The organism is Micromonospora sp. NPDC023869 (genome assembly GCF_055559695.1).
The window spans coordinates 761,728-818,611 of record NZ_JBVHKD010000001.1 but is presented as its reverse complement, the minus strand read 5'-3'; the positions used below and the strand labels follow the sequence as shown (position 1 = coordinate 818,611).

Genomic DNA, 56,884 nt, shown 5'->3' with positions numbered 1-56,884 from the left:
GGTCAGGAGCGCCATCGCGGCACTGAGGTAAGTGGCGTGCACGGGATGTAGGTGTTCCCGAGCCCTCTCACTCTGGCCGTCCTCCTCGTCGCGGCTCATGGGTGCCATTCGTCGTTCCTCCCCGCGCGGTCAACTGTGGACACACTGACGTCTGTCACTAATTAGACAGAGGGTGGTGGGAGATGGCCAACGGGATGAAGCGAATGAGAATCCCATGAACATTTAGGCTTATCGAACTTAAGGGGCGAAAGTCAGCGGATCTGCATTCCGGAGATCGCCCGGGAGATGACCAGCCGCTGGATCTCGGAGGTGCCCTCGAAGATGGTGTAGATCTTGGCGTCCCGGTACCACCGCTCGACCGGATGGTCACGGAGGAAGCCGGCCCCGCCGAGCAACTGGACCGCCTTCTCGGTGACCGACACGGCCACCTCACCCGCCTTGAGCTTGGACATCGACCCCTCGCCCGCAGTGAACGGCCGGTTGTTGCGGCCCATCCAGGAGGCCCGCCAGACCAGCAGCCGGGCGGCGTCGATCTCCGTCTTCATGTCGGCGAGCGCGAAGGCGACCGCCTGGTTGGTGATGATCGGACGGCCGAACTGGACCCGGTCCCGGGCGTAGTCCAGGGCGTACTCGTAGGCGGCCCGGGCCACGCCGAGCGCCTGGGCGCCGACGGTGGGTCGGGACAGCTCGAACGTCCGCATCGCGGCCTGGCCGGAGGCGCGCTGCCCGGACCGGGCCCGGGCCAGCCGCTCCTCCAGCGCCTCCCGGCCGCCGAGCAGGCACCGGCCGGGCACCCGGACGTCGTCGAGGAAGACGTCCGCCGTGTGCGACGCCCGCAGGCCGAGTTTGCGCAGCTTGCGGGTGGCGGAGAGGCCGGCGGTGCCAGGGGGTACGACGAATGCGGCCTGACCTCGCGAGCCCAGCTCCGGGTCGACCGAGGCGGTGACCACGTGCACGGCGGCGATCCCACCGTTGGTGGCGTACGCCTTCTGGCCACGCAGCACCCACTCGTCGGTCGCCTCGTCGTACTCGGCCCGGGTACGCATCGCGGAGACGTCCGAACCGGCCTCCGGCTCGGACGAGCAGAACGCGGCGACCGCCGGCGAGTCGACGTCACCGAAGCACTGCGGCACCCACTCGACGAGCTGGTCGGGCGTGCCGCTGCCGTAGATGGCGGCGACCGCGAGCGAGGTGCCGAAGATGCTCAGCCCGATCCCGGCGTCGCCCCAGAACAACTCCTCGCTGGCGATCGGCAGGGAGAGCCCGGTGGGGTCGGCCCAACAGGTGGCGAGAAACTCGAAGCCGTACAGGCCGACCTTGGCCGCCTCGCCGATGATCGGCCAGGGAGTCTCCTCCCGGGCGTCCCACTCGGCGGCGGCCGGGCGCACGACCTCGCTGGCGAAGCCGTGCACCCAGTCGCGCAGATCCCGCTGTTCCTCGTTCAGGTCGAGCGAGAATTCGACCATCTCAGGCCTTGGGGATGTCGAAGAGGTTGGCGATGTTGGCGGCCAGCCCCAGGTCACCCTTTGCCTTGAGCTTGCCGGTCATGAACATCATGACGGGGTTGGCGCCACCGGAAACGATCTTCAGGAACTCGACCGGTCCCAGCGTCAGGGCCAGCCGCGGCTCGTGCTGCGGGGTCTCGTTGACCGTGCAGGTGCCGTCGGCGATGACCACCTCGTACGTGTCGGTGCCGCCGTCGGGGGCGCCGGTGATGTTCCAGTGGATCACCGCGTTGGTGGAACCGGCGCGGTCCGCACGGAAGATCTGGGGCATCCGCCCGAAGACCTCGCCGAGGATCTTGCCGCGCAGTTCACCCGACATGATCTCGGCGAGCTTGCTATCCGGGGTGCTCTTGACGAGCTGGGCGAACTCCTTCGGGCCCATGTTGGCGAAGGCGGCCGGGTCGAAGTCAGTCATGGAACGCACCTCTCGAACAGTGGTTACTCAGGCGTAACCCTACGCACCGGTAGGTATGCTCGCAAGGTGTCCGCGACACCCGCCTTCAAGCGCCTCCCCCGGGCCGTACGCGAGCAGCAGATGCTCGACGCCGCCGTGCGCGTCTTCTCCCGGCGCGGCTACCACGGCGCCAGCATGGACGAGATCGCCGAGGTCGCGGGCATCTCCAAACCCATGGTGTACGCGTACCTGGGCACCAAGGAGGAACTCTTCGTCGCCTGCCTGCACCGCGAGGGCACCCGGATGATGGAGGCCATCGCCGGGGCGGCCGTCCCCGACCTGCCCGCCGACGAGCGACTCTGGCGTGGTCTGCGGGCGTTCTTCCGTTTCGTCGGCGCACACCGCGACGGCTGGTCGGTGCTCTATCGGCAGGCCCGCGCCGAGCAGCCGTTCGCCCGGGAACTGGCCCAGATGCGGGCCAGGATGGTCGAGGTGGTCGCCGGGATGTTGGACCACGCCCTGCGTGCCGAGGGACGTACGGCTGCCGAGACCGAGTGGGAAGTGGTCGCGTACGCGCTGGTCGGGGCAACCGAGTCGCTGGGCGACTGGCTCGCCGACCACCCCGAGGCCGACCCGGAGAAGACCGCGACCCGGATGATGAACGCCGCGTGGCTGGGGGCCGGGCAACTCCTGCACGGCGCGAGCTGGCACCCGCCCGAGGTGTAAGGAAGGGCCCCTGCTAACGCCTGCGGTAGAGCAGGGGTCCCCTGCTAACAACCGGGCTCGGCACCGCTCGCAGCCCGCCGGTGCGCCCGGTGCCGGAGCCAGCGGATCAACTCGACCAGCAGCGTCACCGAGATCGAGAGCCCGATGCCGGCCAGGATGCCGTGCAGCGGATGCTGCTCGAAGGCGAGCCCGCCGAAGATGCCGAGCAGGACGCAGTACAGCGCCCACGAGCCGCAGCCGATCAGGTCGAAGAGGAGGAACCTGCGCAGCGGATAGCGGATGGCACCCATGGCCAGGGTGACCGCTGTCCGCCCGCCGGGGACGTAACGGGCGGCCATGAGGATGACGCCGCCACGCAGGTCGACCGCCCGCCGGGCCCACTCCGATCCGGCCCGGCGCCGGCTGTCCACCGGTGAGTGGTCCAGCCGGCGCGATCCGCCGCCGCGTCCGATCCCGTACGAGATGTGGTCGCCGGCTGTCGCGCCGAGCGTGGCCGCCACGATGATCAGCGCCAGGTTCGGCTGGCCACCGGTGGCGAGCACGGTGACACTGATGACCGCCGCCTCCGAGGGCACCAGCGGGAAGAACGCGTCGACCGCGGTGAGCCCGAAGATCAGCAGATACACCCAGGGTGAGGTGAGTGTCTGCCGGAGCAGGTCGAGCGCGGCCTCCATGCCTCCATGCTCAGGGCACGGGCTGTTAAGAAGGGGCCCTTCCTCTACACCAGGCGTTAATAAGGTGCCCTTCCTTACGAACCTCCTTGTCGGCGGAGGTGGGGCCGTGGGAGGTGAGGAGCACCGGAGCACCGAGCGCCTCGCCGACCGCCTCGGGCCAGTTTGCCGGACCGGCGTCGTAGTGCGGGCGCGCCCGCAGCAGGCGGGCGGTGAGGGCGGCCTGCCGGTCGAGGTCGCCGGCCGGGCCCGGCAGCAGCCGGTCCAGGCCGTCGTAGCGGCGACAGATACGCAGGTCGAGCCCGCGTTCGGCGAGGTCCAGGTGGGTCAGCGCCAGGCCGTCCACCCCGCCCGAGACCGCCAGGGCGTACGCGTGCGCGACGGCGTCGAAGTGGCCGAACCGGAAGCTGCCCTGCCAGGGGTTCGTCGCGTTGTGCGGGTCGGCCAGCGGCAGCGACGGGTCCTCGGTGACCAGCGGACCGGGACCGTGTCGGGTGGTGACGGTACGCAGCACCCCGATCCGCAGCGCCGACCCGCCCAGTCCCGCCTCGGCCAGCAGGGACTCGGCGTTGGCGAAGGTGGTGGTGCTCCAGGTGGTGTACGGGTGGAAGCCGTGCCACTCGTCCAGTAGCACCCCCTGGGCGCCCTCGAACACGCACGGGCCGGCCCGCAGCGCCCCGGCCAGCCAGGAGCCGTCGACGATCGCCACCCGCTCGGCGAAGGCCCGGTACGCCGGCAGGCAGTCCGCGACCGGTGGGGCGTCCAGCGGGCCGAGTTCGGCGGTGAGCCGGTCCCGGAGTGCGGTCAAGCGGCGGCGCAGCACCTCCGGGCTGCGGCAGTCCGCGACCCGAGGCGCCTCGTCGGGGTGGGCGAGCCCGTACGAGACGGTCTCGCCCACCCCCTGCCCGCAGGAACCGTGCCGGTCGGCTCCCCGGGCCGTCTCCCGGGCCCGGTTGGCGGCCCGGTGGTACGGGGTGGCCAGCAGCGCCGCCCCGTCCACGGTCAACCGGTCGAACGCGTCGGGCACCCCGACGACGGCGAGGTGGTCGGCCTCGGCGGCGAGCGCCAACGGGTCCACCACGACGTGCCGCGACAGGTGGGTGCGTACGCCGGGGTGGAAGGTGCCGGCACCGAACTGCGCGAACGTGTGGTGTCGGCCGTCGGGCCGGACGACGTTGTGCGCCGCCTGCGCACCCCCGTTGAACCGGACCACGGTGTGCACCGGCCGGGTGGCGCAGAGCCAGTCCACCACCGTGCCCTTGCCGGCGTCGCCGTACCCGAGGTCGACCACGATCGCGTGCTCCGGACCCGACCCGCCGACCGGGCCGCCCGTGAACCGGCCCGCCGCACCGTGCGCCGATCCGCCCGAGAGCCCGGCCGCCGGGCCGTCCGTCGCATCGCCCGTGAAGCCGCCCGCCGGGCCACCCGCCGCATTGCCCGCCGGGCCGCGCCCGGGTGCCGGGACACCCGGGCGCGCAGCGGTCACCTGCTCGTTCACAGCCGGACGACCCCGCCGCCGGTGGTCCGGGTGGCCGGCAGATCGGCCACCTCGGCGCGCCGTGCCCCGTTCAGCCGGGCCAGCGCCTTCGACACCGTGCGCGTGGCCGTCGAGCCGCTCCGGTCCAGGTCCCGCAGGCCGGTGTCGAGGTCGATGGCCTGCTCACCGAGACCGACGGTGAGCGCGATCGTCTCGCAGACCGCGTCGAGGTCGTCCAGCTCCAGGGCGTTCTGGCCGAGCAGGCCGCGCCAGAAGTCGAGCACCTTGCGGTTGCCCGAGTAGTGGCTGCCGGCCGGGAGCAGGTAGTACGTGTCCCAGCGGCGGGTCACCTCGTCGACGATCTGCCTTAGCGGCACGTCCTCGCGTGGGTCGTCGCCGATCAGGCGGGCCACCTCGGCGGCCTTGACCGCCGGGTACGCCAGCTCGTCGCCGATGATGAAGAGGTAGCCGCGTCGGCCCCGCTTCTCCCAACTGTCGGTGACCGTCCGTCGGGCCATGTAGTAGAGCGCCAGCTCGTAGGACTCCTTCATCTGGCCGCCACCGCCGCCCTCCAGCACGATCCGCCCGAGGTCCTCGTCCATCCGGTTGTCGGATTCGAACTGGCCGACCTGCAACGGCACCCGGTCGCAGGTGGCGTCGCCGATCGCGCCGAACATGATCTGCGGGTCACGGGCGTACCCCTGACGCAGCAGCAGCCCCAGCAGTTGCGGCAGCTTGGCCTGGAGGGTGCGGGGCACGTGCCCCATCGAGCCGGTGACGTCGAACAGCACCGTGACCGGGGTCGACCGCGGGTGCTCGGCCGAGTCGCGGCTCTCCCGCGTCGCGTCGCGCGGGTCCAACTGCGGGTGCACCACCTTGGCACCGCTGTCGCTGTACGAGAACGCGCTCTTGCCGGTGGCCCGGCGGTACCGGTCGGCGGCGGTGTACACGTCGGTGGACCACATTCCGCTGCCCATGGCAGCCTCCTTAGGGGTTGAGCGTGAAGGGTCGGAAGGTGCGCGGCCCGTAGAGCCGGTGCAGCACCTCGTCGAATTCGCCGAGCAGTCGCCAGGCGTCGTCGGGGCGGCCCGACAGCGACCGCTGCCGACAGCCCGCCGCGAAGGCGAGCAGTTCGTGCGGGGCCCGGTGCCCCATCAGCCAGGTCATGCACCGGGTGGCCATGTCGATGTCGGTGCCCGGCCCGCAGGGGCGACGCCCGGTGACCTCGGCCGGGTACCACTCCTGGTGGTCCGGGACCAGCGCGGGCACGACGCCGCCGGGCTCGGTGGCGAAGCACCAGTCGACCAGCACCACGCCGTGCGCGTCCGGCTCGATCAGCACGTGCGGCGGCAGCACCGCGCCGTGCACCACGCCGGCCCGGTGGGCCAGGCCGAGCGCGACCAGCAGCCGACGCCACATCCAGGCCACGTCGCGGGCGTCCAGCCCGTCCGGGTACGCCCGCCGCACGTCGACCAGGCTGTGCAGGCCGGGTGCGGTCGCGAGCACGGTGACCTGGCGTTCCGCCCCGGTGGCCGGGTCCTGGTGCGCGAACGTGTCGACCAGGCGGGGCACGTACGGCAGCCAGCGTGGGTCGCCGTGGTCGGCGAGTCGGCGCAACGCGCGCTGCTCACGGATCATCAGGTCGTTGTCGCCGGCCTCGCGGGGCAGCTTGAGCAGCCGGTCCCCGCCGACGTCGTAGAGGTCGGCGAGGTCACCCGAGTACGCCGGTGCGCCGCAGTGGTAGCCGCGTAGGACGGTGACCCGGCGGGCGCGCCAGCGGGTGGTGACCCGGACGAACGCCTCGGTGGCCTCGGCGCGTACGCCCGGGGCGGTCCGGTCCAGCCGGTCGGGGTGCAGGGCGGTGACCAGTTCCCGGTAGCGGCGTTCCGGCGCGTCGGCGCCGAACAGGTCGTGGTCGTCGCGGGCGGCGGTGACCAGGCGGATCGCCTCGTCGGTCCTCATCGCACCGTCTCCTCCCGGGCGGGCCGCAGCAGCGCCGGGTGCAGCAGCCGGGCGTCACCGGCCCGGTAGAGCCGGGCGCGCGGGCCGCCCCGGCTGCCGCCGCGCTCGGTGTTGACGCCGGTGCTCTCCACAAAGCCGGGCACCGAGAGCACCTTGCGGTGGAAGTTGCCGGCGTGCAGCGGGTGACCCCAGACCGTCTCGTAGACGGCGCGCAGCTCGCCGATGGTGAACTCGGGGGCGAGGAAGCGGGTGGCCAGCGGTGTGTACTCCAGCTTGGAGCGGGCCCGCTCCAGCCCGTCGTCGACGATCCGGCGGTGGTCGAAGGCGAGCTCGCGGCCGGGCAGCTCGGTGACCGGCACCCAGTCGGCCTCGTCGGCGTCGCTGCCGGCGGCGGCGTCCGGCAGGTCGGGGGCGAAGGCGAGGTGGGCGATGGAGACGATCCGCATTCGGGGGTCGCGCTCGGGCGCGCCGTAGCTCGCGAGCTGCTCCATGTGGACGCGACGCAGCCGCTCCCCACCGAGCCCGGTCTCCTCGGCCAGCTCCCGCCGGGCGGCGGTGGCCGGGTCCTCGTCCGGGCGGACGAAGCCGCCGGGCAGCGCCCAGTGCCCGGCGAACGGCGGCTCGGCGCGGCGGATCAGCAGCAGGTGCAGCGCGTCGTCCCGGATGGTCAGCGCGACCACGTCGGCGGTGACCGCGACGGCCGGGTAGGCGCGTGGGTCATAGGTGGCGAGGAAGTCCTGCTCGTTCACGCTCGATCACTCTCACTCTGAGTCCGACTCACTCCGAGAACATCTCTATGTGAGAACAACTTAACGCGAAAAGGAGGGCCGGGCAAGTGCCCGACCCTCACCTCAGCGGATCGTGCCTGTCAGATGCGGCCGTCCCCGCTGATCGTGCAGGGCGATATCCCACCCCGCCTGGGCCGCCTTGGCGCTGAACGCCACCGTGCTCGGCAGCGGCACCGGCAGCTTGAACGCGACGTCCACGGTGTACGCCTCGGGCAGCCGGTTCTCCAGCGCCGCCAGGCAGCGGGCCTTGCTCCACATGCCGTGCGCGATCGGCCGAGGGAAGCCGAACAGTCGCGCGCCCAGCCGCGAGGTGTGGATCGGGTTGTGGTCGCCGGAGACGCGCGCGTAGTCCGTACCCACTCGGGGCTCGACCCGCCAGCGCGCGGACGCGGCCGGCGGCGCGGGCCGCTCACCCCGGTCGCGCCGCTCGCCACCGCCCGGGGTGCGCTGCCGTCCCAGGTACGTCGAGACGCCGCGCCAGACCTCCTCCCCGTCCACCGAGCCGACGAGGACCACGTCGACCTGCCGCCCCCGGTCGTGCGGGCGCAGGTTCTCCGCCCACGTGGTGAAGTCCAGCCGGTCGGCCACCGTGACCGGCCGGTGCACGGTGATCCGGTTGGCCACGTGCACCACCCCGGTCAGCGGGATCGGGAAGTCCGGCGCCGTGATCAGGCGCAGCGCCAGCGGGAAGCCCACCACGTGCGGGAAGGTCGCCGGCAGCCGGTCGGCGAGCCGGAAACCGCAGACCCGGTCGTAGTCGGCCAGCCGGGCCGGGTCCACTGCCACCCGGTCGACGGCCAGCTCCATCGCCGGCACCTCGTCCGTCCGCCGCCCGCCGCGCCCCGGCACCGCGCCCAGCAGGGCCCGCCGGTACAACGGCCCGGCCGTCGGCAGCGCGGACAGCGTCACCCGCTCCCGTTGGGTGGCCATCACGCCCCCAGCAGGCTCTGGCCGCAGACCCGGACCACGTTGCCGCTGACCGCGCCGGAAGCGGGCCAGGCCAGCCAGCCGATGGTCTCCGCCACGTCCACCGGCAACCCGCCCTGGGAGAGGCTGTTCATCCGGCGACCCGCCTCCCGCAGCACCAGCGGGATCCGGGCGGTCAGCCGGGTCTCGATGAAGCCGGGCGCGACCGCGTTCACGCTGATCCCCCGGTCGCGCAGCGCCGGAGCCAGCGCGTCGACCAGCCCGATCACGCCGGCCTTGCTGGTGGCGTAGTTGGTCTGGCCCCGGTTGCCGGCGATCCCGGCGATCGAGGAGACGCCGACGATCCGCCCGCCGTCCGGGATCAGGCCCCGGTCCAGCAGTACGTCGTTGATGCGTTCCTGGCTGGACAGGTTGACGTCGATGACCTGGTCCCAGCGGTCGGCGTCCATCCGGCCCAGGGTCTTGTCCCGGGTGATGCCGGCGTTGTGCACCACCACGTCCACCCGGCCGTGCCGCTCGGCCAGGTGATCGGCGAGCCGGGCCGGCGCGTCGGCGGCGGTCAGGTCGAGTTGTACGGCGCTGCCGCCGATCTCGTTGGCGACGCCGGCCAGCGCGTCCCCGGCGGCCGGCACGTCCAGCGCCACCACCGTCGCCCCGTCCCGGGCCAGCACCCGGGCCAGTGCCGCACCGATGCCCCGGGCCGCGCCGGTGACCAGCACCACCTGCCCGTCCAACGGGCGGTCCCAGTCCACCGGTGCGCTCGCCTGCCCTGCACCGACCCGGATCACCTGCCCCGACACGTACGCCGAGCGGCCAGAGAGCAGGAAGCGCAGGGTCGCCTCCAGGCTGGTCCAGGCGCTCTCGTCGGCCTCCCGCGTCACGTGGACCAGTTGCGCGGTGATGCCCCGGCCGAACTCCTTGCCGATGCTGCGGGTCAACCCCTCCAGGGCCCGCTGGGCGGTCGCCTCGCGCGGCGTGTCGCACTCGGCGGGCGGGGTGCCCAGCACGATCACCCGGCCGCTGGGCTGCACCGCCCGCGCCTGCGGGTGGAAGAAGTCGTGCAGTTGCCGCAGCCCGGTCGAGTCGGTGATGCCGGTGGCGTCGTAGACCAGGGCGGAGCTGGTCGGCGTACGGCCGGAGGTGGGATCGGGGGTGGCGGTGGCCGGGTCGCGCAGGGCGAGCCCGGCGGTGGCCAGGATCGTGCGGACCGGCTCGGCGAGCCGGCCCCCGGTGGAGGTGCCGAGCAGGACCGGCCCGGGGAGGATCGGCTCACCCGGCGCGTGTCGGCGAAGTCGTGGCGGATCGGGCAGCCCGAGACGCTTGACCAGCGCCCGGCCGGCGCCCGACTGGACAAAACTCGCGTACCTGTCGGTCATAGGCGTAGCCTACTGGCGGGTAAGGTACGGCAACACTCCTGAGGAGGCGGATCGTGCAGAAGGTTCGACGGGTCGCGGTCATCGGCGGCAACCGGATCCCCTTCGCCCGCTCCAACTCGCGGTACGCCGACGCCTCGAACGCGGACATGCTCGGTGCCGCCCTGGACGGACTGGTGGCCCGGTTCGGCCTCGCCGGGCAGCGCGTCGGCGAGGTGGTCGCCGGAGCGGTGCTCAAGCACGCCAAGGACTTCAACCTGACCCGCGAGGTGGTGCTCGGCTCGAAGCTCGACCCGCGCACCCCCGCGTACGACATCCAGCAGGCCTGCGGCACCGGGCTGGAGGCCGCGATCCTGGTCGCCAACAAGATCGCCCTCGGCCAGCTCGACGTCGGCATCGCCGGCGGGGTCGACACCACCTCCGACGCCCCGCTCGCGGTCAACGAGGACATGCGCCGCACCCTGCTCCGGCTCAACTCGGCCCGGACGCTGGGCGAGCGGCTGCGGATCGCCGCCAAGCTGCGCCCGGCCCAGCCGTTCCAGCCGGAGGTCCCCCGCAACGCGGAACCGCGTACCGGGCTCTCCATGGGCGAGCACGCCGCGCAGACCGCGCTGCGCTGGAACATCGACCGGCAGGCCCAGGACGAGCTGGCGCTGCGCTCGCACCAGCGCCTCGCCGCCGCGTACGACAAGGGGTTCTTCGACGACCTGATGACCCCCTACCTGGGGCTCACCCGCGACGGGAACCTCCGCGCCGACACCACGCTGGAGAAGCTCGGCACGCTGCGGCCGGTATTCGGCGCCAAGGGCCCGGACGCCGAGCGGGCCACCATGACCGCCGGCAACTCCTCGCCGCTCACCGACGGCGCCTCCACCCTGCTGCTGGCCAGCGAGGAGTGGGCAGCCGCCCACCACCTGCCGGTGCTGGCCTGGTTCACCTGGTCGGAGACGGCGGCGGTGGACTTCGTGCACGGCGACGAGGGCCTGCTGATGGCTCCCGCGTACGCGGTGCCCCGGATGCTGGCCCGGGCCGGGCTCACCCTCGCCGACTTCGACTACTACGAGATCCACGAGGCGTTCGCCTCGCAGGTGCTGGCCACCCTGGCCGCGTGGGAGTCGCCGGAGTTCTGCAAGGACCGGCTCGGTCTGGACGCCCCGCTCGGCACCATCGACACCGACAAGCTCAACGTGCACGGCTCCTCGCTGGCCGCCGGGCACCCGTTCGCGGCCACCGGCGGCCGGATCGTGGCCACCCTGGCCAAGCTCCTCGCCTCCAAGGGCAGCGGCCGGGGGCTCATCTCGATCTGCGCGGCCGGCGGCCAGGGCGTGACCGCGATCCTGGAACGCTGACCTCCGGGTCGTCGGCCGTACCCGGTCGGGGCGGGCGGCGGCGGCATCGGGAGAATGGCGGGGTGACGACGATCCCGAACGTGCTCGCCAACCGGTACGCCTCGCCTGAGCTGGTCGCCCTCTGGTCGCCGGAGGAGAAGATCCGGCTGGAGCGTCGCCTCTGGCTGGCCGTTCTCCAGGCCCAGCGGGATCTCGGTGTGTCGGTGCCCGACGGGGTGGTCGAGGCGTACGAGCGGGTGCTCGACGACGTCGACCTGGACTCGATCGCGGCCCGGGAGCGGGTCACCCGGCACGACGTGAAGGCCCGCATCGAGGAGTTCAGCGCGCTCGCCGGGCACGAGCACGTGCACAAGGGGATGACCTCGCGGGACCTCACCGAGAACGTCGAGCAGCTCCAGGTGCGCCGGTCGTTGGAGCTGATCCGGGACCGGGTGGTGGCGACGCTGGCCCGGCTGGCCTGGCACGCCCACGAGTACGCGGACGTGGTGATGGCCGGGCGTTCGCACAACGTCGCGGCGCAGGCCACCACGCTGGGTAAGCGCTTCGCGTCGGCCGCCGAGGAGCTGATCATCGCGTACGAGCGGCTGGAGGACCTGATCTCCTGGTACCCGCTGCGCGGGATCAAGGGGCCGGTGGGCACCGCCGCCGACCAGTTGGACCTCTTCGACGGCGACGCCGAGAAGGTGGCCGAGCTGGAGCGGCGGGTCGCCGAGCACCTCGGCTTCCAGCGGGTGCTGGACAGCGTCGGGCAGGTCTACCCCCGCTCGATCGACATGGCCGTGATCGCCGCGCTGGCGCAGGTAGCCGCGGCACCCTCCTCGCTGGCCACCACGATTCGGCTGATGGTCGGGCAGGAGTTGGCCACCGAGGGCTTCAAGCCGGGCCAGGTCGGTTCCAGCGCGATGCCGCACAAGATGAACACCCGCTCGTCGGAGCGGGTCAACGGCTTCGCCGTGATCATCCGGGGGTACCTGTCGATGGTCGGCGAGCTGGCCGGCGACCAGTGGAACGAGGGGGACGTCTCCTGCTCGGTGGTCCGCCGGGTGGCCCTGCCGGACGCCTTCTTCGCCGCCGACGGGCTGTTCCAGACGTTCCTCACCGTGCTCGACGAGTTCGGCGCGTACCCGGCGGTGATCAACCGGGAGTTGGAGCGGTTCCTCCCGTTCCTGGCCACCACCAAGATCCTGGTGGCGGCGGTGCGCCGGGGCGTGGGCCGGGAGACCGCCCACGAGGCGATCAAGGAGCACGCGGTGGCCGTGGCGCTCGCCATGCGTGAGCAGGGTGCGCCCGACAACGACCTCTTCGACCGCCTGGCCGCCGACCCCCGGCTGGGCCTCACCCGCGCCGAGATCGACGCCCTGGTCGCCGACCGGGCCGCCTTCGTCGGCGCCGCCCCCGCCCAGATCCAGGCGGTGACCACCCGGATCTCCAAGATCGTCCAGTCCCACCCGCACGCCGCCACCTACGCCCCCCCACCGATCCTCTAACCCCCCCCGCACTGCCTCCCCACCCCCCGACGTCGGGTTGATCAAGAAGTTTTGGTCACCGAGGAGTACTCCAGAGGGCCAAAACTCCTTGATCAACGCCAGCGGGCCGGGGTGGGTGGGGTGGGGTTGGTGGGTTAGTCGCGGGTGGGGGTTTCGGCGGCGGAGCTGAGGTTGGGAGCGCTTGCGGGTTCGGCGATGCCACCCGGGGACTGGGCGAAGGACGGGTCCTGGGCGGTCTCGGCTGCGACGAGGGGCTGGTCCGGCGGCATGACGTCGGGCACCGTCGGTGCCACGATCACGGCGGTGCCGTAGGCGCAGATCTCCATCCACATCTCGCCGCAGTCCCGGCTGTCGAACCGCATCCCGACGACCGCGTTCGCGCCGAGCCGCCGGGCCTCCTCGCCGAGCCGCGCCACCGAGTCGGTACGCCAGCGGGTGAGGTTGTCTGGGGCCGACGGGTCGTACGCGCCACCACGGAGGTTCTTCACCCCCTCGCGATAGGGGTTGCGGGTCCTGGCCATGGAGGAGACCACCTCGCCGAGGATCTGGCGGATCTCGTATCCGGGAAGTTGGTCCGTCGTCACGACCAGCACGTTTCTGATGCTGGCAGTCGATGCGGGTCGACAACGTGAGGGTTGTTCACCTGATCGGATGCTGAAAAACGACGCGGCGCGGACGGCGGGCGCGTAGCCCACCATCCGCGCCGACCGGGGGCTAACCGTCAGACACCGGCCACCGAGGTGATCCAGGCCCGGTTGAACGCGACACTGCCGTAGTTCTGGATGTTCACGCCGTCGGCCGTCGAGGCGACGCCGACCTGCGCGCCGTTGTAGAACTGCGGGCCGCCCGAGTCGCCCCGCCAGGCGTTGCCGTTGACCCGGGTGCTCCGGATCGCCTGCCCGCCGTACGCGTCGGAGACGTTGGTGCTGGTCACCCGCACCGACGCGGTCTTGAGCTGTGGGGAGGCCGCGCAGCCGCTGTAGCAGGTCCGGCCCCAGCCGTAGATCGAGTTGGTGGAGTTGACCGGCGGGTTGCTGCTGGCCAGCGTGACGTAGCTGGTGCTCACTGCGCTGGAGAGCCGCATCAGGGCCAGGTCGTAGCGACCGTAGGTGGCGCTGACCGTGCGGGTGACGCCGCCGGAGGTGAGGTACACGCTGCCCACCCGGACGGACATGTTGCTGCCGATGCAGTGCTGGGCGGTGAGCACCCACTGCGGCGCGATGATCGTGCCGGAGCAGGTGAACGAGCCGTTGCTGAACACCGCTGCCGCCCACGGCGCCGAGGAGACGGTGCTGCCGCCGATGATGTACGGGCTGACGGGGGAGGCGACGGCGCCGGAGCTGGCGCCGACGACGCCAACCATGGCTGTGGCGAAGGCCACGATCAGGGATCGGATGCGCATCGGTAGGGCTCCTTCGGGGTTCGGCGACCCGGGTTGGCCGAGTCGGTCTGCGCTGGCGGGAGGGGGTGAACCGCCACCGCGACGTCCATGAATCGACGTCTGACGATGTACCGTAGGGCCCGGTGAGGTGTTTCACAAGAGGTTCATCGAAACAATCGGATGTAACAGTCGGATTCCCCGACGTCGAGGAGAGGAGGTGCCGGAACGGGCCGATCGGTGCCCGGTCTTCGCCCGAGGAGGGGTGAAACCTGCCCGGACCGGGCCACCGGGCAACGAACCAGTATCGAGACTGCAACGAACCCGTATCGGTCCCGAAGGCCCCACGCGGGTGCGGTCGGACACCGCCCGGACCGCGTCCGGCCGGTGCGTCTGGCGCTGTATCTGCCAGGTAGGCTGGCTGCGCTCGCCCGTTGTGGGTCGGCACCCAACTGCGTACACAGTCAGGAGTGCCCAGTGCCTCGCGTCGTCGTCGACGTCATGCTCAAGCCCGAGATCCTCGATCCTCAGGGCCAGGCCGTCGCAAACGCGCTGCCCCGGCTCGGCGTCAACGACGTCGCCTCGGTACGGATCGGCAGGCGGATCGAGATCGACTTCACCGGTGAACCGGACCTGGACCGGGCCCGGGAGATCGCCGACAAGTTGCTCGCCAACCCGGTCATCGAGGACTTCACCGTCCACCTGGTCGAGGCCGACGAAGCCGCGGACGCCCGCTCGTGACCGCCCGGGTCGGTGTGGTGACGTTCCCCGGCTCGCTCGACGACGGGGACGCGGCCCGGGCCGTCCGGATCGCCGGCGCGGAGCCGGTCCGCCTCTGGCACGGGGACGCGGAGCTGCACGGGGTGGACGCGGTCGTCCTGCCCGGCGGCTTCTCCTACGGTGACTACCTGCGGTGCGGTGCCATCGCCCGGTTCGCCCCGGTGATGGAGAAGATCATCGACGCCGCAGCCGGTGGCCTGCCGGTGCTCGGCATCTGCAATGGCTTCCAGATCCTCTGCGAGGCGCACCTGTTGCCCGGCGCGCTCACCCGCAACCAGCACCTGCACTTCCGCAACCGGGACCAGGTCCTGCGGATCGAGACGACCGGCACGGCCTGGACGAACGCGTTCCAGCCCGGCCAGGAGGTGCTGATCCCGGTCAAGAACGGCGAGGGTTGCTACGTCGCCGACCCGGCGACGCTGGACGAGCTGGAGGCCGAAGGCCGGGTCGTGGCCCGGTACCTCGGCGGCAACCCGAACGGATCGCAGCGCGACATCGCCGCGATCACCAACCCCGCCGGCAACGTGGTCGGCATCATGCCGCATCCCGAGCACGCGGTGGAGGCGCTCACCGGCCCCTCCCTCGACGGCCTCGGCTTCTTCACCTCGGTGCTCAAGCACCTGGTGGGGACGCCGGCGTGACCGTCGGCTGCGGGATCAACGGTCAGCTCACCCGCCTCCCCGGCGGCGAGCGCAACGAGGAGATGTCATGACCACGCATCCGGACCCGGTACGGGAGACCCCGGAGGCATTCCCGGCCGCGCCGGTCCAGCCGACCCCGGCTGCCGCCGCGCCCTCGGCCGCCGTGCCCCGGCACGCCGCCGCGCAGGAGGCCACCGACTGGACCGGCGGGGTGGACACCGTCCCGGCCGCCGACGGCAGCCCGGACGAGCTTCAGCCGTACGCCGAGCTCGGGCTCCGCGACGACGAGTACGACCGCATCCGGCACATCCTTGGCCGCCGCCCGACCCAGTCCGAGCTGGCGATGTACTCGATCATGTGGAGCGAGCACTGCTCCTACAAGTCGAGCAAGGTCCACCTGCGGCAGTTCGGCGAGAAGGCTCCGCCCAGCGACCGGCTGCTGGCCGGCATCGGTGAGAACGCCGGTGTGGTGCAGATCTCCGACGAGCTGGCGGTGACCTTCAAGGTCGAGTCGCACAACCACCCGAGCTTTGTCGAGCCGTACCAGGGTGCCGCCACCGGCGTCGGCGGCATCGTCCGCGACATCCTGGCCATGGGCGCCCGCCCGGTGGCGGTGATGGACCCGCTGCGCTTCGGTGCCGCCGACCACCCCGACACCGCCCGGGTGCTGCCCGGCGTGGTGGCCGGCGTCGGCGGGTACGGCAACTGCCTCGGTCTGCCCAACATCGGCGGTGAGGTGGTCTTCGACCCCTGTTACCAGGGCAACCCGCTGGTCAACGCGCTCTGCCTCGGCGTCCTGCCGGTCAGCCGCCTGCAGAACAAGGCCGCCGTCGGCCCCGGCAACGTCGTGGTGCTGATGGGCGCCAAGACCGGCCGGGACGGCATCGGCGGTGTCTCCGTCCTGGCCAGCGCCACCTTCAGCGAGGGCAGTGAGAAGCGTCGCCCGTCGGTGCAGGTCGGTGACCCGTTCATCGAGAAGCTGCTGATCGAGGCCTGCCTAGAGCTGTACGACGCCCAGCTCGTCGCCGGCATCCAGGACCTCGGCGGTGCCGGGCTGACCTGCGCGCTCACCGAGACCGCCGCGGCGGCCGGCACCGGCATGCGGGTCTGGCTGGAGCGGGTGCCGCTGCGTGAGCCGTCGATGGAGCCGCACGAGATCCTGGCCAGCGAGTCGCAGGAGCGGATGCTCCTGGTCGTCGAGCCGGACAAGCTCGACGCGGTGCTCAAGACCTGCGAGAAGTGGGGCGTGCTGGCCACCGCCATCGGTGAGGTCACCGCACCGCAGCCGGACGGCCAGCCCGGCCGCCTGCTGATCACCTGGCGGGACCACCTGGTGGTCGACGTGCCGCCGGGTTCGCTGGTGGACGACGGCCCGGTCTACGCCCGCCCGATGCGGGAGCCGGCGGACCTGATCCTGCTCCAGGCCGACCGGGCCGAGACGCTGCCCCGGCCGAGCGACCCGGACGCGCTGCGCGAGACCCTGCTGCGCATGATCGCCTCGCCGAACCTGGCCGACAAGACCTGGGTCACCGAGCAGTACGACCGGTACGTGCTGGGTAACACCGTGCTCGCCCAGCCGGAGGACTCGGGCGTGATCCGGATCGACGAGCGGACCGGCCTGGGCGTGGCGCTCTCGGTGGACGGCAACGGCCGGTACGCCCGGCTCGACCCGTACCACGGTGCCAAGTTGGCGCTGGCCGAGGCGTTCCGCAACGTCGCGGTCACCGGTGCGACGCCGATCGCGGTCACCGACTGCCTGAACTTCGGCTCGCCGGAGGACCCGGGCGTGATGTGGCAGTTCGCCGAGGCCGTACGCGGCCTGGCGGACGGTTGCGCCGAGCTGGGCATCCCGGTGACCGGCGGCAACGTCAGCTTCTACAACCAGACCGGTGCGGCGGCCATCCACCCCACTCCGGTCGTCGGCGTGCTCGGCGTGCTGGAGAACGTGGCCGAACGGGTGGCGTCCGGCTTCGTCGCGCGCACCAACAACGACCATGACCAGCTCTTCCTGCTCGGCGAGACGCACGTGGAGCTCTCCGGCTCGGAATGGGCCTGGGTCACCCACGAGCACCTCGGCGGCGTACCCCCGCAGGTCGACCTGGCGCGGGAGAAGCAGCTCGCCGGGCTGCTGGCCGCCGCCGCCCGGGTCGGTCACCTCAGCTCCGCGCACGACCTCTCGGACGGCGGTCTCGCGCAGAGCCTGGTGGAGTCCTGCCTTCGGCACAACGTCGGCGCGCGGATCGCGGTGCCGGAGCGGTTCGAGGGCGGCTCGATGCCGTTCGTCTTCCTGTTCAGCGAGTCCGCCGGCCGGGTGCTGGTCTCGGTGCCGCGCGGGCACGAGAAGGCGTTCACCGCGCTCTGCGCCGAGCACGGCGTGCCGTGGGAGCTGATCGGGGTCACCGACTCCACCGCCGCTGCGCTCGAGGTACACGGCCAGTTCCGGGTCGAGCTGGACGAGCTGCGCGAGGCGCACACCGGCACCCTGCCGAAGATCTTCGGGGGCGTGCAGCAGTTCGAGGTGACCGCACCGGAGGCCGTCGCGACGCCGGCCCAGGCCGACGTCGCCCCGACCGCCGAGACCGCCGAGGCGGCTCCGGTCGCCGAGGTGGCACCGCCCGCCGACGCGACGTCGGAGACCGCCGATGTGGTGGACGAGGTGGCGGTGGCGGACGAGGTGCCGGCGACCGACAGTCCGGTCGCCGCATCCGAGGAGCTGGCGACGACGGGCGCCGAGACCGAGGACGAGACCGCGACGGTGGCCGAGCGTCCGGCCGACCGGGCGACGCCGCCGGTCCGGGCGACCGCTGCCGGTGAGACGCCGACGGCCGGGGACGCTCCGGCCGACGGGCCCGGGGCCGAGGCTCCGCAGTCCGGTGCCACCGAGCAGCCTGCCGCGTCCGACGAGCGCTGAGGCGGTGGCCTCGGCCGTCTTCGCCCAACCCGGATCGGGAGCCCGGTTCGACTGGGGCCTCGCGGGAGCTGCCGAACTCGGCCGGGTCTGCGCGGCACTGGTGGTGGTGGACGTGTTGTCGTTCACCACCACCGTCGAGGTGGCCGTCGGGCGGGGGATGCGCGTGCACCCGTTCCCCTGGGGCGCCCAGGCCGCCGACTACGCACAGCGGATCGGCGCGGTGGTCGCCACCGGTCGCCGACAGACCGCGCAACATCCGTGGTCGCTGTCGCCGGCCGCGCTGAGCCGGGCACCGTTCGTCTCCGAGTTGGTGCTGCCCTCCCCGAACGGGTCGGCCATCAGCGCCGCCGCCAGCGCCACCGGTCTGCCGGTGGTGGCGGCCAACCTGCGTAACGCCCGCGCCGTCGGGAGCTGGCTGCTGCGCCAGGGGTACGGCTCGACCACCGACCCGATCGGGGTGGTCGCCGCCGGAGAGCAGTGGCCGGACGGTTCGCTGAGGCCGGCGGTGGAGGACCAACTCGGCGCGGCCTGCGTACTGGACGCCATCTCCGCAGTGCCGGGTGGTTTGTCGGTGGAGGCGGCCATGGCGCTCGCCGCGCTGGCGAGCACGCCGGACGTACCTGCGGCGGTCCGGGGCTGCGTGTCCGGCCGCGAACTGATCGAGGCCGGTTTCACCGACGACGTCGAGATCGCGGTCCGGGTCGGCGACTCCGATGTGGTCCCCCTGCTGCGACAGGGCGTCTTCTCCGCCGCCTGACCGCGTCCCGTCCGGTCACACGTCCCGTCACGTCACAGCGGACTCCGCGATCGGTGTCCACCGACGACAGAGCCGCGAACCTTCCGGTCCGCGGCTCTTGTCGTCGGTGCTTTTGCGTCAGGACGACGCGTACGGGGTGTGGATCAGTCGTCCATCCAGTCCAGCCGACGTCCGCCCCGCTCCTGCCCCGGGGTGTCCGGCCGACCGCGACCGGTCTGCGCCGGGTCGCCGTAGTAGCCGCCACCCTGCTGTTGTTGCTGCTCGTAGCTGTCCTCGTAGCCACCGCGCTGGCGTGGCGGTTCCTGGCCGTAGCCTCCGCCCTGGCCGTAGCCACCCTGCTCGTAGGCGTTGTCGTAGCCACCGCGCTGCTGCGGGGGCTCCTGGCCGTAGCCTCCGCCCTGGCCGTAGCCGCCCGGGGCGTAACCGGTGGGCTCGCTGTAGTTGTCGTAGCCACCGCGCTGCTGCGGCGGCTCCTGGCCATAACCGCCGGACTCGTGGTACCCGCCGGTCGGCTCCGCGCCGTGGCCGTGACCGCCGGTCGGCTCGCCCCGACCGTAGCCCCGGGTGGCGTCGCCGCCGCCCTGGCCGTAGCCGCCGGGCTCGCCCTGGCCGTAGCCGCCGGTCGGGTCACCCTGGCCGTAGCCCCGGCTTGCGTCGCCGCCGCCCTGGCCGTAGCCGCCGGGTCCACCTTGGCCGTAGCCGCCGGTCGGGTCACCCTGGCCGTAGCCCCGGCTTGCGTCGCCGCCGCCCTGGCCGTAGCCACCGGGCTCGCCCTGGCCGTAGCCACCGCCACCGCCGGACTCGCCCCGGCCGTAGCCGCCGGTCGGGTCACCCTGGCCGTAGCCCTGCCCGCCCTCCGGCTGGTAGACACCGGTCGCGTACGGGTCGGCGGGCGCCGGATAGCGGGTGTCCTCACCCTGGTAACGCCCGGTCGGCTCGTCGAACCGCTCGCCGTAGCCGGCCCCACCGCCGCCCGCACCGTAGTCACGACTGCCGTAACCGCCACCCGAGGACGGGCTGTTGCCGTAGCCACCGCCCGACGAGGGGGCGTTGCCGTAGCCGCTGCCGGAGGACGGGGCGTTGCCGTAGCCCGGGCCGCCGCCGTAGCCGCCGCCCTGCTCGTCGCCGTAACCGCCCGACCAGGCCTGTCCCGACCCGCCCGCCGCGCCGTACGGCTGCGGAGGTGCACCGTACGGGTCCGGCGGGACGTCGTCGACCACCGGCTGGTGCATCATCGTCGGCGCGTTGGCCAGCCCGGGACCGCCCACCATGGTCGGGTCCGGGGTGGAGCCCACCCGGTTCACCACCCGGGTCTGGTCGTCCGCCCCGGCGAACGAACCCCGGGCTGCGGGAACCGCACCGGCCGGCGCCCCACCGACGGGCTCACCGTCGGGATCGGCGTCCTCGTTCTCCTTGCGCTTCATCCAGAGGAGCACGATCGTGCCGACACCGATGGCCACGAAGAGACCACCGAGCAGGATCAGCAGCCAGTTGCCGAAGCCGCCGGAGCTCTCGTTGGCCGCCGGGGCCTGGGCGGCGGGAGTGTCGCCGGGCGGCGCGTCCGTCTCGTCGGTGGCGTCGTCCGCGAACGGGTCCTCGGTCGGCTCCGCCGACACACTCTCCGACGGGGTGGCGCTCGGGCTGGCCGAGGACTCGATGGCGAGGGTGATCCGCCGTCCGTTGATCTGCTGGCCCGCGTTGGCGGTGAAGCTCACCGTGGCCCGGATGTCGCCCTTGCTCGCGCCGATGTCGATCCGACCGGGCGCGATCGGGTTGCCGCTGTTGCCGGTGAAGCGGAAGTTGCCGTTGCCGTCGCTGGTGGCGTCCCGCTGACGGCCGGCGCTGTCCACCAGCAGCACGTACGCGTTCGGCACCGCGTCACCCGACCGCTCCACGACCTTGCCCGCGATGGACCGCACGGTCTGCGGTGCCTGGGAGGTGGGCGGGGGGTTGGGCCCGCGTACCGTCATGTCGCGCTCGTCGCCGCCCTGGTCGCCGCCGGCCCGGGCGGAGACCCGCACCCGACCGGAGCGCTCCTGGCCGGCCGCCACGTCGCCCGCGACAAGGTTGACCGTGATCGACACCTCTTCGTTGGGGCCGATCACGCGCGCGGGGATGTTGCAGTCACCCTGGCAGCTCAGCCCGTTGAAGGTGCCGACGGAGATGCTGAACGGGGTCGGCAGCTCGTTGTTGTTCTTGACGCGGAACGTCATCGACGTCTGCTGACCGGCCTGGAGATTGCCGTTCGGCAGGTTGGTGATCTGGACGTCCGGGTTCGCGGCGAGTGCGGGTGTGGCGGGGGCGGCGAGTAAGGCACCGACAATCAGCGCTACGACCACACCGGCCCGCTTTTGCCAGGCTCGTCGGTGTGTTGACACGTCCACCGCCTTCCGGACTGACCTCCTCGTACCGGCGAGCGCCGGCCGAAGGAACATCACGGTACGAATACGCCGTCGGCAACTATGCCTTGTCGGGGCGGATCGGCGCGACCCAGGGCCATCGTGACGCGCCGGGCAGCCGCGCCGTATCGTCCCGTCGTGTCCTCTCCGTACATTAAGTCCACCGCAGTGGCCGCGGCGCTGTCGGCGCTCGATGAGGGACGCGCGCCCGAACGGCCGGTGCTCCGAGCGGCGGTCAGGGCCCTGTTGGCCACCCTCGCGGAGCGCGCCCCCGGCCGATCGGTGGAGGTGCGTGTCCCACCTTACGGTGCAGTTCAGTGTGTTCCGGGTCCGCGACACACCCGCGGTACTCCTCCGAACACGGTGGAGATGGATCCACAGACCTGGGTCGCGCTCGCCGCCGGGAGGCTCGACTGGGAGCGTGCCGTCACGGAGGGTCGCGTACGGGCGAGTGGCGCGCGAGCGGATCTGTCCGCGTACCTGCCGCTCGAACTGGAGTGACGCCTGTGGCGCGATGACACTGCGGCGTATCAGTGTGACTGTATGTGGCGACATGGATTCGCGTACACTGTCAGGCGACGACAGTGTGGTTCCGGCCGATGCAGCGCGGAGCGGCCCCGGTGGCTCCGCCAGGCCAGTCCAGACCAGCAAGAGGGAGCGGCAGGTGCCCCGAGGCGACGGCCGGCTGAGCCACGACCTTGATCCCCAACGACCAGGCCCCCAGGACGCGTGCGGCGTCTTCGGCGTCTGGGCGCCCGGGGAGGAGGTCGCCAACCTGACCTACTTCGGGCTGTACGCGTTACAGCACCGGGGCCAGGAGGCAGCCGGGATAGCGGTCAGCGACGGCTCCGGAGTGGTGGTCTACAAGGATCTCGGCCTGGTCGCTCAGGTCTTCGACGAGCCGACGTTGGCAAGCCTGCGCGGGCACGTCGCCATCGGCCACACCCGATACTCGACCACCGGTGCCTCGACCTGGGAGAACGCCCAGCCGACCATCCGGGCCACCAGCTCGGGCACCACGATCGCGCTGGCCCACAACGGCAACCTGGTCAACACCGCCGATCTCCAGCGTGAGGTCGCCGAGCGTGGTCTGGGCACCGACGGCTCGACCAACGACACCTCGCTGGTCACCATGCTGCTGGCCAGCCGCCCGGATCTCTCCGTCGAGGCCGCCGCGCTGGAGGTGCTGCCGCAGTTGCGGGGCGCGTTCAGCTTCGCCTTCATGGACGAGTCGACGCTGTACGCCGCCCGTGACCCGCACGGGGTGCGTCCGCTGGTGCTCGGCCGCCTGGAGCGGGGCTGGGTGGTGGCCAGCGAGACCGCGGCGCTGGACATCGTCGGTGCGAGCGTGGTCCGTGAGGTCGAGCCCGGTGAGCTGATCGCGATCGACGCCGAGGGGCTGCGGTCCAACCGGTTCGCCGCGCCCGAGCCCAAGGGCTGCCTCTTCGAGTACGTCTACATCGCCCGCCCGGACGCCACCATCGCCGGGCGCAACGTGCACTCGGCACGGGTGCAGATCGGCCGCCAGTTGGCCAAGGAGCACCCGGTCGAGGCGGACATGGTCATCCCGGTGCCCGAGTCGGGCACGCCGGCTGCCATCGGCTACGCCGAGGAGTCCGGCATCACCTACGGCGCCGGCCTGATGAAGAACCCGTACGTCGGGCGTACCTTCATCCAGCCGTCGCAGACCCTGCGTCAACTCGGTATCCGGCTCAAGCTCAACCCGCTGCGGGAGAACGTACGCGGCAAGCGCCTGGTCGTGGTCGACGACTCGATCGTCCGGGGTAACACCCAGCGCGCGATCGTCCGGATGCTCCGCGAGGCCGGCGCGGTGGAGGTGCACGTCCGCATCTCCTCACCGCCGGTCTCCTGGCCCTGTTTCTACGGCATCGACTTCGCCACCCGCGCCGAGCTGCTCGCCAACGGTCTCGACAACGAGGGCATCCGGCGGTCGATCGGCGCCGACACGTTGGGCTACGTCTCGCTGCCCGGTCTGATCGCCGCGACCGAGCAGCCGAAGACCCGGCTGTGTCGGGCCTGCTTCGACGGGGAGTACCCGATCGAGCTGCCCGTCGGCAACCTGATCGGCAAGCACGTGCTCGAAGGGATCAGCCGCCGGGTCGCGAACCGCGTCGACGACGATGTCGACGCCGGTGAGCAGCCCGGCACGACGACGCCCCGCACCGACGTGACGATGTCGGCGACCACACACCGCCCATAGCACCATCCGGCTGCGGCGTCGGTCACCGCCGACACGGCCGCCGAGAACCACTAAGGGGAGAACCGTGACGCACGTGTCCGAGCGCAGCGGCGCAGGTAGCAGCCCGACCGGCGCTGGAGGCGACCGCCAGCCCTGGACGGCCGGCACCGGCCGCCCGGCTCGCAAACGTTCGGTCTCGTACGCGGACGCCGGCGTGTCGATCGAGGCGGGCGACCGCGCGGTCGAGCTGCTCAAGTCCAAGGTGAAGCAGACCCGCCGGCCGGAGGTGATGGGCGACCTGGGCGGCTTCGCCGGCCTGTTCCGGCTGGACACCACGAAGTACAAGAACCCGATCCTGGCCTCCTCCACCGACGGCGTCGGCACCAAGCTGGTGATCGCGCAGCAGATGGACATCCACGACACGGTCGGCATCGACCTGGTCGCGATGGTCGTCGACGACCTGGTGGCCTGCGGCGCCGAGCCGCTGTTCCTGCTGGACTACATCGCCACCGGCGAGGTCGTGCCGGACCGGGTCGCCGAGATCGGTGCCGGTATCGCCGACGGCTGCCGGTACGCGGGCTGCGCGCTGCTCGGCGGCGAGACCGCCGAGCACCCGGGTGTGCTGCGCCCCGACGAGTACGACATCTCGGCCACCGGCGTCGGCGTGGTGGAGGAGAGCCAGATCCTCAGCCCGGAGCGGGTCGAGGTGGGCGACGTGGTGATCGCCATGCGTTCGTCCGGCCTGCACTCCAACGGCTACTCCCTGGTCCGGCACGTGCTGCTGGGCGCCGGCCGGATGCGGCTGGACGTGGTGATCGACGACTTCGGCCGGCAGCGCACCCTCGGCGAGGAGCTGCTGACCCCCACCAAGATCTACGCGCAGGATTGCCTCAAGCTGATCGCCGAGGCGGAGGTGCGGTCGCTGGCCCACGTCACCGGCGGTGGCATTCCCGGCAACCTGGTGCGCATCCTGCCCGAGCACGTGGACGCGGTGGTCAACCGCTCCACCTGGAAGCCGCAGCCAATCTTCGACCTGGTCCAGTCCAAGGGGCGGATCGAAGACCCGGAGATGGAGGCGACCTTCAACATGGGCGTCGGCATGTTCGCGATCGTCTCGGCCGAGGACGCCGACCGCGCGCTGGCCACGCTGACCGGCCGCGGGGTGGACGCGTGGCAGGCCGGTGAAATCATCGAGGGCACCGGTGAGGTGCAGATGATCGGGCAGCACACCCGCGGCTGATCATCTGACACTGATCGTCCAACCACCTGGTCAGGGGTTCACCCAAGTGGCCGTCGCGGCCTAGCCTTGAGGCTGCTTCGCCTTGAAGGGCTGCTTCGAAGCTGTGGGTGCGCCCGTGCCGTGGCGTGCCCGGCAGCCGTCAACCGGTGAGGAGGGCGATGGCTGCACGGGGACGGTCGTTGCGTGGGATGCGGGGTCTGGCCGTCGTCCCGTCGTACGTCGTGATGCAGCCCACCACCCTCTGCAATCTGGACTGCGCGTACTGCTACCTACCGTTACGGGCCGCCGACCGGCGGATGTCGGTGGCGGTGGCGGAGACGGTGGCCGCCTCGGTGAACTCGTGGGCCGCCTCGGGGCGGTTCTCGGTGGTGTGGCACGGCGGCGAACCGCTCGCGGCGGGCCGGGAGCGGCTGGCGGCGTTGATGGCGCCCTTCGCCGCCGAGGTGGAGCACCACGTGCAGACCAACGCCACGCTGATCGACGACGCGTGGTGCGAGTTCTTCGCGACGCACCGGATCCGGGTCAGCGTCAGCGTGGACGGGCCCCGGGCGCGCAACGGGGACCGGGTGACCCGGGCGGGACAGCCGGCGTACGACCGGATCGTGCGCGGGGTGGCGGCGCTGCGCCGGCACGGACTGCCGTTCTCGGCGCTGGCCGTGGTGAACGACCCGTCGCCGGCCCGGGCGGCGGAGCTGTACGCCTACTTCCTCGACCTCGGGTGCGAGGTGCTCGGGGTGAACATCGAGGAGACCGAGGGCGTCAACACCCGTGACAACGCTCACGACGCCGCCGCGGTGACCGGGTTCTGGGCCGAGCTGGTCGCGGCCTGGCGGCGTGATCCGCGGATCCATCTGCGGGAGGTCGAGTGGTCGCTGCGGTACGCCGCAGCGGTCCTCGACGGCACGGCGGACGGCCTGCTACCGGCCAGCCTCGATCCGATTCCCACCGTGGCGTACGACGGCTCGGTGGTGGTGCTCTCACCCGAGCTGGCCGGCTTCACCGATCCGCGCCACGGCGACTTCAGCAGCGGGAACGTCCTGACCACGCCGTTGCACACGATCCTCGCCGGTGCGGCCGGCACCGGGTGGGTCGGTGAGTTCCTGAGCGGGGTGGAAGCCTGCCGCTCGTCCTGCCCGTACTTCGGTTTCTGTGGCGGAGGCCACGCGGCCAACCGCTACTTCGAGCTGGGCCGTTTCGACGGTACGGAGACCGAGCACTGCCGCAACAGCAAGATCCGCCTACTGGAAGGAGTGTTGGATCATGCCCGAGACCACAAGTCACCGGGAGCCCGAGCGGGTGACGGGTAACGAGGCCGACCGCATCACCGACCGGGTGCGGGAGGCCGCCGCCGGGCTCACCGCCCTGCTCCAGGAGGCAGAGGACGCACGACGCCTACGGGCGGAGGTGACGGGCGGCGACGGGGCGAGCGCGGTCTGCGCCTGGAACCACTTCGAGAACATCCCGACGTTCTACAACTGGAACAACCGGCCTCGCTGACCGGCCGGAGTCGAGGGCCCGCCACGTTCCCGGATTACCTCCGGGCGTGGCAGGCCCTTGAGCGTCGGGTGGTACGCCGCCGCGTGCCGGGCACATACGTGAGCACGCGGGGAGTTACCGCGTGCTCGGATGTGACCGGGGGTCAGCGGGTGGGACGGACCCAGGTGTCCGGGTCGTCCTCGGCGTGGTCCTCATCATCGTCGACGTACTCTTTGTCGTCGTCGAAATGGTGGTCCGACTTGCCGCTGCCGCCGAGTTCTCGCTGCAAGGCGGCGAGGTCGGTGTTCGGGGAGTGATACTTCAGCTCCCGGGCCACCTTTGTCTGCTTGGCCTTAGCACGGCCGCGCCCCATGGCTCGACCCCCTCGCACAGAATGCGGGGCAGCCCGAAGGCGGGCCCCGATGACGTCAGGCATCTCTCGTGGCTCTTACGGTACATGGGGATGCCACCGTTCGGCACCTCGGGTTACCGCTGACCGCCGCCGCGCGTGGCGGTCAACCGGTCGTCACCCACTGTACCCGGTAAGGAGCGATGCCGGGAACGGTCCTGACACGGGGTAAATCTCCATGAACGCGTCGTATCTTCAGTTTAGCCGGATACGTACGTTGAGGGCGGAAGCAATGCGGCCCACCCTCAACGTACGGCGAGGTCACCGCAGGTGAATCGCGCGCAGCCGGCCGATGTCGGCCATCCGCCGCTCCGCCAGCCGGTCGGCCGCCACGGCGGGCGGTACGCCGTCGGTGTCGGCGAGCCGGAGGATCTCCCGCGTGGTGTCGAAGATGCGGGTCGCCCGCAGCTTGGCGCGGTCGAAGTCGAAGCCCTCGATCTCGTCCGCGACCTGGATCACACCACCGGCGTTCACCACGTAGTCCGGGGCGTAGAGGATGCCCCGGTCGGCGAGCAGCTTCTCCACCCCGGAGTGGGCGAGCTGGTTGTTGGCTGCCCCGGCGACCACCTTGGCCCGCAGCGCCCCCACCGTGTCGTCGTCCAGGGCACCGCCCAGCGCGCAGGGCGCGTACACGTCGATGTCGGCGGCGGCCAGCGCGGACGCGTCCTCGACCAGTGTCACCTCGGGGTGGGTGGTCCGTGCCCAGTCCAGCGCGCGGGGGCTCACGTCGGTGGCCACCACCTCGGCGCCGTCCTCCAGCAGGTGGCTGACCAGATACTTGCCGACCTTGCCCAGGCCGGCCACACCGACGCGCCTACCGTGCAGCGTGGGGACTCCCCAGACGTGCTCGGCCGCCGCCCGCATGCCCTGGAAGACACCCCAGGCGGTGAGGATCGAGGAGTCGCCGGCTCCGCCGTGCTCGACGCTGCGGCCGGTGACGTAGCGCGTCTCGCGGGCGATCACGTCCATGTCCGGCACGTACGTGCCCACGTCGCAGGCGGTGTAGTAGCGCCCGCCCAGCGACTCCACGAAGCGGCCGTACGCGCGCAGCAGCGACTCGCTCTTGATCTGCTCGGGGTCACCCCAGATGACCGCCTTGCCGCCGCCCAGGTCCAGCCCGGCGAGAGCGTTCTTGTACGCCATGCCGCGGGACAGGTCGAGCACGTCGGCGAGGGCGGCCTCCTCGCTCGCGTACGGGTAGAAGCGGGTGCCACCCAGCGCCGGGCCGAGTGCGGTGGAGTAGATCCCGATGATCGCCTTCAGGCCGGTCTGCTTGTCCTGGCAGAACACGACCTGCTCATGGCCCGTGGATTCCGGGTCGTCGGAAGTGGCGAATACGCCCATGACTGGCTCCTGTGTCGGCGGGCGCCCTTGTGGGACGCGGACCTCGGTTGAGCCGGCGGGGATGCTGCCGGTGGTGCGAGCCTAGTATCGGCGGGCGTTCCACGGCCTCTTCCGGGCGTCCGCATCCCGCCCAGCGGGCGTACGCACCGGGCGTCCTCCGCCCCCTGCGCGGGGCGCGTCGAGGGCGCCGAAGGCTCGTTTCGGCTCGCCACGCGGCACCACCCGGGTGACGCCGAGCAACGCTCGGCTTGCCGTTCGTGGGAGGATCGCGCCGTGCCGTCGCTCTTCGCCTCATACCTGCGCGTGTACGAGCCGCTGACCGCCTTCGATCGCGATCGTCAGGCGTACTGGCGGCGCTACGTCGAGCAGGGGCGGGCGGTGGCGCCGGTGGAGGGTCCGGGCCGGCAGCGGACCTCGGTGATCGCGGCGCTCGGCGCCGGCTGGACCCGGCTGCCCGACCTGCCCGACGAGGCGTACGTGCTGGAGACGGACGAGACGCTGCTGGTGTGCCCGTGGAACCTGCGCATCCGGGTGGCCGAGGCCGCGCTGAGCGCCCGGGACGGGGTGCCGGCGGTGCTGGCCGACGCGTTCGTGCCGCCGGTGCTGGCCGGGCAGGCCAAGGCCGTGGTGGAGGACTGGCGCAGCGGGGCCCGGGTGCTGGAGCACGGCGTACCCCGGGTGCACGAGCAGATCGCCACCTGGGGCGTGCCGCTGCGGTGGTTCGTGCTGTTCGAGGCGCAGGAGCGCCACCACGTGACCGCGCCGGAGCGCCGCTCGCTGCGCTTCCGGACCGAGATCTCCAAGGCGCGCCGCCGGTCGTCGCGCGCGTTGTCGGTGCTGCGCAAGTCGGTGGGGGACGCGCCCATCACCGAGGCGGTCGAGGAGGCCGCCCGCTGGCTGGAGGAGTTCCATCCCCGCTCGGTGGTGGAGTTGGACTACGGGGGTCTGGTCGAGTTGCTCTCCGACGAGACGCTCGTGGAGGACGACTCGGCGGAACTGGTCGCCGCCGGACTCGCCGGACTGTCGCGAGGCGAGGCGGAAGAGGCGTCTGCGGCGTACGACAAGCTCGTCGCGCGCTGGCGGGCCGTGCAACTTCTGGAGCGCTGCAACTAGTCCGCTTTTGCCCAAATTTCGGGCTGTAACATGAGGTGCTCTCGTAGTTGTTGCGTCACGAACCGTGACTATGAGTCCGAATAAGGTACTTTCTGGCGTGTAAAAGTCGTATAAATCGGGCATGGTTCATCCGTCCGTCTAGGGACGTTCGGCCGTTCGGCCCATGTCGGACATCGGGGACTAGCCGGACCATGGGAGACGCGTCGGCCGGCGGGACCCCGGCCGATGTCTCTACATGTGGAGGAGTGACCGATGGCATCGCGAACGCACGAACCAGAGCCGCTACTCACACCGGCCGAGGTGGCGTCGATGTTCCGTGTCGACCCGAAGACGGTGACCCGCTGGGCGAAGGCCGGCAAGCTGAGCGCCATCCGGACCCTGGGCGGCCACCGCCGGTATCGCGAGTCCGAGGTCAGGGCGCTGTTGCAGGGGCAGATCCCGCAGCAGCGCCAGGGGGACTGACTGGCCGGTAGATAGCTGGACACACGAAGGGCGACGGATTCTCCCGAATCCGTCGCCCTTCGTCATGTCCGCCACCCGGTGCGGCCCGCTCGCGCACCGGCTCAGCCGGTCAGCTCGACCCGGATCCCCACCGTGCCGCCGGTGCCCCGGCGCAGTCGGCTGCCGAGCAGCGTCAGCCGCCCGATCACTCGGTACTTCTGCTTGATCAGCCCCCGGATGCGATCGGTCGCTCCGGGGTCGTAGAGGCTCGCCCGGGCGGGCACCGCCTCGCCATGGGGCCGACCGCGCACGTCGCACGGCGCCACCGTGACATCCCCACTGCGCCGGATCCGCTTCACCTTGCCGGCGTCCGCCGCAGACCACACCGCCAGGGCGTCGCCGTCGCGTACCGCCCACACCGGGGTCGGCACCGCGCGGCCGTCCTTGCGGAAGGTCGTGAGGAGTATGTACTTCTCCGCCGAGAGGCGGTCCAACGTGGTCACGTCGCCCAGGATACGGGCGTCGCGCCTGACTGAGCAGCCCGTTAGCGTTACGGACGTGACGGGGGAACCACGGATCGGTGACGTCTTCGGAGAACTGCTGCGCGACGCGCTGGCGGTGGCGACCGGGGTCGGTCCCCGGCCGCTGGCCGGCGGGCGACTGCCCCGACCGGTCATCGAGATCATCGAACGGGACGACGGGCTGATCAACGGCGCGCCTGCCGCCCACTACCTGGCCGGGCCGCAGGAGTGGCAACCACACGACCACCGGGCCGTGGACCGGGTCCGGGGCGCGACCCTGGACGTCGGCGTCGGCGCCGGTCGGATCGCGCTGCTGTTGCAGGAGCGCGGCGTACCCGTGACCGGGCTGGACGTCTCGCCCGGCGCGCTCGCGGTGTGCCGACGTCGGGGCGTACGCGACCTGGTGCACGGCACGGTCGACGAGCACTGCGCCGACGGACGGCGTTACGACACGTTCCTGTTGCTCGGCAACAACCTGGGCCTGTTCGAGGGCCGGGAGCGCGCACCCGCCTTCCTGGCGGCCCTGGCCGCGATGGCCAACCCCGGGGCGCAGGTGATCGCGCACGGCACCGACCCGTACGGCACCACCGATCCGGTGCACAGCGGCTACCACGAGCGCAACCGTCGACGGGGCCGTCTCGGCGGGCAGCTCCGGCTGCGGCTGCGCTACCGCGAACTGGGCACGCCCTGGTTCGACTACCTGGTCTGCTCGCCGGACGAACTCGCCGAGCTGGTCCGGGGCACCGCCTGGCGACTGACCGACGTGGACGACCGGGACGCCCCGTACTACCTCGCCACCCTGCGCCTGGCCGCCTGACGCGTTCTCTGGATGTTAGGAAGGGTCCCCTGCTATGCCGTAGGCGTTAGCAGGGGACCCTTCCTTACCCCAAAGCGTCAGACCTGGACGGTCGGCGGGAGCTGCTCGGGCGGCAGACCGCCGTCGCCGTCGACGACCTCGTCCGGCTGACCGTCCTCGTCGATGTCGACCATCGTGACGTCCACCTTGCCGTCGCCGTCGGTGTCGAACTGGAACAGGTCGGCCTTGCCGTCACCGTCGGTGTCGACCACCCAGACGTCGGTGCGGCCGTCGTTGTTGGTGTCGGCGCGCAGCAACTCGATGCGCTCGTCGCCGCGCGTCTCGACGGTCTCCTGGGTGCCCGCGTCGCCCGTGGTCTCCGGTGCCTGGCTCATCTGTTCGTCCTTCCCTTGGCTGTCGGCGGTCTGTACCCGATCCCGTCCGCCCCCACGCATCGGGCCCGGTCGGTGCTGCATAGGGTCGCAGCATGACTGAGCGGAGCGTACGGGCCGGTTGCGGCGTGGCGGCGATCCCGCGCGTCGACGGCGTCGGAGAGCGTGTCGTCGTCACCCTGCGGTGGTGGCATCGTGACTGAACGATTCGTGGTGGTGGGTGCCGGCACCATGGGCCTCGGCATCGCGTACGTGGCGGCCGGCGCCGGCCACGCGGTGGAACTGGTCGAGGTGGACCGGGAACGCGGTGCGGAGGCCATGACCCGGCTCGCCGAGCTGTGGGACCGGGGCGTCCGGCGCGCCAAGCTGACCGTGGCGCAGGCCGCCGCGAACCAGGAACGCGTCACCCTGCGGGCGGGCCTCGCCGAGGTGGCTGCGGAACCACAGGTGATCGTGGAGGCGGTGCCGGAACGGCTCGACCTGAAGCGGGCCGTGCTGGCCGAGGCGGAGGCGCTGCACCCGGCCCTGCTCGGCAGTAACACCTCCAGCATCCCGATCGCCGAGCTGGCCCAGGGACTGCGTCGGCCCGAGCGCTTCTGCGGGCTGCACTTCTTCAACCCGGTCTGGGCGATGGCGCTGCTGGAGATCGTGGTCGGCGCGGCCACCGCGCCGGAGACCACCGCCGCCGCCGTCACGCTCGCCACCCGGCTGGGCAAGGACCCCGTGGTGGTACGCGACATGCCGGGTTTCGCCACCTCCCGGCTCGGGGTGGCCCTCGGTCTGGAGGCGATCCGGATGGTCGCCGACGGGGTGGCCGACCCGGCCGACATCGACAAGGCGATGGTGCTCGGCTACCGGCACCCGGTCGGGCCACTGGAGCTGACCGACCTGGTGGGTCTGGACGTACGCCTCGACATCGCCCGCACCCTCCAGGCCGCGTACGGGGACCGGTTCGCGCCACCGCCGCTGTTGGCGGAGATGGTGGCGGCCGGCCGGCTGGGTAAAAAGTCCGGGCAGGGTTTCTACCACTGGGTCGACGGCGTGCGTGTGGACGGCACGGCGCGGACCGAGGCGGGCGGCGCCTCCGCCGACTCGGCGGGGACGACCCGATGAGCGGCGGGCTGCGGGTCGAGGAACGCCCGGACCGGTTGGTGGTCACGCTGGACCGGCCGGAGAAGCGCAACGCCATCGACGCCGACCTGATCGCCGCGCTGCACGAGGTCTGCGCCGACCTGGAGGCCCGTCCCCGGATGCTGCTGCTGACCGGCGGCACCGACGGGATCTTCGCCGGTGGGGCCGACATCGGCCAACTGCGCGAGCGGGGCCGTCTGGACGCGCTGGCCGCGATCAACTCGGCCGCGTTTGCGCGGATCCGGTCGCTGCCGATGCCGACCGTGGCGGCCGTCGACGGTCCCGCGCTCGGCGGCGGCGCCGAACTGGCGTACGCCTGCGATCTCCGGGTGTGCACCGAGCGGGCGGTCTTCGGCCAGCCGGAGGTGCGGCTCGGCATCCTGGCCGGTGCCGGCGCGACGCACCGGCTACCGGCGCTGGTCGGCGAGGCCCGGGCCAAGGAGTTGTTGTTCACCGGTCGCCGGGTGGACGCCGCGGAGGCGTCCCGGATCGGTCTGGTCAACCGGGTGGTGTCGGGTCCGGAGGAGTTGTTGCCGGCCGCACACGAGCTGATCGACGAGATGGCGAAGGGCTCGGCGCTGGCGCTGCGGCTGACCAAGCTCGCCGTCGACGCACCGCCAGCCGCCCATCCGCACCTGGATCTGGTCAGCCAGGCGGTGCTCTTCGAGGACGACGAGAAGCACCGCCGGATGACGGAGTTCCTGGACCGGCGTCGCGGACGCTGAGACCGACCGCGAGACCACGACGGCCGCACCGGAACCCTCCGGTGCGGCCGTCGCTGTCGGATCGGTCAGCGGCCCATCGCGGCCAGCGGCACGTCGGCGTCCGCCAGGGCCCGGATCACCGCGGCCGACTCACTGAAGCCGATGATGAGTACGGCGTCGGCACCGAAGTCCTTGATCTGCTTGGCGCCGTCGTTGAAGTTGATCGGGGCGGCGTCGGCGCCCTCGCCCGGCTCGTAGCCGAGCAGCTTCACCTTGTCGCCGCCGAAACCGGCCCGCTCCAGCTCGGTCCGGACAGCCTCCTGGAGGCCCTCGCCGTAGGCGTCCTTGCGGGCCACGATGGCGATCTTCTGCGGCCCGTCGCGGAGGACCACGTCGGCCAACGCCCGACCCTGCAGGCTGTCCGGCGGCGCGGTGCGGAAGTAGAGACCGTTGTCGTCCGCGTCGGTCAGCGACGCGGCGGTGTTCGACGGGGAGAACAGGATGAGTCCGGCCCTCACCACGTCGGGCAGGACGGCAGCCGAGATCCCGGAAGCACCGGCGCCGATGATCACGTGCACCCCGGCGTCGACGTGGCTGGCGATCGTCCGCTTGGCGACCGTCGGGTCGGTGCCGTCGTCGCCGTCGATCCAGACCACGTCCTCGCCGAGCACACCGCCGGCCGCGTTGATCTCCTTGATCGCCAGCGCCACACCGGCTGCGATCGGCGGGTACGCCAGGGCCAGGTCGCCGGTCTTGGGCAGCAGACCGCCGAGGACGAGCGGCGCGGTGCTGGTCTGCCGGTTGCCGCGCGGCGGTGCCTTCGTGCTCGCGGCCGACTCGTCCCCGGCGCCGACGAACTCCGTCTTGGCGTCGTTGAGCTGCTGGTTGTCGAAGTGCAGGGTGGCGTAGCTGGCGGTGGCGGGCTCACCGGCGTCGGTGAACCCGGCGCGGGTGATCGAGACACTGCGGTACTCGATGTCGTCGCCGTCGCTGGCCAGGCGCAGGCACCGGGCGGGGGTCTCGCAGCGGGTGCCCTCGTTGGTGACGCCGACGATCTGCCGGGCGATGGCCGCCGGGTTGGTGCTGCCGGCGAGTTCCGTCGCGAGGGCGCTGATCACCACCGCGTCGTACGCCTCGGCGGCGTAAAGAAAGTCGGTCAGCCCCGAGTCGATGGACCGTAGCCGGTTCTTGAAGTCCTCCGGCAGCGGAGTCAGGGGGGTGGTGCCCTTCATGCCGTCGACCAGGTTGGCGCGATCCTGCAACTCTTCCGGATACGAGTTGAGCATGTTGCCGTCCGTACCGTAGAGGCGCACCTGGTCGGCGCTCGCCTCTTCGGCTTGGTCGTTCCCGCATGCGCTGGTGGCGAGCAGGAGGGTGGCGCAGGTGGCCAGGATTGCCGCCCGCGAGCCGCGTGACATGTGCATCGTCGTCCTTCCTACGGCGAAGGTCCGCTGCGCAGACTAACGTGCCGTGACGTTCGGTGGGACCGTGGAGGCCTGTCTATCCGCAGGTCGCCCTCACTAATTACGGAGAGTGACCTTCGACGGTTGCTTGACCGTGCCCCCTACCGTGCGGTGGGTGACCGACTCGCCACAGCAGACGTACGACGACGCCACCGCCATCCTCAGTTCGGCGCTCGACGGCGACTCCGACGGTGTGGTCGGGACATTCGACGCGGTGGTGGACCGGTCCGGTCTCGTCGGGGCGTACGACGTGGCGTGGTGTCTGGCCGCGACGATGGTCGGTGATCCGGTGCCGCCCGGTGCCTGTGCGCTCGACTTCCCCGACATCGACCAGGCCGAGTACGACGCCCGCTGGGTGGCCCGCTTCGTCAGCGCGTACGCCAACTCGGACCTGGACACGGCCCGCGCCCTGTTCGGTGCGGCGGTGGCCGACGGGCTGCTGCCGGAGTGCCTGCTGACCCTCGCCGGCTCGACGGTGGCCACCCTGCGGCACCGGGCCGTCTGAGCCGCGAGGCCCGACGGTGCCGGGTCACGTGCGCCGGAGAGTCCGGTGGAGGCGACGTGCTCAGGTGCCGGACTGGACCACCGTGGTGGCGTACCGGGACAGCAGCTCGTGCCAGCCGGCGGTCAGCGCCTGCCGGTAGCCTTCGGCGGCTTGGCCGTGCCGGTCGAAGTGCCGGTGCGCGACCTCGACCAGGGTGGTGTCGGCGCCTTCCGGCGTGAACAGCACCTCGACCTCGCTGGCCTGCGCCGGATCGGGCACCGGCGCGCGGTCCGCACCGATCTGCCAGGTGAACACCAGCCGTCGGGGCGGATCCCAGGTCAGCACCCGGCCCCAGTCGTTGCGGAAGCCGTAGGGACCGATCTCGTAGAGCATGCCGCCGGCCTGTTGCTCCATGCCCAACTCGGCCAGGGCCTCGGGGCCGGACCAGGTGTACTCCATCACCCACCAGTCGGCGAGCCTGCTGGTGAAGACCGCGTAGGCCTGCTCGGGGGTGGTCGGGACGACCAGGGTGCTGTGGATCGTGAACCGTTCGTGATCCTGCTGGATGTCGACCGGATCGGTAATCCCCTGTCCCATAGGCCCGGACCATACCGGCTGATGCCCGCGTGCGCAGCTTCCGGCAAGGCCGAGACCTGCCGGAAGATCCGTTTACGGGCTGATTCCGGTGCGCGGCGGACATCGGCGGATGGCGGCCCCCGGAGCGGGTATCCGCCGCGCGATGCCGCCCGGGGTGGTCCAGGCGGTGGGGCGGAGCGGAGACCATGGGCGAACAGCCACAGGAGTGGGTACCCGGTGCCGGACACCCGCACGAGCCGCGCCTCGGAACGGTGCACCGGGACCGTCCCGGCGGGGGCGGCGACGAGCCGGCGGGTGCGGAGCCGGACGTCCTGCTGGACGTGCCGAGGGTGTCGGTCGACTCGATCCGGCTCTCCGTCGACGGGCTGGACGCCGACCTCTCCCTGCGGGCCCGGGTGGCCGGCCTGCTGGAGATCGACGCCGGTGCCCGCGTCCACCTGGAGGGTGTGGATCTGGACGTCACCGGAGTACAGGCCCAGGCCCTGCTCAAGGTACGCCTGGAGAAGCTGGTCACGATTCTCGACCGCGCCCTCACCACGATCGACCACAATCCGCAGGTGATCGACGCGCCCCGTCGGACGGGTGGCGCGGAACAGTGGCCCGAGCCACCCGACCGTCCCGCCGCCCCGGTGAGCGGCCCGCCGACCGGGCGCCCCGGTCGGCGGGCGGGAGATTCGGGGGGCGAATCTTCGGGTCGCCTGGGCGGCGCTCCGATCGGGTCCGCTGGCGGCCCGGTGGGCGGCCCGGTGGGCGGCCCGGCGGTCGGCCCGGCGGTCGGGCAGGCCACGGACCGGGTGGGTGGATCGCCGGTCGGCCGGGGCGCAGGGCCGGAGGGGCAGGCGGTCGGTCAGACCGCCGACGGGCTCGTTGGCGCGCCGGATCCCGGGATCGGGCCGTCGGGTGGGGCCACTGACGACCTCGGGCAACAGGTGGGGGCGATCGGGGCGGTGGCCGACAGCGCACCGGGTGGTGCCGGCCGGGATCGAGGCGGGCCGGATCGGGGCAGGCCGCAGAACGGGCAGCGGGACAGGGCCGAGAAGGAGCCGGAGGCGGGCCGCGCGACACCGTCCGGACCGGAGACGTCGACGGCCCGCCAGTTGGCCGAGCAGACCGGGGAGAGCATCCTGCACGCGGGTCGCAGCGTGTGGGACGCGATCCAGAACGGATTGGCGCAACGCCGTCAGGACGACTGACCCGCATACCCGGGGAAAGCAAGACGCCGACCTGCGGATCCGCTGGTCGGCGTTGCTGTAGCCCGGCGAAAGGCTATGTGGCCAGGGGCGGGGTCGAACCGCCGACCTTCCGATTTTCAGTCGGACGCTCGTACCAACTGAGCTACCTGGCCGTGGTGCTCGGCTCATGCTACCCGTCCCACCGGGTCCCCGTCGGGAGGGTCACATGCCCCGATACGCAGAACGCCGCGCGAGGTGCGCGGCGTCAGCGCTTGCGGTCCTGACGGGACTTGAACCCGCGACCTCCGCCTTGACAGGGCGGCGAGCACTCCAACTGCTCCACAGGACCTAGCTGGTGTTGCATCCGACCGAAGTCGGACCGTGCCCCCAACGGGATTCGAACCCGTGCTACCGCCTTGAAAGGGCGGCGTCCTGGGCCGCTAGACGATGAGGGCGGCCCCGCTATCATTGCACATTCGCAACGTGAGCGGACTTGCTCCCATCCGGCCCCGCCGGAGGCTTGGAAAGCATACGTGATGTCTCACCGGTCGACCAAACCGGTATGGCTACAGCCACAAAGTCTCGCAAAATCGCAGCTCAGAGCGGTGTCTAATCGAGCTTGGTGATGCCGAGGTCGCGCTTCAGTGCGGCGATCACCTTGGTGCAGGCGGCGAGCGTGGCGGCCCGATTGCCGCCGCCGTCGTGCAGCAGCACCACCGCTCCGGGCTTGGCGGTGCGCTTCACTCGCTTCTCGATCGTGGCGGCGGTCGGCCTGGCCCAGTCCTGCGGGTCCACCGTCCAGTGCAGCGACCGCATGTCCAGCTTCTTGGCAACCCGGACCACCTCGGCGGTCCACCGGCCGCCGGGCTGGCGGTAGAACGGGATCTCCGCGTCGGGTACCGCCCGCCGGATCTCCTTGTTCGTCCGCACCAGGTCGGCGCGGATCTCGGCGACCGGACGCCGGGCGAGGTCGAGATCGTGATTCCAGCTGTGGTTGCAGAGCTGGTGCCCTTCCCGGACGATCCGCCGGAGCAGGTCGGGGTGCTTGCGGACCTGCTTGCCGACCACACAGAAGGTGGCGGTGACGCCGGCCTTCTTGAGGCGGTCCAGCACCTTGGGCGTCCAGGTCGGATCGGGCCCGTCGTCGAAGGTGAGAGCCACCCCCTCGGCTCCGGTGGTGCGGACCAGCCCGGCCGGCAGCTTGGCCGGCAGCGCCCGTAGCGGGGGCTTGGTCGGGGCCAGCGACGGCGACGGCGTCGGCTCCGGTGGCAGGGCGGCCGACGGAGGAGGGCTGGACGGGGACGCCTGGGGCGAGTCGCCGCCGCTGCCGCAGCCGGTGGCCAGCAGGACCAGGCTCGTGACACACGCGAGCAGAACACGGGTACGCATCGTTCGCTCCCGAGAGGGGTTCGGGTTCGACGGACTGCCCGACGCTAGTTCACCCGATTTGAGTGGACAAACGCCGGGTCAGGACGTCGCCGCTTTCCGTGCTGGCCGAAAGCCCTGAACACGTACAGAGAGCTGCAAAGACCCTGAAAATTTCGATCAGGACGCGGCCGGACGGTCGAGCGAATCGCGTACGGCGACGACGAGCGAGACCGCCTCGGTCAGATCGATCGGGCGGATCACCCCCGCCGGCAGGGTCTCGGCCCGCCAACCCGGCCCCGCCGCGAGCACCAGCAGGGGCCGGCGGGGAACGGTGAGCAGGGCGCTGAGCTGTGCGGGATCGGCCGTGGCCCGGGTGTGCGACCAGACCACCACGGCGGCCGGTCCGGTCCGGTCGATCGCGTCCAGCAGGGCCGCAACCGGGACCCGGGCACCGAGCATCCGGTGCCCGACACCGGCCTCGGTCAGCGCGGCGGCCAGCGCCTCCAGGGGCAGGCTGTGCTGCTCCTCGTCGGCGCAGGAGAGCAGGATGCGTGGCGGCCCGAGAGCGGGACGGGTGGCCGTCGCCGCGGCGAACGCCGCCGACACGCAACGCGACACCAGATGCTCCACCTCGATCAGCGCGGCGGTCGCGGCGTGCCGCTGCCCGATCCCGGCGAGCACCGGGCGCAGCAGTCTGTCCCAGGTGCCGATCACACCCTCGGTGGCCAGGCTGCGGGAGATCGCCTCGCTGATCGCGACCGAGTCCAGCCGCATCGCGGCGCGGGCCAGACCGCGCGCCGCCGGACCGGCACGGCCCACCGGGATGGTGTTGCCGCCGCCGTCCCGTGCGGTCCTCGACCGGGTGACGTCGTGCGCCGCCGTGGCCGGGGTCTGTCGGGCCCATCGTGCCGCCTCGGCCGGACTGACCCCCTCACCGGTGAGCCGTCGCATGACCTCCAGCCGGGCCAGGTCAGCTGCCGTGTAGCGGCGGTGGTGCCCGGGTACGTGCTCGCTGGGCCCGAGGCCGTAGCGTTGGTGCCAGGTGCGCAGCGTGGTCACCGCGACGCCGAGTCGCCGGGCGACCGCCCCCGCGCTCAGAGCCTCATCGGCCACCCGACCGCTCCGACCCGTCGCCGGCCGAGGCCGAAGGGTGCAGCAGGCGGTCCACCACCCCGGCCAGCCACGGCGCGTACGCGTCGGGGTCGCGGTCGAGCTCGGTGGTCAGCGCCGCAGGGTCGACCCAGCGCAGCTCGGCGACCTCGGCGGGCTCGGGTGTCAGTGGTGTGTCCGGCGAGAACTCGCCGCGCAGGACGTGGTCGTACTCGACCTCGACCCGACCGGTGGACGGATCCTCGGCGCGGTACACGTGCACCCCGACCTCGGTCAACGCCACCGGACCGACGCCGAGTTCCTCGTGCAACCGGCGGTTGGCGGACTCGGCGACGTCCTCGCCGGGCTGCGGGTGGCCGCAGCACGTGTTGGCCCAGCGCAGCGGGAACCGTGTCTTAGCCGCGGCCCGGCGCTGGAGCAGGATCCGGCCGTCCGGCGAGACGAGCAGCACCGAGAAGGCGCGGTGCAGTTGACCGGGAGTCTGGTGGGCGGCGGCCACGGTGGCCGACCCGATCCGTCGGCCCGCGTCGTCGACCAGCTCGACCAGGTGAGCTTCCCGCGACAGTGACATCAGAGCCATCCTTCGTTCACCGGCCGTCGCCGGTGATGCGGCCGGCGGCCAGCTTGCCCGAGATGAGCACCATAGGCACTCCGACGCCGGGCTGCGTGCCCGAGCCGACGAAGACCACGTTGGACAGTGACGGGTGCAGGTTGGACGGGCGGAACGGGCCGGTCTGGAACAGGGTGTGCGCGGCGGCGAACGGGGTGCCGGCGGCCATGCCCTGCTCCGCCCACTCGGCCGGGGTGACCGCCCGGAGCACCTCGACACCCGCGCCGAAGCCGACGTAGCCGCGTTCCTCGAGGGTGGCGATGAGCTGGTCGGAATACCGGGCGGTGAGGTCGCCCCGCCACTCGAAGGGCGCCCGTTCCAGGTTGGGCACCGGGGCGAGCACGTAGTAGGTGTGCCGCCCGGCGGGCGCGACCGACGGGTCCGTCCGGCTCGGGTTGGTGACCAGCAGGGACGGGTCGGTCATCAGCTCGCCGCGCCGGATGACCTCGTCGAACGTGCCCTTCCAGGCACGCCCGAAATGGATGTTGTGGTGCGCGATGCGCCGGTAGCCCTGGGTCGAGCCGACGTGCAGCACGACGCAGGACGGCGAGTAGGTCAGTCGGCGCTGCCGGGTCGCCGGCAGCAGGTCGCGGTAGGCCACCGGCAGGTCGGGGTTGAGGACCACCACGTCGGCGGGGGCGAACTCGCCGTCGGCGGTCAGCACGCCGGTGGCCCGGCCGTTGGCGGTCTCCACCCGGGTCACCGTGGTGCCGTACCGGATCTTGACGCCGTGCTTCTCGGCGGCACCGGCCAGCCCCCGGGAGACCGCGTGGATGCCGCCGCGCGGGAAGTAGACCCCGGCGACCGAGTCGAGGTACGCGATGACCGCGTAGATGGCCAGCGCGTCGTGCGGGGCGAGGCCGGCGTACATCGCCTGGAAGGAGAAGATGCGCCGGGTACGCGGGTCGCGGAAGAACTGGTCGATCTTGGTCTGGAGTCGCCGGAAGGCGCCGGTGGCGACCAGCTTGAGCAGGTTGGCGGTGAGCAGGTCGGTGGGGGCGTCGAGGTTGCGCTCGATGAAGTCGGCCCGCTCCAACCGCCACAGGTTGCGGGCGAATTCGACGAACCGCAGGTAGCCGTCGGCCTCGCGGGGCCCGCAGACCCGGGAGATCTCCGCCGCCATCCGGGCGGTGTCGGTCACCACGTCGAGCGTGGAGCCGTCCGGGTAGTAGGCGCGGTACGCCGGGTCGAGCGGCATCAGGTCGACCCAGTCGGACAACTCCTCGCCCACCGCGCCGAGCGCCTCGGCGATCAGGTCGGGCATGGTGAGCACGGTGGGACCGGTGTCGAACTCGTAGCCGTCCACGCTGAGCCGCCCGGCTCGTCCGCCCGGCACCGGCTCACGTTCCAGCAGGGTCACCTGCCGTCCGCTGCCGGCCAGGTGCAGCGCGCAGGCCAGGCCGCCGAGACCCGCCCCGACGACCACCACCCGATCCGTACGTCCGTCCACGGTCCGCACCGAAAATCTCCCCATCATGCCCTCCGGTGAGTGGCCACCGCCGCGAGACCGGCCAGCGCCACCCGCGCGGTCTCGTCCACGGCGACGGTGTCGAGCGCCGCCAGGGCCTCCTCGACCCGCTCGTCGATCATCCGCTCGATCCGGTCCACCGCGCCGGTGTCGACGACCACCTCGGCCAGCCGGGCGACCTGGGGCCCGGTGACCGGGTCGCCGGTGCCGTCCAGCTCCCGAAGTTGGGCCGGAGTGGCCATCTCCCGGGCCAGTACGAGCAGCGCGGTCGGCTTGCCGGTGCGCAGGTCGTCACCGGCCGGCTTGCCGGTGGTGACCGGGTCGCCGTACACGCCGAGCAGGTCGTCGCGGAGCTGGAACGCCTCCCCGACGCAGAGGCCGTAGGCGGTGTACGCCGCGGTCAGGCGGTCGTCGTCGGTGACGCCGGCCAGGCTGGCGCCGAAGAGGAGCGGGCGCTGGACGGTGTAGCTGGCGGTCTTGTAGCGGGCCACCCGCAGCGCCCGGTCGACCGACCAGCTCTCCGGGTCGGCCTCGCCGAGGATGTCGAGGTACTGCCCGGCGACCGTCTCCACCCGCATCCGGTCGTACCCGCGGCGTACCGCGAGCAGTCGGCCCGGGGGCAGGGCGGCGCGAGACAGCAACTGGTCGGCCCAGACCATGCAGAGGTCGCCGATCAGCACCGCGACGGCCTCCCCGAAGCGGCCCGAGTCGCCGTTACGGCCGGCGGCGGCGTGCTGGGCGGCCACCGCCATGTGCGCGGTGGGTCGGCCGCGTCGGGTGGCGGAGGCGTCCATCACGTCGTCGTGCACCAGCGCGAAGGTGTGCAGCAGCTCCAACGTGGCCAGTGCGGGCAGCACCGGGGCCAGCGGTTCGTCGCCGCCAGCCGCGCCGCGCCATCCCCAGTAGGCGAACGTCGGGCGGACCCGCTTGCCACCGGCGAGGACGTAGTCACGTGCGGTCGCGGCGAAACCGCCCATCGCCGCGTCGATTTCCGCCAGCGCGTCGACCTCGGCGGTCAGGAAGTCGGTGAGGGTCTCGTCGACGGCGGTCACGAGATCCCGGGTGTAAGCGGCAAGAACGGCCCGGATCGGATCGTCGTCCCCGACCGGCTGCTCAGGCGCCACGCGAAGCAGGTTACCGGTAAGTCGGTCGCTGGCCATGCGGCTGAGCGTACCCTAAGGTTTCAAGTTGCGTCGATTGGTGCGTCGATTTTCGAGGAGGGCCCGTGGAGACGGATCTCAACGCCGCCTACGAGAGGTGCCGTGAGCTGCACAAACGCCACGGGCGTACCTACTATCTCGCCACCCGCCTACTACCCGCATGGAAACGGCGTCATGTGCACGCCTTATATGGATTCACTCGGTACGCGGACGAGATCGTCGACCAGACAGAGGCGCTGCCCCCGCCGGCCCGTGCCGCCCGGCTGGACGACTGGGGCGGCCGGTTCATCGCCGGACTGCACGGCGAGCAGGTCGACGACCCGCTGCTGCCGGCGGTGCTGCACACCATCGCCGTGTTCGACCTGGACCGGGAGGACTTCGCCGCGTTCCTCAAGAGCATGGCGATGGACCTGACCGTGACCTCGTACCGCACCTACGCCCACCTGCTGGACTACATGGAGGGCTCGGCGGCGGTCATCGGCACCATGATGCTGCCCATCCTGGGTAGCTCCGCCCCGGTGGCGGCTCGGGAGCCGGCCCGCCAACTGGGCTTCGCGTTCCAGCTCACCAACTTCATCCGGGACGTCGCCGAGGACCTGGACCGGGGCCGGACGTACCTGCCGGAGGAGGACCTGGAGACCTTCGGGGTGACCCGCGAGGACCTGCTGGCCTGCCGAGCGGCGGGTCGGACCATCGAGCCGGTGCGGGAGTTGATCCGGCACGAGGTGGGCCGTGCGCAGACCCACTACGCCGCCGCCGCAACGGGGGTGCTGCTGCTCGACCCCGCCTCGCAGGCCTGCATCCGCACCGCGTACGCGCTGTACGGCGGGATCCTCGACGAGGTCGCCGCCCAGGACTACGACGTGTTCGTCCGGCGGGCCACCGTGCCCCGGCGACGCCGGATGGCGGTCGCCTCCCGTGCCCTGCTCACCCCGGCCGGCACGCCGGTCGAGCTACCCGGGCCCCGGCTGCGGTGAGCGGGCGTACCGCCGTCGTGCTGTTCACCCGCGACCTGCGGGTGCACGACCACCCGGCGCTGGCGACGACCTGTGCCGCCTTCGACCGGGTGGTGCCGTTGTACGTGCTGGACCCGGTGCTGGCGCGACTGTCGCCCAACCGCACCCGCTTCCTGCACCAGAGCCTCGCCGACCTGCGTGACGCGCTGCGCCGGCTCGGCGGCGACCTGGTGCTGCGGCACGGCGACCCGGTGGCCGAGACGATCCGGCTGGCCGGGGAGGTGGGTGCCGAGGCGGTGGCGCTGTCGGCCGACGTCTCCCGGTACGCCACCCGGCGAGCCGACCGGCTGCGTGCCGAGTGCGACCGGCACCGGCTGCACCTGCGCTTCTTCCCCGGTCTGACGGTGGTCGAGCCGGGGGCGACGAAGCCGAGCGGTGGTGACCACTACCGGGTGTTCAGCCCGTACCACCGGGCCTGGAGCGGGCAGCGGTGGCGCGACGAGCTGGCCGCGCCGTCCCGGGTGTCGCTGCCGGGCGGGGTCTCGGTGGGCCGCCTGCCGGCGCTGCCCGACGGTGAGTCGCCGGACGCGGCGGTGGGCGGCGAGACGGAGGCGCGGCGTCGGCTCGACCGGTGGATGCCGCACCTGGCCGACTACGGCGACCGGCACGACGACATGGCAGGTGATGTCACCTCCCGGATCAGCCCCTACCTGCGGTTCGGCTGCGTGTCGCCGCTGAGTGTGGCGAACCGGGCCGGTGACCCCGCGTCGCCGTTCGTCCGGCAGATCTGCTGGCGGGACTTCTACTACCAGGTCACCGCCGCCTTCCCGGACATCTCCCGGACGGCCTACCGGCGCGGCGTCACCGAGCAGTGGCGGTACGACGACGACGCGATCGCGGACTGGACGGTGGGGCGCACCGGCGTGCCGATCGTGGACGCCGGGATGCGGCAGTTGCGGGCGGAGGGCTGGCTGCACAACCGCGCCCGCCTGATCACCGCCGGCTACCTGACCAAGTCGCTCGGCCTGGACTGGCGCGGCGGCTTGGCGGTCTACTCCCGATGGCTGCTCGACGGGGACGTGGCGAACAACTCGGGCAACTGGCAGTGGGTGGCCGGCACCGGCAACGACACCCGGCCGTACCGGGGGTTCAACCCGATCCGGCAGGCCGAACGGTACGACCCGGAGGGCGCGTACGTGCGGCGGTGGGTGCCGGAGCTGGCGGCGGTGTCCGGCAAGGCGGTGCACCAGCCGTGGCGGCTGCCCGAGGCGCTTCGCGGCGACCTGGACTATCCACCGCCCACAGCGGCGCACGCGGTGGATCCGGTCTGGCTGCGCTGAGACGGTCCGCGTGGCCGGGTGGTCGGCGGGCGGGCGGTGCGCGATGCTGACGGGATGGCGGAGCCGGAAGTGGTGGACGTGGTCGTGCTCGGGCTCGGTGTCGGCGGTGAGGAGGTGGCCGGGCGACTCGCCGAGGCCGGTCTCACCGTGGTCGGCGTCGAGCGGAACCTGGTCGGCGGGGAGTGCCCGTACTGGGGCTGCATCCCGAGCAAGATGATGATCCGCGCGGCGAACGCGCTGGCCGAGGCGCGGCGGGTCGACGGGCTGGCCGGCACCGCCCAGGTCCGGCCGGACTGGGCACCGGTGGCGCAGCGGATCCGCCAGGAGGCCACCGACGACTGGGACGACCGGGCCGCCGTGGAGCGCCTCACCGGCAAGGGCGGGCGCTTCGTCCGGGGTAGCGGCCGGCTCGACGGGCCGGGCCGCGTCCGGGTCGGCGACCGGGTCTTCCAGGCCCGGCACGGGATCGTGCTGGGCACCGGCACCGCGCCGTCGGTGCCGCCGATCGAGGGGCTGGCCGGTACGCCGTACTGGACGAACCGGGAGGCCATCGAGGTCGAGGAGTTGCCCGAGTCGCTGCTGGTGCTGGGCGGCGGGGCGATCGGCCTGGAGTTGTCCCAGGTGTTCGCCCGGTTCGGCGTACGCGTCACCGTGGTCGAGGCGTTCGACCGGGTGCTCGCGGTGGAGGAGCCGGAGGCGTCCGCGGTGGCCGCCACCGCGCTGCGCGCCGACGGAGTCGAGATCCACACCGGGGTACGCGCGGCCCGGGTCGCGCACGGCCCGGACGGGTTCACCCTGCACGGCGCGGACGGCGCGGAGTTCACCGCCGAGCGGCTGCTGGTGGTGACCGGCCGCCGCGCCCACCTCGACGAGTTGGGGCTGGACACGGTCGGGGTCGACGCGAGCCGTCGGTATCTGGCCGTGGACGACCGGCTGCACGTCACCGACGGGATCTGGGCGGTCGGCGACGTGACCGGTGAGGGCGCGTTCACCCACATCGCCATGTACCAGGCGTCCATCGTGGTCGCCGACCTGCTCGACCACGTCCGGCGGGCGGACGGCGGCGCGGACCCCAGCGGCACCTCCAGTGTGGTCGGTGGCGCGGTCGGCGTGGCCAGTTCGTTGGCGGCCACCGGGTCGAGCGGCGGGGCCGGGTCGGTGCCCCGCGCCGACTACCGGGCCCTGCCCCGGGTCACCTTCACCGACCCGGAGATCGGTGCGGTCGGTCTCACCGAGCAGCAGGCCCGGGAACGCGGCATCAACGTGCAGGTCGGCTTCACCGAACTCGCCTCGTCCACCCGGGGGTGGATCCACCGCACCGAGGGCGCCGGGTTCATCAAGCTGGTCGCCGACGCGGACCAGGGGGTGCTGGTCGGCGCCACCTCGGCCGGACCGGCCGGTGGCGAGGTGCTCTCCGGTCTGGCGGTGGCGGTGCACGCGGCGGTGCCGTTGGCACAGCTCCGGCACATGATCTACGCGTACCCGACCTTCCATCGGGCGGTGTCCGAAGCGTTGCGCGATCTGGGCTCCTGATCTGACGTCGCACGTCAGTACGCGACAGATGACTGTTCTGTTTTTGCAGTCATGGGACGTAGGATTGCGGCCGTGACGAAACGGTTGACCGAGGTGGCCCGCAAGGCGGGCGTCAGCGAAGCCACCGTGAGTCGGGTGCTCAACGGCCGCGGTGGCGTGGCCGAGGCGACCCGGACCGCGGTGCTCACCGCCCTGGACGTGCTCGGCTACGAGCGCCCGAGCAAGTTGCGCGGCGAACGCGCCCGGCTGGTGGGGCTGGTGCTGCCCGAGCTGCAGAACCCGATCTTCCCGGCGCTCGCCGAGGTGGTCACCGGGTCGCTGGCGCAACGCGGGTTCACCCCCGCGCTCTGCGCCCGGACGATCGGCGGGGTCTCCGAGTCGGCGTACGTGGAGATGCTCCTCGACCACCAGGTCTCCGGGGTCATCTTCGCCGGTGGCTCGTACGCGTTGGCCGACGCCTCGCACGAGCACTACCGCCGACTGACCGATCGGGGCCTACCGGTGGTGCTGGTCAACGCCGGTGTCGACGAGCTGGGCTTCCCCCGGGTCTCCACCGACGACGCGGTCGCGGTCGAGCAGGCGTACGGCCACCTGCGCTCGCTCGGGCACGAGCGGATCGGCCTGGTGCTCGGTCCGGAGGACCACGTGCCGTCGCGACGCAAGCTGGCCGCCCTGGGACGGGTCGCCGGGTGGGGCGACGACACCGAGTTAGTGGCGCGGTCCAGCTTCTCCATGGAGGGCGCCCGGGTCGCCGCGAGCAAACTGGTCGACCGTGGCGTGACCGGGGTGATCTGTGCCAGCGACGTGCTGGCCCTCGGCGCGATCCGCGCGGTCCGTCGGCTCGGCCGCTCGGTGCCGCGCGACGTCTCGGTGGTCGGCTTCGACGACTCCGCGTTCATGACCTGCACCGATCCGCCGCTGACCACGGTGCGCCAGCCGATCGAGACCATGGGGCAGGCCGCCGTGGACCTGCTGGTGACCCAGATCGAGGGCGGCGGCGTGTTCACCGACGAGTTGCTCTTCGAGCCGGAGCTGGTGGTACGCGGCTCGACCGCGCCCGCGCCCGGCCGCTGATCCCGCCCTCCGGTCCGGGACGTCGGTCCCGGCCGACACCCACTGTCCGGTAACCCGCACGACCCGAGAGGCCGCCGACCGCTGCTCGCGGTCGGCGGCCTCTGTCGTTGGGGTCCGCGAGGAGCTGTGTCGGCATCTCTCGACGCAGTGTCGCTGAATTTCATTGTTTGATCGAAACCTTGCTGAGTTGAGTCGCCCTCGCTACAGTGACTCCACTCACACCCGGCCCCCGGTCAGTTACACGGGGTCAGGACACCGATCAGCAGCAGGCATCGCGGTGGTGATCACCGCGGCTCAGCGAACTTCACGGCGACACTTCGTTCCCCCGAAGGGATGGACAGATGTCCGTACCGCAGTACCGGAAGGCTGCGGCGTTGGCGCTCGTGGCCGGGCTCAGCCTCACGGCGTGCTCCACCAAGAGCGACGACGCCGGTGACGACGCGAGCGGCAAGGTCACCATCACCGTCGACTGTCAGCCGGTCGGCGCGCAGAAGGAGTTGCTCCAGAACTGGAACGCGGACGTCGCCGAGTTCCAGCGGCAGAACCCCGACATCGTGGTCAAGAGCGTCAGCGTCGGCGAGCAGTGCAACAACCCGCCGGACTTCACCGCCCGCCTGGCCGGCGGCACGGTGACCGACGTGTTCTACGGGTACATGACCGATCTCCAGCAGGTGCTCGACTCCGGCCAGGCGATGGACATCACCGAGCACGCCACCGCCGAGACGGTCCCGACCTGGGACAGCGTCGACCCGGCGCTCAAGGAGGTCTTCACCGACGACGGGAAGCTCTACGCCGTCCCGGTGAAGAACTACTCGATGGGCCTGGTCTACAACAAGGTGCTGTTCCAGCAGGCCGGGCTGGACGTGAACAACCCGCCCAAGACGTGGGGCGAAGTCCGGGAGGCGGCCAAGAAGATCTCCGCGCTGGGCGGGGGGATCGCCGGGTACGCCGAGTACAGCGCTGGCAACACCGGCGGCTGGCACTTCACCGCCCTGCTCTATTCGCAGGGCGGCCAGGTGCTGACCGAGGACGGCACGAAGGCCGCCTTCAACAGCCCGCAGGGCCGCCAGGTCCTGCAGAACCTCAAGGACATGCGGTACGGCGACGACAGCATGGGCGACCGCCAGTTGCTCCAGTGGGGCGACCTGCTGACCAACGCCGGTGCGGGCAAGGTCGGCATGTTCGTCGGCGCACCCGACGCCACCCAGGCGATCGTCAGCCAGTTCCAGGGCAAGTTCGAGGACTGGGCGATGGCACCGCTGCCCGGCCAGGACGGCACGGCGCTGGGCACGCTCGGCGGCGGCGAAGGCTACTTCTTCAAGAAGGACCTCACCCCGGAGCAGGTCAGGGCCGGTCTGAAGTGGATCGCGTACCAGAAGCTGACGCCGGGCAAGGGGCAGTTCGACTACGCCCGGGCCAAGCCGCAGAACTACCCGGTCGGCCTGCCGCAGCCGCTGCTGTTCACCAACGGCAGCGACGCCCAGAAGCAGGAACTCGACCTGCGGAAGGCGAACGCGAACGTGGACACCGCGAACTTCGCCATCTTCGAGGCGAACCCGGTCCCGATCAAGGGCGAGCCGCGCAACGCACAGGCGATCTACGCGGTCCTGGACGCCGCGATGTCCGGGGTGCTCACCAACCGGAACGCCGACATCGACGCGCTGCTCAAGACGGCCGAGGACAAGGTCAACCAACTCCTCGCCGCGCAGGGCTGACCCGCACGGGTGGGGGTCGGCCAACCGGCCCCCACCCGCACCACCGCCGTACCACCCGGTCGTCCCACCCCACCAGGAGTTGCCTTGGCGATCACCGCTGCCCCGGCCGCCACCCGAGCCCCGGGGCGTACCCCCTCACCGGCCCCGGCCGGGCCGGCGCGATCGAGCCTCGGCCGCAAGGTCCGGGACAACCTCACCGGGCACGCGTTCCTGATCGGTGCGGTGCTCTGCTTCGCGGTCTTCTCCTGGTATCCGATGGTCCGCGGTGTGGTGATGAGCTTCCAGCGCACCCGGCGCGGCGAGACCACCTGGGTCGGCTGGGACAACTACCTGCGCATCCTCGACGACCCCAGCTTTTGGACGGCCTGGCAGAACACCTTCTATTTCACCGGCCTCGCGCTCGTCCTCGGGTACGCGGTGCCGTTCTTCGTGGCGATCCTGCTCAACGAGTTCCGGCACGCCCAGGGATACCTGCGGATCCTGGTCTACCTGCCGGTGATGCTGCCGCCCGCCTCGGCCCTGTTCCTGTTCAAGTTCTACGCGTACGACCCCGGCGACGCCGGTCTGTTCAACGCGATCCTCAAGGGGCTGGGCCTGCCGACCTCACAGTGGATGCAGTCCCCGGAGATGACCGTGCCCGCCATGGTCATCGCGTCCACCTGGATGAACATGGGCAGCGCGGTGCTGATCTATCTGGCCGCCCTGCAGAACATCCCGGGGGAGCTGTACGAGGCCGCCGAACTGGACGGCGCCGGGATCTGGCGACGCATCCGGCACGTCACCATCCCGCAGACCCGACTGATCCTCGCCCTGCTGGCGATGCTCCAGATCGTCGCCACCATGCAGCTCTTCATCGAGCCGCTGATCCTGGCCAACGGCGCGGGCGCGGAGGACTCGGCGACCTCGGTCGCGTACCTGATCTATCAGCACGGGTTCTTCCAGAACGACCTCAACGGTGCCGCCGCACTCGGCGTGATCATGCTCGTCGTGCTGGCCGGCTTCTCCGCCGTCTACCTGCGGCTGACCGCCAAACAGGACTAGGACACGCCATGGCACAGGACTCCGGCACCCGTACCCTCATCTCGCAGGCGCAACTCCGGCGCGGCCCCGGCCGCGCGATCTACTGGACGCTGCTCGCCGTCGTGGTCGTCGGCTTCACGCTGGTCTTCCTCGGTCCGCTCTACTGGATGGTCACCGGCGCGCTCAAGTCCGGCCAGGAGATCGCGCAGACCCCGCCGACGCTGGTCCCGCAGGACCCGCAGTGGCGCAACTACGTCGACGCGTGGCACCACCTGGCCCTGGCCAAGCTGCTGTTCAACACGTTCTACTACGCGGCCGGTGCGGTGCTGTTCCAGCTCGTCTTCGACACCGCCGCGGCGTACTCGCTGTCGAAGCTGCGGCCGGTGCTCGGCTCCGCGATCCTCGGCCTGATGCTGGTCACGCTGATGATCCCGGCGATGGTCCTGATCGTCCCGCAGTACGTGACCGTGATCGACCTGCCGATCCTGAACATCAGCCTGCTCGACTCGCCGTTCGCGATTTGGCTGCCACTGGTCGCCAACGCCTTCAACATCTTCCTGCTCAAGCGGTTCTTCGACTCGATTCCGGAGGACCTGATGTCGGCGGCCCTGGTGGACGGGGCGACGCCGCTGCGCACCCTCTGGTCGATCGTGCTGCCGATGTCCCGTCCGATCCTCGGCGTGGTCTCAATCTTCGCGGTGACCGCCGTCTGGAAGGACTTCCTCTGGCCGAAGCTGGTCATGCCCTCGCCGGAGACCCGGACGGTCAGTGTCGGCATCTACGCCTTCGCCGGCGGTACGCCGATGAACGTGGTGATCGCCGCCTCGGTGATCGCCGCGATCCCGACGGTGGTCATCTTCCTGATCTTCCAACGGAACATCATGTCCGGCCTGACCACCGGCGGACTCAAGGGCTAACCCCCCAAACGCAGAAAGCAGGTGCTCGTGTCCCCAGCAGACAGCGGTCCGTGGTGGCGAGGCGCGGTGATCTACCAGGTGTACCCCCGGAGCTTCGCCGACGGCAACGGTGACGGCATCGGCGACGTGGCCGGCATCCGATCCCGGCTGGGTCACCTCGCCGCGCTCGGTGTCGACGCGATCTGGTTCAGCCCCTGGTATCCCTCGCCGATGGCCGACGCCGGCTACGACGTGGCCGACTACCGCGACATCGACCCGGTCTTCGGCACGCTGGGTGAGGTGGAGGCGCTGATCGCCGAGGCGCACGCGGCCGGCATCCGGACCATCGTCGACGTGGTCCCGAACCACTGCTCCGACGCGCATCCCTGGTTCCGGGCCGCCCTGGCCGGCGGACCGGACGCCCCCGAGCGGGACCTGTTCTGGTTCCGCCCGGGACGAGGCCCCGACGGAGACCGACCCCCGACCGACTGGGTCGGCGAGTTCGGCGGCCCCACCTGGACCCGGACCACCGACCCGGACGGCCGCCCCGGTGACTGGTACCTGCACCTGTTCGCCCCGGAGCAGCCGGACTTCAACTGGGACCATCCCCGGGTCCGCGCCGAGTTCGAGGACGTCCTGCGGTTCTGGTTCGACCGGGGCGTGGACGGCATCCGGATCGACTCCGCCGGGCTGCTGGTCAAGGACGCCACGCTGCCCGAGGTGACGGCGGACCGGCCGCACCCGTTCCACGACCTCGACGGGGTGCACGAGATCTACCGGGACTGGCGGCGGATCGCGGACGGCTACCCGGGGGAGCGGGCGCTGATCGGGGAGGTGTGGCTGCCGGACCGGCAGCGGTTCGCCGCCTACCTGCGGCCGGACGAACTGCACGCGGCGTTCAACTTCGACTTCCTCGGCTGCGCCTGGGACGCCGCCGCGCTGCGCGAGAGCATCGACGGCACGCTGCACGCCCACGCACCCGTCGGCGCGCCGGCCACCTGGGTCCTCTCCAACCACGACGTCACCCGGCACGTCACCCGATACGGCCGGGCGGACACCACGTTCAGCTTCGCCGCCAAACGCGAGGGCGTCCCGACCGACCTGGAGTTGGGCACCCGGCGGGCCCGCGCCGCCGCGCTGTTGTCCCTGTCGCTACCCGGTGCCGCCTACGTCTATCAGGGCGAGGAGTTGGGGCTGTGGGAGGTCGAGGACATCCCGTACGAGCTGCGTCAGGACCCGATGTGGGAGCGGTCCGGGCGGGTCGACCCGGGCCGGGACGGCTGCCGCGTACCCCTGCCGTGGTCCGGTGAGTCGCCGCCGTTCGGCTTCGGTCCGGACGGTGCGCAGGCCACGCCGTGGCTGCCGCAACCGGCCGACTGGAAGGACCGCACCGCCGAGGCGCAGGCCGGTGACGACCGGTCGATGCTGGAGCTGTACCGGACCGCCATCGCCGTCCGCCGGGGCGAACCGGCGCTCGGCGACGGCCCGATGGCCTGGCTGCCCGCCCCGGACGGGGTGCTGGCGTTCCGGCGGGACCCCGGTTTCGCCTGCGTGGTGAACCTCTCCCCGGTGGCGGTGCCGCTGCCGCCGCACGCCGAGCGGCTGCTCGCCAGCGGCCCGCTCGACGACGACCTGCTGCCGCCGGACACCGCCGTCTGGCTGCGGACCGCGCCCGAATCCGCCTAGCCCCGCGCCCGGCGTCGGCGGCTTCGTCCCGCCGTCGACACCGGCCACGGGCCGACACCGACGAGGAGGTGACCGCAACACCGGCACCACCACGGGGGGACCTGGCCACCTGAGGAAAGGGAGAGCGCCGCTCATGGCCGACCACACCGTCCCGCACCACCCCCACCCACCCGGACACCGGTTCCGTACCGCGCTGGCCGCCCTCACCGGCACCGCCCTCGCCGCCGCCTGCATCTCGGTCGTCACCGTCGCCGGGACCGCGACCCCGGCGCGCGCCGCCGGGCTCAGTCCGTTCGACATCGTCGGTCGGGGCGCCACCGTCGCGTTCGTCGAGCACGAGGCCGAGAACGCCGCCCACACCGGCACCCGGATCGGCCCGGACCGCCGCTATGGCACGCTGCCGTCGGAGGCCAGCGGCCGGGAGGCGGTCACCCTCGACGCGGTCGGGGAGTACGTCGAGTTCACCCTCACCGCACCCGCGAACGCGGTGACGTTCCGCTACAGCCTGCCGGACAACGCCGCTGGCACCGGCCGGGACGCCACGATCGACCTGCGGGCCAACGGCACGCTGGTCAAGCCCGTGCCGGTGACCTCGAAGTACGGCTGGTACTACGGCGGTTACCCGTTCAACAACAACCCCGGCGACGTCAACCCGCACCACTTCTACGACGAGGCCCGGACCCTGTTCGGCACCACCTACCCGACCGGTACGAAGATCAGGCTCCAGGTCTCGTCGACCGCGCAGTCCCCGACGTTCACCATCGACCTGGCCGACTTCGAGCTGGTCGCCGCGCCGATCACCAAGCCGGCGAACGTGCTCGACGTGGTCACCGACTTCGGTGCCGACCCGACCGGCGCGACCGACTCCACCGCCCGCTTCCAGGCCGCCGTCGACGCCGGAAAGGCCCAGGGGCGTACGGTCTGGATCCCGCCGGGCACCTTCACCCTCTGGGACCACGTGGTGGTCGACGGGGTGACCCTGCGCGGGGCGGGCCCGTGGCACTCGGTGCTCGGCGGCCGGCACCCCACCGACCGCAAACGGGCCGCCGGCATCTACGGAAAGTACGTCACCGGCGGCGGATACCGGGGCGAGATCCGGCCGCACGAGGCCGGCGGACCCAGCCGCAACGTGGTGCTGCGTGACTTCGCCATCATCGGTGACATCCGGGAAAGGGTCGACGAGGACCAGGTGAACGCCATCGGCGGGGCGATGTCGGACTCGGTGGCGGACAACCTCTGGCTCCAGCACACCAAGGTCGGCGCGTGGATGGACGGGCCGATGGACAACTTCACCATCCGCAACAGCCGGATCCTGGACCAGACCGCCGACGGGGTGAACTTCCACTGGGGAGTCACCAACTCGACGGTGACCAACACCTTCGTCCGCAACACCGGCGACGACGCGCTGGCGATGTGGGCGGACACCGTGCCGAACGTGGGCAACTCGTTCGCCCGCAACACCATCGGCGTGACCGTCCTCGCCAACCACCTGGTCACGTACGGCGGCCGGGACATCCGGATCACCGACAACGTGACCGCCGACTCGGTCACCAACGGTGGTGGCATCCACGTGGCCAACCGGTACACCGGAGTGCAGGGGCCGACCGCCGTGGCCGGCACGATCACCGTGGCGCGCAACACCCTGATCCGGAACGGCAACTCCGACTACAACTGGCGGTTCGGGGTCGGCGCGATCTGGTTCTCCGCGTTGAACGAGCCGCTCCAGGGCGCGTCGATCCAGGTCAGCGACACCGACATCCTGGACAGCTCGTACGCGGCGCTGCACTGGATCGAGGGCGCCAGCAGCGGCATCAGCTTCAGCAACGTCCGCATCGACGGCACCGGCACGTACGCGCTCCAGGTGCAGGCACCGAGCCAGGTCTCCTTCACCAACGTACGCGCCACCGGTGTCGCCCAGCCCAACCCGATCCACAACTGTGTGGGCAGCGGCTTCCAGATCACCCAGGGCGCCGGCAACTCCGGTTGGTACACCGCCAACCCGTACTGCGGTCCGTGGCCGGAGCCGCAGTGGGGTGGCGGCCCGACGAGCCCCCCGCCCACCACGCCGCCGCCGACCCCGCCGCCGACCACGACCCCGCCGCCTTCCGGCGGGAACCTGGCCCAGGGACGGCCGGTCGTCGCGTCCAGCCACAACCAGACCTACCAGGCGGGCAACGCGGTGGACGGCAACGCGGGCACGTACTGGGAGAGCGTCAACTACGCCTTCCCGCAGACGCTCACCGTCGACCTCGGGACCGCCCGTCGGGTGGGTCGGGTGGTGCTCAAGCTGCCGCCGTCGTCGGCCTGGCAGACGCGTACCCAGACGGTGTCGGTGCTCGGCTCGACCGACGGCACCACCTGGACCACGCTCGCCGCCTCGGCGGGCCGCACCTTCGACCCGGCCACCGGCAACACGGTGTCGATCGGCCTGTCCACCGGTGACCGCCGGTTCGTGCGGCTCAGCGTCACCGGCAACACCGGCTGGCCGGCGGCGCAGATCGCCGAGTTCGAGGTCCACGCCACCTGACCCGTGGGCGGGCCCCGCACGCCGAAGCGGGGACCCGCCCACGCCGCAAGAGCGCCACCCGGTAACGCCTCTCCACATCCCCGGAAGAAGGTGTCGATCCGCCATGTCCAGATTCCGTACCCGGCTGACCGCCGTGCTCGTCGCGGTCGGTCTCGTCCTCACCGCCGCGCCCGCCCCACCCGCCGCCGCAGCCGGTGGGCCCAACCTGGCCGCCGGTCGCGCGGCCACCGCCAGCAGCGTCAACGGCTCGTTCGTCGCGGCCAACGTCACCGACGGCAACGCCGGCACCTACTGGGAGAGCAGTGGCGCCCTCCCGCAGTGGGTGCAGGTCGACCTCGGCTCCGCCCACTCCGTCGACCAGGTCAAGCTGAAGCTGCCGACCGGCTGGGAGGCCCGCACCCAGACGCTGTCGGTGCAGGTCAGCACCACCGGCAGCGCCTTCGCCACGATCGTCGGTTCGGCGGGCCGTGCCTTCAGCCCGGCCGGCGGCAACACCGTCACCCTCGACTTCCCGGCCACCAGCACCCGGTACGTGCGAATCGCGATCACCGCGAACAGCGGCTGGCCCGCCGCGCAGCTTGCCGAGTTGGAGGTGTACGGCGCGGTCGCGTCGTCGGCCAACCTGGCGGCCGGTCGGAGCATGTCCGCCAGCGGCCACGCCGACGTCTACGTCGCCGCCAACGCCAACGACGGCAACCAGGCCAGCTACTGGGAGAGCCCGAACAACGTCTTCCCGCAGTGGATCCAGGTGGACCTGGGCGCCACGGTCACCGTCGACCGGCTGGTGCTCAAGCTGCCCGCCGGCTGGGGGGCGCGTACCCAGACGGTGACCGTGCAGGGCAGCACCACCGGCACGAGCTTCACCACCCTGGTCGCCTCCGCCGGGTACGCCTTCAACCCGGCGGCCAACAACACGGTGACCGTCACCGTCGGCTCGGCCGCGACCCGCTACGTCCGGCTGCTGGTCACCGCGAACACCGGCTGGTCGGCGGGACAACTGGCCGAGCTGGAGGTGTACGGCCCGGCCACCGGCGACAACCAACCGCCGTCCGCGCCGACGAACCTGGCGTTCACCCAGCCGGGGGGTGGGCAGGTGCGGTTGACGTGGTCGGCGTCGACGGACAACGTCGGGGTGACCGGGTACGACGTGTATGCCAACGGTGCGCTGCGGGCGAGTGTGTCGGGTACGACGCTGGCGTACACGGACACGCAGTCGGCGGGTGCGACGGTGTCGTACTTCGTGCGGGCGAAGGACGCGGCGGGCAACGTCTCCGCGAACAGCAACACCGTCACCCGCACCGGCAGCTCCGGCGACACCCAACCGCCGTCCGCGCCGACGAACCTGGCGTTCACCCAGCCGGGGGGTGGGCAGGTGCGGTTGACGTGGTCGGCGTCGACGGACAACGTCGGGGT

At 71.7% G+C, this 56,884-nt stretch carries 52 protein-coding genes, 3 tRNA genes and 1 pseudogene (1 of these 56 cut by a window edge); 29 read left to right on the top strand and 27 right to left on the bottom strand.

Features of this window, described 5'->3' with window-relative positions; all coding sequences use genetic code 11:
• The 3 genes from ACZ31C_RS03495 to ACZ31C_RS03485 all read right to left on the bottom strand — a co-directional run.
• On the bottom strand, window positions 1-108 hold the start of the coding sequence (locus ACZ31C_RS03495; RefSeq protein WP_465794006.1) for a hypothetical protein. Its footprint begins 174 nt before the window's first position; only the first 108 of its 282 coding nucleotides appear in the window; its start codon is at window positions 106-108; the stop codon falls past the left edge of the window.
• Between the two features lie 143 nt (window positions 109-251).
• Window positions 252-1,466 (bottom strand): acyl-CoA dehydrogenase family protein, encoded by a 1,215-nt coding sequence (locus ACZ31C_RS03490; protein WP_465794005.1) that lies wholly within the window; start codon window positions 1,464-1,466, stop codon window positions 252-254.
• 1 nt (window position 1,467) lies between these two features.
• Window positions 1,468-1,920, bottom strand: coding sequence for an SCP2 sterol-binding domain-containing protein (locus ACZ31C_RS03485; RefSeq protein ID WP_449944073.1), 453 nt, complete (start codon window positions 1,918-1,920; stop codon window positions 1,468-1,470).
• A gap of 66 nt (window positions 1,921-1,986) precedes the next feature.
• Between ACZ31C_RS03485 and ACZ31C_RS03480 the strand changes: the two genes are divergently transcribed.
• A complete protein-coding gene (locus tag ACZ31C_RS03480) occupies window positions 1,987-2,625 on the top strand; it encodes a TetR/AcrR family transcriptional regulator (protein WP_449944076.1) in 639 nt (212 codons plus the stop codon).
• Between the two features lie 44 nt (window positions 2,626-2,669).
• On the opposite strand, the gene ACZ31C_RS03475 is transcribed toward ACZ31C_RS03480, so the two are convergent.
• From ACZ31C_RS03475 to ACZ31C_RS03445, 7 genes are all read right to left on the bottom strand, one after another.
• Window positions 2,670-3,299, bottom strand: coding sequence for a DedA family protein (locus tag ACZ31C_RS03475; protein WP_465794004.1), 630 nt, complete (start codon window positions 3,297-3,299; stop codon window positions 2,670-2,672).
• Between the two features lie 25 nt (window positions 3,300-3,324).
• On the bottom strand, window positions 3,325-4,590 hold the full coding sequence (locus ACZ31C_RS03470; RefSeq protein ID WP_465794355.1) for an adenylosuccinate synthetase: 1,266 nt from the start codon (window positions 4,588-4,590) through the stop codon (window positions 3,325-3,327).
• A gap of 200 nt (window positions 4,591-4,790) precedes the next feature.
• A complete protein-coding gene (locus ACZ31C_RS03465; protein ID WP_465794003.1) occupies window positions 4,791-5,750 on the bottom strand; it encodes a hypothetical protein in 960 nt (319 codons plus the stop codon).
• A 10-nt stretch (window positions 5,751-5,760) separates the two neighbouring features.
• Entirely contained in the window at window positions 5,761-6,735 is a 975-nt protein-coding gene (locus ACZ31C_RS03460; RefSeq protein WP_465794002.1) for a serine/threonine protein kinase, read from the bottom strand.
• Window positions 6,732-7,484 (bottom strand): NUDIX hydrolase, encoded by a 753-nt coding sequence (locus ACZ31C_RS03455; protein WP_465794001.1) that lies wholly within the window; start codon window positions 7,482-7,484, stop codon window positions 6,732-6,734. Before ACZ31C_RS03455 ends, ACZ31C_RS03460 begins: the two co-directional genes overlap by 4 nt.
• Before the next feature lie 102 nt (window positions 7,485-7,586).
• A complete protein-coding gene (locus tag ACZ31C_RS03450; protein WP_465794354.1) occupies window positions 7,587-8,453 on the bottom strand; it encodes a MaoC/PaaZ C-terminal domain-containing protein in 867 nt (288 codons plus the stop codon).
• Window positions 8,453-9,826 (bottom strand): 3-oxoacyl-ACP reductase, encoded by a 1,374-nt coding sequence (locus ACZ31C_RS03445; RefSeq protein WP_465794000.1) that lies wholly within the window; start codon window positions 9,824-9,826, stop codon window positions 8,453-8,455. The genes ACZ31C_RS03450 and ACZ31C_RS03445 overlap by 1 nt, the downstream gene beginning before the upstream one ends.
• Before the next feature lie 53 nt (window positions 9,827-9,879).
• Here ACZ31C_RS03445 and ACZ31C_RS03440 point away from each other — a divergent pair, with 53 nt between their 5' ends.
• Entirely contained in the window at window positions 9,880-11,172 is a 1,293-nt protein-coding gene (locus ACZ31C_RS03440; protein ID WP_465793999.1) for an acetyl-CoA C-acetyltransferase, read from the top strand.
• 62 nt (window positions 11,173-11,234) lie between these two features.
• Window positions 11,235-12,659 (top strand): adenylosuccinate lyase, encoded by a 1,425-nt coding sequence (gene purB / locus ACZ31C_RS03435; RefSeq protein WP_465793998.1) that lies wholly within the window; start codon window positions 11,235-11,237, stop codon window positions 12,657-12,659.
• Window positions 12,660-12,793: 134 nt separating this feature from the next.
• Here the strand turns inward: purB and ACZ31C_RS03430 are convergent, their stop codons facing one another.
• Window positions 12,794-13,357, bottom strand: a complete 564-nt coding sequence (locus tag ACZ31C_RS03430; protein ID WP_396741430.1) for a YbjQ family protein — start codon at window positions 13,355-13,357, stop codon at window positions 12,794-12,796.
• 23 nt (window positions 13,358-13,380) lie between these two features.
• A complete protein-coding gene (locus ACZ31C_RS03425; protein WP_396741428.1) occupies window positions 13,381-14,061 on the bottom strand; it encodes a S1 family peptidase in 681 nt (226 codons plus the stop codon).
• Between the two features lie 453 nt (window positions 14,062-14,514).
• Here ACZ31C_RS03425 and purS point away from each other — a divergent pair, with 453 nt between their 5' ends.
• The 4 genes from purS to ACZ31C_RS03405 all read left to right on the top strand — a co-directional run bounded on the left by purS (window position 14,515) and on the right by ACZ31C_RS03405 (window position 19,126).
• The gene (gene purS, locus ACZ31C_RS03420; protein ID WP_131051412.1) at window positions 14,515-14,778 is read left to right on the top strand and encodes a phosphoribosylformylglycinamidine synthase subunit PurS; all 264 of its coding nucleotides are present in this window, start codon (window positions 14,515-14,517) and stop codon (window positions 14,776-14,778) included.
• Entirely contained in the window at window positions 14,775-15,458 is a 684-nt protein-coding gene (gene purQ / locus ACZ31C_RS03415) for a phosphoribosylformylglycinamidine synthase subunit PurQ (RefSeq protein ID WP_396741426.1), read from the top strand. Before purS ends, purQ begins: the two co-directional genes overlap by 4 nt.
• 67 nt (window positions 15,459-15,525) lie before the next feature.
• Complete coding sequence (gene purL / locus ACZ31C_RS03410; protein WP_465793997.1) at window positions 15,526-18,369, top strand: phosphoribosylformylglycinamidine synthase subunit PurL; 2,844 nt, start codon at window positions 15,526-15,528, stop codon at window positions 18,367-18,369.
• Between the two features lie 4 nt (window positions 18,370-18,373).
• Window positions 18,374-19,126: a 2-phosphosulfolactate phosphatase gene (locus tag ACZ31C_RS03405; protein ID WP_465794353.1), complete on the top strand. Its 753-nt coding sequence runs from the start codon at window positions 18,374-18,376 to the stop codon at window positions 19,124-19,126.
• A gap of 143 nt (window positions 19,127-19,269) precedes the next feature.
• Here ACZ31C_RS03405 and ACZ31C_RS03400 read toward each other — a convergent pair whose 3' ends face one another.
• The gene (locus ACZ31C_RS03400) at window positions 19,270-21,465 is read right to left on the bottom strand and encodes a carboxypeptidase-like regulatory domain-containing protein (protein WP_465793996.1); all 2,196 of its coding nucleotides are present in this window, start codon (window positions 21,463-21,465) and stop codon (window positions 19,270-19,272) included.
• Window positions 21,466-21,693: 228 nt separating this feature from the next.
• On the opposite strand from ACZ31C_RS03400, the gene ACZ31C_RS03395 reads away from it, so the two are divergent.
• From ACZ31C_RS03395 to amcA, 5 genes are all read left to right on the top strand, one after another.
• Window positions 21,694-22,026 (top strand): sterol carrier family protein, encoded by a 333-nt coding sequence (locus ACZ31C_RS03395; protein WP_465794352.1) that lies wholly within the window; start codon window positions 21,694-21,696, stop codon window positions 22,024-22,026.
• 163 nt (window positions 22,027-22,189) lie between these two features.
• On the top strand, window positions 22,190-23,746 hold the full coding sequence (gene purF / locus ACZ31C_RS03390; protein WP_465793995.1) for an amidophosphoribosyltransferase: 1,557 nt from the start codon (window positions 22,190-22,192) through the stop codon (window positions 23,744-23,746).
• Between the two features lie 64 nt (window positions 23,747-23,810).
• Window positions 23,811-24,965: a phosphoribosylformylglycinamidine cyclo-ligase gene (purM, locus tag ACZ31C_RS03385; protein WP_465793994.1), complete on the top strand. Its 1,155-nt coding sequence runs from the start codon at window positions 23,811-23,813 to the stop codon at window positions 24,963-24,965.
• A gap of 188 nt (window positions 24,966-25,153) precedes the next feature.
• Window positions 25,154-26,272 carry a cyclophane-forming radical SAM peptide maturase AmcB gene (gene amcB / locus ACZ31C_RS03380; RefSeq protein ID WP_465794351.1) on the top strand — a complete coding sequence of 373 codons (1,119 nt, stop codon included), beginning with the start codon at window positions 25,154-25,156 and terminating at the stop codon, window positions 26,270-26,272.
• Window positions 26,226-26,462, top strand: coding sequence for a multiple cyclophane-containing RiPP AmcA (amcA, locus tag ACZ31C_RS03375; protein ID WP_431728230.1), 237 nt, complete (start codon window positions 26,226-26,228; stop codon window positions 26,460-26,462). The genes amcB and amcA overlap by 47 nt, the downstream gene beginning before the upstream one ends.
• Window positions 26,463-26,604: 142 nt before the next feature.
• On the opposite strand, the gene ACZ31C_RS03370 is transcribed toward amcA, so the two are convergent.
• Both ACZ31C_RS03370 and ACZ31C_RS03365 read right to left on the bottom strand, forming a co-directional pair.
• Window positions 26,605-26,814: a DUF3073 domain-containing protein gene (locus ACZ31C_RS03370; RefSeq protein ID WP_131051420.1), complete on the bottom strand. Its 210-nt coding sequence runs from the start codon at window positions 26,812-26,814 to the stop codon at window positions 26,605-26,607.
• Window positions 26,815-27,111: 297 nt separating this feature from the next.
• Complete coding sequence (locus tag ACZ31C_RS03365; RefSeq protein ID WP_465793993.1) at window positions 27,112-28,194, bottom strand: Glu/Leu/Phe/Val family dehydrogenase; 1,083 nt, start codon at window positions 28,192-28,194, stop codon at window positions 27,112-27,114.
• 273 nt (window positions 28,195-28,467) lie between these two features.
• Here ACZ31C_RS03365 and ACZ31C_RS03360 point away from each other — a divergent pair, with 273 nt between their 5' ends.
• On the top strand, window positions 28,468-29,307 hold the full coding sequence (locus tag ACZ31C_RS03360) for a DUF8083 family protein (protein WP_465793992.1): 840 nt from the start codon (window positions 28,468-28,470) through the stop codon (window positions 29,305-29,307).
• A 252-nt stretch (window positions 29,308-29,559) separates the two neighbouring features.
• Window positions 29,560-29,769 (top strand): BldC family transcriptional regulator, encoded by a 210-nt coding sequence (locus tag ACZ31C_RS03355; protein WP_007073996.1) that lies wholly within the window; start codon window positions 29,560-29,562, stop codon window positions 29,767-29,769.
• Window positions 29,770-29,870: 101 nt separating this feature from the next.
• On the opposite strand, the gene ACZ31C_RS03350 is transcribed toward ACZ31C_RS03355, so the two are convergent.
• Window positions 29,871-30,251, bottom strand: a complete 381-nt coding sequence (locus ACZ31C_RS03350; RefSeq protein ID WP_117229983.1) for a PPOX class F420-dependent oxidoreductase — start codon at window positions 30,249-30,251, stop codon at window positions 29,871-29,873.
• A gap of 55 nt (window positions 30,252-30,306) precedes the next feature.
• Here ACZ31C_RS03350 and ACZ31C_RS03345 point away from each other — a divergent pair, with 55 nt between their 5' ends.
• Complete coding sequence (locus tag ACZ31C_RS03345; RefSeq protein ID WP_465793991.1) at window positions 30,307-31,086, top strand: class I SAM-dependent methyltransferase; 780 nt, start codon at window positions 30,307-30,309, stop codon at window positions 31,084-31,086.
• 77 nt (window positions 31,087-31,163) lie between these two features.
• On the opposite strand, the gene ACZ31C_RS03340 is transcribed toward ACZ31C_RS03345, so the two are convergent.
• Entirely contained in the window at window positions 31,164-31,460 is a 297-nt protein-coding gene (locus ACZ31C_RS03340; protein ID WP_350697571.1) for a hypothetical protein, read from the bottom strand.
• 192 nt (window positions 31,461-31,652) lie between these two features.
• On the opposite strand from ACZ31C_RS03340, the gene ACZ31C_RS03335 reads away from it, so the two are divergent.
• Window positions 31,653-32,570 (top strand): 3-hydroxyacyl-CoA dehydrogenase family protein, encoded by a 918-nt coding sequence (locus ACZ31C_RS03335; RefSeq protein WP_465793990.1) that lies wholly within the window; start codon window positions 31,653-31,655, stop codon window positions 32,568-32,570.
• Entirely contained in the window at window positions 32,567-33,313 is a 747-nt protein-coding gene (locus tag ACZ31C_RS03330; protein WP_350697569.1) for an enoyl-CoA hydratase/isomerase family protein, read from the top strand. Before ACZ31C_RS03335 ends, ACZ31C_RS03330 begins: the two co-directional genes overlap by 4 nt.
• A gap of 65 nt (window positions 33,314-33,378) precedes the next feature.
• Here the strand turns inward: ACZ31C_RS03330 and ACZ31C_RS03325 are convergent, their stop codons facing one another.
• Window positions 33,379-34,716, bottom strand: coding sequence for an ABC transporter substrate-binding protein (locus ACZ31C_RS03325; protein WP_465793989.1), 1,338 nt, complete (start codon window positions 34,714-34,716; stop codon window positions 33,379-33,381).
• Between the two features lie 154 nt (window positions 34,717-34,870).
• Between ACZ31C_RS03325 and ACZ31C_RS03320 the strand changes: the two genes are divergently transcribed.
• Window positions 34,871-35,260, top strand: a complete 390-nt coding sequence (locus ACZ31C_RS03320; protein ID WP_465793988.1) for a hypothetical protein — start codon at window positions 34,871-34,873, stop codon at window positions 35,258-35,260.
• A 60-nt stretch (window positions 35,261-35,320) separates the two neighbouring features.
• On the opposite strand, the gene ACZ31C_RS03315 is transcribed toward ACZ31C_RS03320, so the two are convergent.
• On the bottom strand, window positions 35,321-35,836 hold the full coding sequence (locus ACZ31C_RS03315) for an SRPBCC family protein (protein WP_465793987.1): 516 nt from the start codon (window positions 35,834-35,836) through the stop codon (window positions 35,321-35,323).
• Between the two features lie 185 nt (window positions 35,837-36,021).
• On the opposite strand from ACZ31C_RS03315, the gene ACZ31C_RS03310 reads away from it, so the two are divergent.
• Complete coding sequence (locus ACZ31C_RS03310) at window positions 36,022-37,029, top strand: hypothetical protein (protein WP_465793986.1); 1,008 nt, start codon at window positions 36,022-36,024, stop codon at window positions 37,027-37,029.
• Window positions 37,030-37,107: 78 nt separating this feature from the next.
• Here the strand turns inward: ACZ31C_RS03310 and ACZ31C_RS03305 are convergent.
• The 8 genes from ACZ31C_RS03305 to ACZ31C_RS03270 form a co-directional block, all read right to left on the bottom strand.
• Window positions 37,108-37,181: transfer RNA gene (locus ACZ31C_RS03305), tRNA-Phe, on the bottom strand.
• Between the two features lie 102 nt (window positions 37,182-37,283).
• Window positions 37,284-37,357: transfer RNA gene (locus tag ACZ31C_RS03300), tRNA-Asp, on the bottom strand.
• A gap of 33 nt (window positions 37,358-37,390) precedes the next feature.
• Window positions 37,391-37,463: transfer RNA gene (locus ACZ31C_RS03295), tRNA-Glu, on the bottom strand.
• A 154-nt stretch (window positions 37,464-37,617) separates the two neighbouring features.
• The gene (locus ACZ31C_RS03290) at window positions 37,618-38,397 is read right to left on the bottom strand and encodes a polysaccharide deacetylase family protein (protein ID WP_465793985.1); all 780 of its coding nucleotides are present in this window, start codon (window positions 38,395-38,397) and stop codon (window positions 37,618-37,620) included.
• 156 nt (window positions 38,398-38,553) lie between these two features.
• Complete coding sequence (locus ACZ31C_RS03285) at window positions 38,554-39,489, bottom strand: MerR family transcriptional regulator (protein WP_465793984.1); 936 nt, start codon at window positions 39,487-39,489, stop codon at window positions 38,554-38,556.
• Complete coding sequence (idi, locus tag ACZ31C_RS03280; RefSeq protein ID WP_350697562.1) at window positions 39,479-40,057, bottom strand: isopentenyl-diphosphate Delta-isomerase; 579 nt, start codon at window positions 40,055-40,057, stop codon at window positions 39,479-39,481. The genes ACZ31C_RS03285 and idi overlap by 11 nt, the downstream gene beginning before the upstream one ends.
• Before the next feature lie 16 nt (window positions 40,058-40,073).
• Window positions 40,074-41,555, bottom strand: a complete 1,482-nt coding sequence (gene crtI, locus ACZ31C_RS03275; protein WP_465793983.1) for a phytoene desaturase family protein — start codon at window positions 41,553-41,555, stop codon at window positions 40,074-40,076.
• A 14-nt stretch (window positions 41,556-41,569) separates the two neighbouring features.
• Entirely contained in the window at window positions 41,570-42,724 is a 1,155-nt protein-coding gene (locus tag ACZ31C_RS03270) for a polyprenyl synthetase family protein (protein WP_449944149.1), read from the bottom strand.
• 65 nt (window positions 42,725-42,789) lie between these two features.
• On the opposite strand from ACZ31C_RS03270, the gene ACZ31C_RS03265 reads away from it, so the two are divergent.
• From ACZ31C_RS03265 to ACZ31C_RS03220, 10 genes and pseudogenes are all read left to right on the top strand, one after another.
• The gene (locus tag ACZ31C_RS03265; RefSeq protein WP_465793982.1) at window positions 42,790-43,701 is read left to right on the top strand and encodes a phytoene/squalene synthase family protein; all 912 of its coding nucleotides are present in this window, start codon (window positions 42,790-42,792) and stop codon (window positions 43,699-43,701) included.
• A complete protein-coding gene (locus ACZ31C_RS03260) occupies window positions 43,698-45,020 on the top strand; it encodes a cryptochrome/photolyase family protein (RefSeq protein WP_465793981.1) in 1,323 nt (440 codons plus the stop codon). Before ACZ31C_RS03265 ends, ACZ31C_RS03260 begins: the two co-directional genes overlap by 4 nt.
• Before the next feature lie 54 nt (window positions 45,021-45,074).
• Window positions 45,075-46,553 carry a dihydrolipoyl dehydrogenase family protein gene (locus tag ACZ31C_RS03255; RefSeq protein ID WP_465793980.1) on the top strand — a complete coding sequence of 493 codons (1,479 nt, stop codon included), beginning with the start codon at window positions 45,075-45,077 and terminating at the stop codon, window positions 46,551-46,553.
• 72 nt (window positions 46,554-46,625) lie between these two features.
• Window positions 46,626-47,627 carry a LacI family DNA-binding transcriptional regulator gene (locus ACZ31C_RS03250; protein WP_465793979.1) on the top strand — a complete coding sequence of 334 codons (1,002 nt, stop codon included), beginning with the start codon at window positions 46,626-46,628 and terminating at the stop codon, window positions 47,625-47,627.
• Window positions 47,628-47,968: 341 nt separating this feature from the next.
• On the top strand, window positions 47,969-49,342 hold the full coding sequence (locus ACZ31C_RS03245; protein ID WP_465793978.1) for an ABC transporter substrate-binding protein: 1,374 nt from the start codon (window positions 47,969-47,971) through the stop codon (window positions 49,340-49,342).
• 84 nt (window positions 49,343-49,426) lie between these two features.
• Window positions 49,427-50,383, top strand: coding sequence for a carbohydrate ABC transporter permease (locus ACZ31C_RS03240; protein ID WP_465793977.1), 957 nt, complete (start codon window positions 49,427-49,429; stop codon window positions 50,381-50,383).
• A gap of 8 nt (window positions 50,384-50,391) precedes the next feature.
• Window positions 50,392-51,279, top strand: a complete 888-nt coding sequence (locus tag ACZ31C_RS03235) for a carbohydrate ABC transporter permease (protein WP_465793976.1) — start codon at window positions 50,392-50,394, stop codon at window positions 51,277-51,279.
• A 27-nt stretch (window positions 51,280-51,306) separates the two neighbouring features.
• Window positions 51,307-52,944: a glycoside hydrolase family 13 protein gene (locus tag ACZ31C_RS03230; protein ID WP_465793975.1), complete on the top strand. Its 1,638-nt coding sequence runs from the start codon at window positions 51,307-51,309 to the stop codon at window positions 52,942-52,944.
• A gap of 133 nt (window positions 52,945-53,077) precedes the next feature.
• Window positions 53,078-55,471 carry a discoidin domain-containing protein gene (locus ACZ31C_RS03225; protein WP_465793974.1) on the top strand — a complete coding sequence of 798 codons (2,394 nt, stop codon included), beginning with the start codon at window positions 53,078-53,080 and terminating at the stop codon, window positions 55,469-55,471.
• A gap of 103 nt (window positions 55,472-55,574) precedes the next feature.
• Window positions 55,575-56,884, top strand: a pseudogene (locus ACZ31C_RS03220) (discoidin domain-containing protein); the annotation flags it as partial.

Bases quoted from the DNA above. Each gene is read 5' to 3' on its own strand.
- ACZ31C_RS03370 (WP_131051420.1), bottom strand. From the start codon at position 26,814: ATGGGGCGCGGCCGTGCTAAGGCCAAGCAGACAAAGGTGGCCCGGGAG.
- ACZ31C_RS03290 (WP_465793985.1), bottom strand. From the start codon at position 38,397: ATGCGTACCCGTGTTCTGCTCGCGTGTGTCACGAGCCTGGTCCTGCTG.
- ACZ31C_RS03465 (WP_465794003.1), bottom strand. From the start codon at position 5,750: ATGGGCAGCGGAATGTGGTCCACCGACGTGTACACCGCCGCCGACCGG.
- ACZ31C_RS03460 (WP_465794002.1), bottom strand. From the start codon at position 6,735: ATGAGGACCGACGAGGCGATCCGCCTGGTCACCGCCGCCCGCGACGAC.
- ACZ31C_RS03430 (WP_396741430.1), bottom strand. From the start codon at position 13,357: ATGGTGGGCTACGCGCCCGCCGTCCGCGCCGCGTCGTTTTTCAGCATC.
- ACZ31C_RS03235 (WP_465793976.1), top strand. From the start codon at position 50,392: ATGGCACAGGACTCCGGCACCCGTACCCTCATCTCGCAGGCGCAACTC.
- ACZ31C_RS03355 (WP_007073996.1), top strand. From the start codon at position 29,560: ATGGCATCGCGAACGCACGAACCAGAGCCGCTACTCACACCGGCCGAG.
- amcA (WP_431728230.1), top strand. From the start codon at position 26,226: ATGCCCGAGACCACAAGTCACCGGGAGCCCGAGCGGGTGACGGGTAAC.
- ACZ31C_RS03225 (WP_465793974.1), top strand. From the start codon at position 53,078: ATGGCCGACCACACCGTCCCGCACCACCCCCACCCACCCGGACACCGG.
- ACZ31C_RS03475 (WP_465794004.1), bottom strand. From the start codon at position 3,299: ATGGAGGCCGCGCTCGACCTGCTCCGGCAGACACTCACCTCACCCTGG.
- ACZ31C_RS03485 (WP_449944073.1), bottom strand. From the start codon at position 1,920: ATGACTGACTTCGACCCGGCCGCCTTCGCCAACATGGGCCCGAAGGAG.
- amcB (WP_465794351.1), top strand. From the start codon at position 25,154: ATGCGGGGTCTGGCCGTCGTCCCGTCGTACGTCGTGATGCAGCCCACC.
- ACZ31C_RS03315 (WP_465793987.1), bottom strand. From the start codon at position 35,836: ATGGGACAGGGGATTACCGATCCGGTCGACATCCAGCAGGATCACGAA.
- ACZ31C_RS03340 (WP_350697571.1), bottom strand. From the start codon at position 31,460: ATGAGCCAGGCACCGGAGACCACGGGCGACGCGGGCACCCAGGAGACC.
- idi (WP_350697562.1), bottom strand. From the start codon at position 40,057: ATGTCACTGTCGCGGGAAGCTCACCTGGTCGAGCTGGTCGACGACGCG.
- ACZ31C_RS03445 (WP_465794000.1), bottom strand. From the start codon at position 9,826: ATGACCGACAGGTACGCGAGTTTTGTCCAGTCGGGCGCCGGCCGGGCG.
- ACZ31C_RS03365 (WP_465793993.1), bottom strand. From the start codon at position 28,194: ATGGGCGTATTCGCCACTTCCGACGACCCGGAATCCACGGGCCATGAG.
- ACZ31C_RS03330 (WP_350697569.1), top strand. From the start codon at position 32,567: ATGAGCGGCGGGCTGCGGGTCGAGGAACGCCCGGACCGGTTGGTGGTC.
- ACZ31C_RS03325 (WP_465793989.1), bottom strand. From the start codon at position 34,716: ATGCACATGTCACGCGGCTCGCGGGCGGCAATCCTGGCCACCTGCGCC.
- ACZ31C_RS03310 (WP_465793986.1), top strand. From the start codon at position 36,022: ATGGGCGAACAGCCACAGGAGTGGGTACCCGGTGCCGGACACCCGCAC.
- ACZ31C_RS03450 (WP_465794354.1), bottom strand. From the start codon at position 8,453: ATGGCCACCCAACGGGAGCGGGTGACGCTGTCCGCGCTGCCGACGGCC.
- ACZ31C_RS03490 (WP_465794005.1), bottom strand. From the start codon at position 1,466: ATGGTCGAATTCTCGCTCGACCTGAACGAGGAACAGCGGGATCTGCGC.
- ACZ31C_RS03255 (WP_465793980.1), top strand. From the start codon at position 45,075: ATGGCGGAGCCGGAAGTGGTGGACGTGGTCGTGCTCGGGCTCGGTGTC.
- purL (WP_465793997.1), top strand. From the start codon at position 15,526: ATGACCACGCATCCGGACCCGGTACGGGAGACCCCGGAGGCATTCCCG.
- ACZ31C_RS03425 (WP_396741428.1), bottom strand. From the start codon at position 14,061: ATGCGCATCCGATCCCTGATCGTGGCCTTCGCCACAGCCATGGTTGGC.
- ACZ31C_RS03245 (WP_465793978.1), top strand. From the start codon at position 47,969: ATGTCCGTACCGCAGTACCGGAAGGCTGCGGCGTTGGCGCTCGTGGCC.
- ACZ31C_RS03270 (WP_449944149.1), bottom strand. From the start codon at position 42,724: ATGGCCAGCGACCGACTTACCGGTAACCTGCTTCGCGTGGCGCCTGAG.